Here is a 57,671-nt window from a genome sequence, read left to right as displayed (position 1 = left end):
AATCGAATCCCTGCCCAATCAAATCGACAAAGTTATCGCTCAGTTCCAGCTCGATCCGCACATCCTGATAGTGCTGTTGGTAGCGGGCAATTACTCCGGCAATTACGCTGGCACCCAGGTTAAGCGGCGCGCTGATACGCAACGTGCCGGAAGGATAGCGCTTCATGCTTTCCAGATTGGCCTCCGCCCGGCCGAGATGGGCGAGGAGCTGCTTACACTCATCAAAATAGCTCTTACCAGCCTCCGTCAGATGCTGGCGGCGGGTGTTGCGCTCAATCAGGCAGATATTCAGCTCGCTTTCCAGCTGGCTGACGTATTTACCGACCATCACCGCCGTGATATCGAGCTTTTTAGCGGCCTCGCTGAAATTGCCGCTTTCCACGGCGACAATAAAGGCGCTGATGCTGCGTAATTTGTCCATCGTTACAAACTCTGGGTTTGGAATGAGCGAAATTATCGGCTATTTATTCCCGGATTGCATTTCTTCATGATGAAATCTGGCTAATCAGGAGAACAGCATGAAAATTTTAGTGATCGGTGCTTCGGGCACGATAGGTCAGGGTGTGGTTGAGGAGATGGCCCGCGACAATCAGGTGATCCGCGTGGGGAAAACGCAGGGCGATTTCCAGGTCGACTTAACCTCGGAAGAGAGCGTCCGTGAACTGTTTGCAAAAACGGGCAAGGTGGATGCAATTGTATCAGCCACCGGTGGCGTACATTTTGGCCCGCTGGGAGAGATGACCACTGAGCAGTTTAACAGCGGCCTGCAGGATAAGCTGATGGGACAGGTACGCCTGGTGCTTTTGGGGAAAGCATTTCTCAACTCCGGGGGCTCGTTCACTCTGACCACCGGTGTTCTGGCGCAGCAGCCAATCCGCACCGGTGTGAATGCCACTGCGGTGAACGCGGCGCTGGAAGGTTTTGTGATGTCGGCGGCTAACGAACTGCCAGGATTACGCATTAATGCCGTCAGCCCGACGGTGCTGACCGAAGCGCTGGACAGTTATGGACCGTTCTTTCCGGGTTTTGAAAGTGCTGATGCCAGCCGGGTTGCTCTGGCCTACCGCCGCAGTATTGATGGCGTGGAAACTGGTAAAGTTTATCGCGTATGGTAAGGAACACAGGGCGGTGACTCTGCCGCCCGGCAACGATCCCGTAAAAAATTTCCCCTTGTTAACCCCCGACTTTTTGCCCTTTATCTGCCGGATAATCCCCCAATGCCTTCAGGGATGTGGCGGTTAAGGCAGTAATTCTTTTAGCCTTTTTGTTCTTTATTCTTGCCGGAAAATAGCATTCGTTAAAAAGTATAGCCAATGCTATATTTAAATCCCTGATTTTATTGTCTTTTTTTTTACTAAAATTCATGGCAGGATGCGTTTCTCAATGAGTCTCTTGCGCTTATTTTTATGCGAGATCTGTTCTTTTGATGCTTGCGCGGTGACACGGCCGTCAAGCTGGTATAACCACAATGAATCTATACGCAACGCTTATTCTGGCCTTTGGCATGTCGATGGATGCATTTGCGGCGGCAATCGGAAAAGGGGCGAGCCTGCATCGTCCCAGTTTTAAAGAAGCTCTTCGCACCGGGTTAATTTTTGGCGTGATTGAAGCGCTAACCCCTCTGATTGGCTGGGGAGTGGGTATTGCGGCCAGTCGTTATGTGATGGCCTGGGATCACTGGGTCGCTTTCACACTGCTGTTTGTGCTCGGTGCACGCATGATAGTGGAAGGATTCCGCAAGAAAGAAGCAACGGAAGACGCGCCGAAACGCCACGGTTTCTGGCTGCTGGTGACCACCGCTGTGGCAACCAGTCTGGACGCGATGGCCGTGGGCGTGGGTCTGGCCTTCCTGCAGGTGAATATTGTGACCACCGCGCTGGCGATTGGTGCTTCCACCATGATTATGGCGTCTGCCGGTATTCTGCTGGGCCGCTTCCTTGGACCGGTAATGGGTAAATGGGCTGAGATCTTCGGTGGCGTGGTGCTAATCGGCATCGGCACCAGCATTCTGGTGGAACATTTAGGTCTGCTGGCCTGATTGATTTTGTCACTCTGTGGCGGGCGCAGTCCCGCTTATTCCGTTTTTGTTTCCCCTTCGCTCTGCCGCCTTCAATTCAAATTTGTGATCTGGTTCAAATTTTATTGCCTGAAAATTGCCCTTCTTGTATACTTTTTTTGCGTTATACCAAAAAAATTTGAATCAGAGGCAGTATGAAAAAATTCTTAAACTACGTGTTTCGTTGCTATGTACAAACGTTTAAACATGTACCGCCAGGCGCTATGTATTAACAGTTCCGGCCAGAAACCCTCGATAACCGCGGTCAGGGAAAGACTGATGGTTATCACTTTCCCTGTCGCACTTCTCTCGATCCAGCTCCTCTAACGGACATACTGAAAAATTTCGCTAATCCAGTCGACAAATACCCGGACGCGCTGCGAAAGGTGGCGATTCTGAGGGTAAAGTACCGATACCGGGATCGGCGGTGGTAACAGCTCCGGTAGTACAATTGCCAGCTTCTTCTCTTCCAGCTCCTGCAGAACCCGATAGCGGGGGATTTGCACAATGCCCATCCCTGCCAGGGAAGCGGCAGTGTAGAGATCTGCACCGTTAACGGCTACCAGCTCAGGTAACTGCACGATTTTCACTTCATCGCCGACAACGAATTCCAGTGGCATGGCCCGGCCGGTTGCGCTGGAGATATAGTTCACCGCATAGTGCCCTGCCAGTTCTTCCAGCGACTCAGGCACACCATATTTTTCCAGATAGCCCGGGCTGGCGACGGTGATCTGTTCCAGCTGAGTGACCCGACGTCCCACCATCGAACTGTCCTGCAGGTTTCCGGCGCGCAGCACGCAGTGAATGCCTTCCCTGACCAGATCGACAAAACGGTCATCTTCGCTGATTTGCAGACGAATATCGGGATAACGTGCCATAAAATCACCCAGCGCGGGCACCACGAAATTCTTTGCCAGCGTCCCCTGCATATTGACCCTCAGCAGACCTTTCGGCACGGTGTTACGGAACTGATTTTCCGCTTCTTCCATATCCGCCAGAAGCCTGACGCAGTTGCGATAGAACCGTTTGCCATCATCGGTCAGCGTAACTGTGCGTGTGGTGCGCTCCAGCAGCCGGGTGCCAATCCGCGCCTCCATTCTTTTCAGCAGATTAGTGACGGTAGCGCGGGGGATCTGCAGATCTTCGGCCGCCTGGGTAAAGCTGCCGCGCTCGGCAATTCTCACAAAGACCTGCATCTCCTGAAAACGGTCCATCTCAGCCTCATTATTAAAGTAAACGGAATAAAGTTACTCATTAGCGCTTAATTATCTTTTATGCAATATCAATCATGCTGTTTGCACACTGACATTCAATTGAGGAAGAGATCATGACTTCGACTAATAAAGTAGCAATCGTCACGGGTGCATCACGCGGTATCGGGGCGCAGATCGCTTTACGCCTGGCAGAGGATGGTTACAACGTGGTGGTTAACTACGCCAGCAAAGAGAAAGAAGCGCTGGAAGTGGTGGAGCAACTGAAATGCGTGGGCGTGGATGCGCTGGCGGTACAGGGTGATGTTTCTGATGCTGCCGCCGTTGTCGCCCTGTTCGATGCAGCAGAGAGCAAGTTTGGCCGTCTGGACCTGCTGGTGAATAACGCCGGGGTGCTGAAAACGCAGCCGCTGGTTGAGCACTCAGATGAGCTGTTCATCCAGACGTTTGGCATCAACGTGCAGGGGACATTTAACACTCTGCGTGAAGCGGGAAAACGCATGAAAGATGGTGGCAGGATCATCAATCTTTCCAGCTCGGCAGTGGCGCTGAACATGCCGGGTTATGCTATCTATAACGGCAGTAAAGCGGCTGTGGAAGCTTTTACCCGTACTTTTGCCAAAGAGCTGCGCGGCCGCAATATCACGGTTAATGCTGTGGCGCCGGGACCGGTAGCTACTGAGCTTTTTCTCAACGGTAAAAGCGACGAGCTGATCCAGTCGCTGGCCAATATGAATCCGCTGCAGCGCCTTGGTCAGCCGGATGATATTGCAGCTGTTATCGCTTTCCTGGCCAGCGAGCAGAGCGGCTGGATTAACGGCCAGGTGATCCGTGCTAATGGCGGGATGGCCTGATCTTTTTTTGCTTTTTTCGCCCTACACTGAGTAGTGACCCCTCTTGCTGCGATCCAGACCCAACAGGGATGGAAAATGATCATTCTCCGCAAGTGTTGTGACTATAAGGTGTTAAGAGATGGAATTTAAAGACTATTATGCCCTGCTGGAGGTTGATCCCTCTGCAGATCTGAAAGCCATTAAAACTGCCTACCGGCGTCTGGCCCGCAAGTATCATCCGGACGTCAGTAGCGAAAAGGACGCTGAAAGCAAATTTAAAGAGATGGCCGAAGCTTTTGAGGTGCTGAAAGACAGCGAAAAGCGTGCCGAATACGATCTGCTCCGCCAACACCGTGACGATCCCCGTTTCTCTCAGCCTCCTCCGGATTACAGTCACGAAAGGGGCCACCGGCAGGGCAGCCAGAGTTCTCATGGTGACTACTCAGACTTCTTTGAGTCCATTTTTGGCCGTCAGGCCGCTGGTGGCGGGTACCGGCGTGCCAGCCACGGGGCTGTTCCGGTGCGCGGTCAGGATCTGGAAATGGAAGTGCCGCTGTTTCTGGAAGAAACCCTGCAGAGTGAGAGCCGTAGCGTATCCTATTCACTGCCGGTGTTTGATGTGATGGGGCGTCAGACCGATGAAGTCGCCAAAACACTGAAGGTGAAAATTCCTGCGGGTGTGGTAGATGGTGAGCGTATTCGCCTGAAAGGTCAGGGTGTGGCTGGGATCAACGGCGGAGCTAACGGCGACCTGTATCTGATAATCAAAATTGCGCCGCATCCGCTGTTTGAAATTGACGGCCATAATTTGCAGATTGTGGTACCGCTGACTCCGTGGGAAGCCGCGCTGGGTGCTTCTGTTCAGGTTCCCACGCTGAGCGGAAAAATAGCGCTGACGGTGCCCGCCGGAAGTCAGAATGGTCAACGCCTGCGAATCAAGGGTAAGGGACTGGCCGGTAAAAGCAGCACTGGCGATCTGTATGCCATTCTCAGGATAGTCATGCCGCCAAAAGGGGACGACAAAATCGCAGAACTGTGGCGCGAGCTGGCGAACCAGGCCGCCTTTGATCCCCGCACGCAATGGGAGGAAAAATGATGACGGAACAACGCTACACAGTGATTGAAATCTGTCAGGTGGTGGATATCCCGCCAGAAGAGCTGACTGAAGTGGTTGAGCTGGGGGTGATTGCTCCGCTTGAACCGCAAACCGACTGGATATTTGATTACCACGCGCTGCATTATCTGAAGCGTGCCTGTCGCCTGCGTGTTGAACTTGAGCTGGAGTGGTCAGGTACTGCCGTGGCGCTGACCTTGCTGGATAAGGTCGACCGGCTGGAGCAGGAGAATGCACAGCTTAAGCGCCAGCTTGCGCGGTTGTTACATGGCAGCCCGGACTGAAAATTTGCCACAGGCCCCGACAGGGGCCTGTGCTGAGGGGTCAATCCTGGCTTTGATATTCGTCCAGCGTCGCGTTCTGGCAGGCTTCCTGGCTCTGGCGGGCCTCTTTCTTTTGATCTTCGCTCAGGTTCATCCACGCGGCGATCACCGTGCGGGCTTCATCTTCATCAAACTCTGGCTTTTCCTGTGCAGATGGGGACTGTCCACGGGCATCGAGGGCTTTCAACTTCGCTATATAGCTGTCCACCGTGCCGGACGATTTTTCCTGGGTGACGAGGGTACACAGATTGGCAATATACCCCTGGGCCGGATCGTCAGATTCTCCCTCAGCATGGCCCGCTCCGGTTGCCGCAAAGGCGGCGAGCAGTAACATTACTTTTTTCATACCTGCTCCTTATAAAAGGACTTACGTTAATCAGTCCGCGCTCTGAGCACGGCTCGCCAGCTAAGCATAACCGAAGACGTTTTCAATTGTGCTGCACAAGACGTTACTTCATGTACGACCGGATTACCGCGACAATTTTCTCCAGATCCTGCTCTTTTTCCGCTTTATCCAGCCCCTCTTCCATCAGGTGCTCACGGATATGCCCTTCCAGCACTTCGCTCATTAATCCATTGACCGCTCCGCGAACGGCAGCGATCTGCTGCAAAATGGCAATGCAGCCGGTTTCGCTTTCCAGCGCTTTCTCCAGCGCATCGGCTTGCCCACGGATGCGGCGAACCCGCGTCAGCAGTTTTTTCTTATCGGCGATGGTATGGGACACATGAGCTCCTTGAACAGATAGTATACTGGGGTATAGTATAATTAATTATTGTCAGTGGTGCAGGAAAAACAAGCATGATGGATTTTACCGTATTACTTCAGCAGGGTGCAGGGAATGCGTGGTTATTTATTCCCAGTGCCATTTTGCTGGGCGCATTGCACGGGCTGGAGCCTGGGCATTCGAAGACCATGATGGCGGCGTTTATTATTGCTGTGCGCGGTACGGTGAAGCAGGCTGCACTGCTTGGTCTGGCGGCGACGGTATCTCATACCATGGTGGTGTGGGCGATTGCACTGGGTGGGATGTATATCAGCAACCGCTTTACTGCCGATGCTGCCGAGCCCTGGTTTCAGCTGATTTCCGGCGGCATTATTCTGGCGACGGCGGCCTGGATGTGCTGGCGGACCTGGCATGATGCACATGACTGGAAAAAGGGTCACAGTCACCATCACAGTCACAGTCACAGTCACAGTCACAGTCACAGTCACGGTCACGGTCACGGTCACGGTCACGGTCATGGACACAGCCACGACCACATTCACGCACACGGGCACAGTCACGACCTGCATTTTCATTCGCATCAGCCAGCCCGGCTAAACCTGCAGGGCGGTGCCGCGCTACCTCGTATCGATTTACGCACCGAAGAGTATCAGGACGCTCATGCCCGGGCGCATGCGAACGATATCGAAAAGCGTTTTGCTAACCGCAAGGTAACCACCGGCCAGATCGTTCTGTTTGGCCTGACCGGCGGATTAATCCCCTGTCCGGCGGCCATCACCGTGCTGCTGCTGTGCATTCAGGTGAAGGCATTCTCGCTGGGGGCACTGCTGGTGTTGTGTTTCAGTATTGGGCTGGCCCTGACGCTGGTCACCGTTGGCGTGGGAGCCGCGCTGAGTCTGCGTCAGGCGACAAAGCGCTGGAGTGGGCTGAATAAATTAGCGCAGCGTGCACCGTATTTTTCCAGCGCACTTATTGCGGTAGTGGGGATGTATATGGCGATCCACGGCTGGGCGGGGATCTCCGATCTTTAAACTTAGCGGGGCATCAGCAGAGCAGGCCGTTAATGATTAACGGCCATCAGCTGAGTGAGTTCACAGCCAGGTTTTAAACCAGTCAATCTGCTGGCTGATGATATTGCTGAAATGTTCGCCGCTGTACATATCATAATGTTTTGCACCATCTTCAACGTGCAATTTCTTCTCCTGGGACGCGACGGCATCATACAGAGCAATGCCCTGCTCGGGAGGATTGACGCTGTCTGCACCGGCAACCATCACAAGGGTTGGACAACTGACCTTGCGGGCATTGTCCTGAGGTTTGTACTGCAGCGTTTCCCGGACGGTAAGAAAAGGGATTTTGATATCCATGGTCGGGAACTCTGCTTTATGATTTTCAAAGAAAGCTTTCGACTCGGCATCATTCAGCACGCGAGTAATGGCTACAAACATCTCCTTGCCGGTGCTGGCCTGTTTTTCGGCCATTTTATCCAGGGTGGCGATAAAGCCGGACTTCTCCTCCGCCGACATTTTGCCGGTGACAATAGCCTCACCATCAGCAAAGGCCAGTTGGCTGACCACGCACTTAATCTGCGGATCCCGGGCTGCCGCCCCCAGCACATGGCAGCCACCAAATGAGGTTCCCCATAATCCAATTTCGGCCACACCCGGCAGTGTCCTGGCCCAGTTGACCACGCTAAGAATATCTTCTATTTGCTGCTCCGGTACCAGTCGGCCTCGCTCGCCACCGCTGGCACCAAATCCCCGATAATCGAAAGTGATGGCAGTAAAGCCTGCCTGCATAAATGCATCGGCAAAGGCGGGCAACAGCAACTGCTGGATCCCACAGAATCCGTGGCAAAGAATGATAGCGGGGGCGGAAACTTCTGAGGCGGGCGTTCTGACGGTCACGGCGATCTCGCCGGGCAGCGTAAAGGTGGAAACTGGCATATTAACTCCCTGTGATAATGGTCATCAATGGCATAGCCATCCCTGCAGCGTTGATATTACACTGAAAGGTCGATAACTAAAGCGATCCTAATCAATATATGCAGATTCCAGGCCTGATTTTGAGAGGGGCTGGAACCTGTTGATTTATCGTAACAAAAAAGCAGATGACTCAGACTTATGGGCATTATGAGTGGTGCGGATGATGAGGGTGCGACTCAGGGTGATGGTGGTTGTCTGGCTGATGATGTTCTGGCGGATGGTGCGGCTCAGGAGTTGAGTGATGCGCGTTATGATGAGGAAAAACACAACCAGAAAGCAGTGAGGCCAGCATCAGTGGCATAGCCACATAAGCGAGTTTTTTAATCAGTGACATGGGTTTCCAGCCTTAATTCAATTACAGCTATCGGCTGTCATTCAAGGGGGGGAAGGGCAGCTCGTCCTGCATTATTTCAGAGTGTTATTGAACTTATTTTTATTTTTCTACAATCTGTTTGATTTGGTCGCGGTTAATTTCATGCAGGTTACCTGCCGCGTCACGGTAAGTTACCAGCCCGGTAGATTTATCTGTTTCTGGTTTTCCTTTGGTGATGATCATTTCGCCGTTCTGGGTCTGCATTACATAATTGCTTGAACAGCCGGTGAGGGCAAATATGGTCATTACGGCAAGCAGAGCTGATTGAATTTTCATTAAGCACCTCGGTTAAAAACAGGTTGGTCAGGATAAAAAAATCTCCACACCTTGCGGATGTGGAGATTTAAAGAGGATTATTGCGGCATTGCTGAAGAGTGGTGACTGGAGATCAGCCACTTTTCACCGTTCCAGCTGTAGGTGAAGGTATAACGGGCTGCAGCTGTACTGCCATCGCCAAAGGTAAAGGTATAAGTTCCGGTATCGATGGCTTTGTTACATCCGGTACGGATAGTACGGCTGTCGATATGGCCGACCGGTTTCTTCGCCAGGAACTTCTCAAAATAATCGATACGTTCTTCGTCGGTCAGGCGTGCTTTATCTGACAGAGTTGGCAGCAAAACAGCATCGGAAAGATAGTTTTCTGAAACAGTTTTGGCATCGCCAGTTTTCAGTGAGTCGTTCCAGCGATCAAACATCGCGGCAACTTCAGGTTCAGTCATTTTCACACAGGTAGTCGTTTCCTGAGCAAAAGCAACGGAAGAGGTGAGTACCCCAGCGATCATCAGACCAATAATTCCAGTTTTCATAAATTTATCTCTCCATAGTTTCTGTATGTTTCTGCACCAAATATAACAGGATTATTTAAACCTCTTTTAAACGGTTATATGAAACGTTAATGGTGGTGTGCCTGATTGATGCAGATCAATTTGAACAGTTATCCACTGTGAATTTAATGTAAATAATGATCGAGAGAGATAACAATGAATGTAATTTGAAACTGGAGGGGACAACGAAGGATGTTTATATTATCCGAATCAGGATGGCTGAAGTTTTTTATTGGCCATGGTCAGCTGTATCACTGACCACGGCACAAGATTATCAGTGCTGAATCAGTTTTCTGACCCAGGCAATGATTTCCGCATCTTTGCCGTGCTCAAACAGGCACTGCTGGAAGCGTTTGCCGCCCACTGCGGTCTTCACCAGTTCCGGATCGATGGCGCTTAAAGTTTCCAGATAGCTATCTTTGATCACGGCGTTTTTAACCTGATTCAGCAGCCCGGCATTGCGTACCTGCGGCTCTTTACGATCGACAGGGTAGCCCTCGCCTTTGCGGCCAGTGAACGCTTTCTCAAAGATATAGCGTACGTTCAGCTCTGCTCCCCAGCCAAAGCCTTTGGCAAACGGCAGTGACAGGGCGTTACCGTTGTTGATCTGAGCAAACAGGAAGGCATCCGCCGGGTCGATACAATATCCGCAAACCACGCCCGGATGAATATTCAGTGACATCATTGCCCCCTGACCTGTGCCACAGCCGGTCACTACAAAGTCCACCGCTCTGGCGTTTAGCAGGATGCTCGCCATAATCCCCAGGTGAATGTAGGTCAGATGGTGATCCTGATCGTCACTCATCCCCACGTTAAATACCGCATCGTGGTTATCCGCAGCAACAGCTTGCAGCTGCTGTAATACCAGGGCATTTTTCCCCGCCTGGCTGTTTTCCATCATCAGTGCAATATTCATCTTCTCTCCTGCGTTGAGCATTCAGTCGTTTAAAGGGTGCAGAAAGGATCAGCGCGCCAGCCAGCCGCCATCCACCGCAAGGGTATATCCGTTGATATAGTCAGAAGCTGGTGAGGCCAGAAACACCACCGGTCCCATCAGATCTTGTGGTTGTCCCCAGCGCCCGGCAGGGATACGGGACAGAATTTCCTCACTGCGCACTTCATCCTTACGCAGCTGTTCGGTGTTATTGGTGGCAATATATCCGGGTGCCAGTGCGTTAACGTTGATACCGTATTTCGCCCATTCGTTCGCCAGCTCACGTGTCAGTCCCATCACCGCACTTTTAGAGGCGGTGTAAGAAGGCACGCGAATGCCGCCCTGGTAGGAGAGCATGGAGGCAATATTGATTATCTTGCCACCGCGACCCTGGGCGATAAACTGTCGTGCCACCTGCTGCGATAAGAAGAACAGCGTTTTCACATTCACATCCATTACGTCGTTCCAGTCTTTCTCGCTGAAATTAACCGCATCCTCACGGCGGATAATGCCTGCGTTATTGACCAGAATGTCGACGTGTCCCATCTCTTTTACTGCACGTTCCAACAGTGATGACAATTCGTCCTGTCGGCTCAGATCGGCCTTGAGGCTCAGGAAGCGGCACCCCAGTGCTTGCACTTCTTCGGCGGTCTCCAGTGGGGCACTGCGGTTGATCGCCACAATGTCGCAGCCAGCCTGCGCCAGCGCAACTGCCATACTTTTCCCTAAGCCGGTATTGCATCCGGTGACGATCGCCACCTTTCCGTGAAGAGAAAAATCGTTCAGAATCATGCAGGTTTCCTTATTTACAGATAGACGTGCAGGTATTCCACCAGACACAGTATCGCCATCGCCTGCCCGTAAGGCATTGAGGTGAGCGGTATCTGGCGGTAGAAATCAAGATCTTTGCCCATGCCTGTTCCAAAGGAGACCTGAGTCAGTTCACCTTCAGAATTAATTCTGGAAATCAGCCCTTTGATAGCCTTTTCCGCTACAGCGATATAGCGGGGATCGGCGCAGTGGCGGCGTGCGGCTTTTAACATGCCGAAGGCGAAGCCAGCCGTGGCAGAGGCTTCAAGATAGGAGTTCGGGTCATCAAGCAGCGTGTGCCACAGTCCGCTCTCGTCCTGACATTTTTCCAACGCGGCCAGCTGACGGGACAGAACCTGTTGCAGAAAGCGACGAGTTGCATCTTTTTCAGGCAGCTCAAGCAGCTCCACAAATTCCGGGATCACGATGGTCAGCCAGCTGTTGCCACGTGCCCAGCGGGCATGAGCAAAATTATGGTGACCTTCGAACGTCCAGCCGTGGAACCACAGCCCGGTTTCATTATCCATCAGATGCTGAATATGCAGCAGGAACTGATACTTAGCCTCTTCGATATAGTCAGGGCGGTTCAGTAATTTGCCGATCTTTGCCAGCGGCAATACGGTCATCATTAGCGTGTCGTCCCACAGCTGCTGATGATTCTCTTCCGCCAGCGTGATGTGCTGCAGACCATTCATGTCGGTACGCGGCATACTGTGCATGATCCAGTCTGCCCAGCTCTCCAGGTAGGGCAGCCATCGCGGATCGCGTGTTTCTTCATAACGGTATGCCAGCGTCAGGAACGGGCAAACTGTGTTAACGTTGCGGGTGGTGGAGCCTTCGGCAAAACGGTCAGCGAACCAGTTATCGATGATCTGACGCAACCGATCGTCCCCGGTCTGGCGGTAATATTTATGAATACCGTACAGACCCACGCCGTGCGTCCATTCCCAGCCAGCCCAACCTTTGGTATCAATGACCCTGCCATCATCCAGCCTCAGCAAAAATTCGCCGGTTTCATCGGTAATATTGACCAGGTTATCCACCAGTTTATTAATGAGCTGATGGAGCTCCTGACGGGAGATAAACCGTTCGGGCTGGCACAGGAGCGGGCTGTGTTTCACTGGGTATACGACCATAATGCACTTTTCCTCATGGATCTTTAGTCAACTATAAATGGGTTAAATTACCGCCAGTGTTATCCAGGCGGGCCACTCGGCCAGACAGCGACTTCGCAGCGGGTTTGTGGCGGTTGAGGTAACCAATGTTGTTATTGCCCCACAAATTTTCATAGGGCAGGCCAGCCAGCATCTCTACTGTTGCCCGGGCCGCTGGCGTAATGTTGTCTGGGGTGACGTTGCCAGCCACACGCATTTTTTCGGTTTCTTCGCGCAGGATCTGGTGTGTTTTGAGGTTGAGTTTAAAGCGCAGGGAAATAGCGAAACCGATGCACAGTACCAGCAGCGTACCGCCGCAAAGAATGGCCAAAATGGTGTGGCTGACCAGCGGAGTCTGTTGATTGCTGCCTGCAACAAATCCGGAGAACTGCATCAGAATGCCGACCAGCATCACTGCACCTGCCTGAGAGGCTTTACGGGTCAGGGTCATGATGCCGGCGAAAATACCTTCGCGGCGCTGCCCGGTAATCACTTCATCCACGTCAGCGATGTAGGTATAAATATTCCACGGCACGTAGTTGATACCGCCACGTCCCAGACCTGCGATAGCAGAAATCAGCAGCAGCAGTGAGAAGACATCACTCAGGCCAGCGTAATAGAGCAGGCCATATGAGATGCTGCTCAGGCCAAACAGCACGACCACCATGCGGTAAGATGGGGCTGGTCCAAAGCGGATGCAGAGCGGGATCATGCCAATCACGGCAATGAACTGCAGAACGGCCATCGTACCCATCAGAGTGGAGGCAACGGTGGCGCTCTGCATCAGCACAAACACCACGTAATAGGTGAACACCGCATTGAACACGTCCTGGGCGATATAGCCGCCGAGATACATGCCCAGATGCTGACGGAATATCCGAATGCGCAATGTTGACAGCAGATCAATCTTCAGGCGTCCCAGGCTTTGACCAAGCGTCAGTTTCTGCTGCTCAGCAGCCAGTGCCACAGCGGATTTTTTCTCCGCCGGACGTTCCCAGGTGAAGAAATACACCAGGGTGAGCACGATGGCGCAAAGCACGGAGAACACCAGGCTCGAATAGAAAAAGGAGAGAGGATTATCTTTACCAAAGTAGCTGAGCAGAATGCCGGGCAGAAATGCCGCCAGAATAGCGGAAAGCTGCGCCAGTGCGATGCGTGCACCAGAGAATTTGGTCTTCTCTTTAAAGTCATCGGTCATTTCTGGTACCAGCGTTTCGTAAGGGACCAGAATGGAGGTGTACACCACTTCGAAAATCAGATAGGTCAGGAGGTAATAGACGTAAGTCATATCTCCCAGCCACATCAGGCTGTAGCTGAACACCAGCGGGATGCCGGTGAGGATAAAGAATTTGCGGCGGCCAAAGCGTTTGCCAAGCCTTGTTGAACCGAAATGATCGGTCAGATAGCCCATCAGTGGGCTGACCACGCCATCCACAATACGGGCCATGGCGAAGATGGAGGTGGCTTCAATCGGGCTGAGGGCGCAAAACGTAGTATAGAAATAGAGCAGCCAGGCCGAGGTCAGTGCCATTGTGCCAGCACCGAGAAAATCTCCCGAGCCATAAGCAAGATAATTTAGCGTTCCAGGTTTACGTGTCGTCATAGTCTTCGTCCTGATTTACCAGATTGCACGCCCGGCCTAAAGTCGGGGGATGGGGCTAAAGTAGAGTGATGCTGACGGGAAAACCTTTGCGATTTTGCCAGCCAGGTTAAGGGCATGGCGATGAGAAGAAGAAAAACCTTGCCCACTTCACTAATTTAATAAAACGACGTTTCATTTTTATTGGGCCGGTCGTTCATTCATAAAAGCATGATTGTTTATTGCTGCATTTTTTGGCCGCTTAAGCCTGCTCTGAATCAAAAAATCGCGCAGGAATGCCTCTATAGTGGATGAACGGGAAACACTCAGAGAGGAAAGGAAGATGAAAGCTGTAGTGGTAAATAAAAATCATTCCGTCGATGTTGTGGACAAAAAACTGCGGGCGCTGGAGTACGGTGAGGCGCTGTTACAAATGGATTGCTGCGGAGTTTGCCACACGGATCTGCACGTAAAAGATGGCGACTTTGGCGACCGGACCGGCATTGTTCTGGGCCATGAAGGCGTTGGCGTGGTGAAGAAAGTGGGGCCTGGCGTCACGTCACTGAAGATTGGCGATCGGGCCAGCGTTGCCTGGTTCTATAAGGGCTGCGGCCATTGCGAATACTGCACCACCGGCAATGAAACCCTGTGTCGCGATGCGAAGAACGCTGGATTTACCGTGGATGGCGGCATGGCAGAAGAGTGTATCGTGGTGGCTGATTATGCGGTGAAGGTACCGGATGGTCTGGACTCAGCGGCTGCCAGCAGCGTGACCTGTGCCGGGGTCACCACTTATAAAGCGGTGAAAGTCTCCGGTGTTCAGCCGGGGAAATGGATCGCGATTTACGGCCTGGGTGGCCTGGGCAATCTGGCGCTGCAGTATGCGAAGAATGTCTTCAATGCCAAAGTGATTGCGATAGACGTCAATGATGCCCAACTGCAGTTTGCCAGTGAAATGGGCGCGGATCTGGTGATCAACCCGGCGAAAGAAGATGCGGCCAAAGTGATTCAGGAGAAAGTGGGAGGTGCCCATGCCGCAGTGGTAACCGCGGTGGCAAAATCTGCCTTTAACTCGGCGGTGGATGCGATGCGGGCCGGGGGCCGTATCGTTGCGGTGGGCCTGCCGCCGGACTCCATGAGTCTGAATATTCCACGGCTGGTGCTGGATGGCATTCAGGTCGTCGGTTCGCTGGTGGGGACCAGGGAAGATTTGACGGAAGCTTTCCAGTTTGCGGCAGAAGGTAAAGTGGTACCAAAGGTGACCCGCCGTGCACCAGAGGAGATCCATGCGATCTTCAATGAGATGCTCGAAGGGAAAATAAAAGGCCGTATGGTGATCGACTTCAACAGGAAGTAAGCAGCCTGTGAGACACGGAAGGTAAAAGAAGGGGACGAAGAGATTCGCCCCTTCTGTTATCAGGCTCTGGGTATGACATCGCCGCTCAGCTCACCAGAGGCCAGGGCCTCAGGCGCTCATAAAGAAACTTGAACGTTCGGGCGCTTCTGGCTCAAGCAGGCAGCAAAGAGTCAGCCACAACATTGTGAGCAACCAACCTGTACTGTTCAGCATGATCCGATCCTTTTAATCTGCATTTACAAAATAAATGTATCCTGGAAGTGGAAAATCGCCATTCTTCATAGCCCTTTTTGCTAACGAGGCCGCTTTGCAGGCCCCGCCAGCCGGGCGATGAGTCGGCTTTATGCTGAATATCCGCTATGGTTATACCTTGTTTAGCATACTCTTTTTCACTTTTCCGTGTTCAAAACGGAATGCATTTGGGGATTATTAGCGTGTTAAAAAAATTTCGCGGCCTGCTGTTAACAGGTGCACTGGCGGCTTTCACCACTTACGCCGCTGACACTGCCACACCGAAGTACGGACCCGAATTACAGGGGTTCGACTTCCCTTATCCGGTTCAGAAATATAGCTTTTCCTCGCAGGGGCAGGCCCTTTCCATGGGGTATATCGATGTTAAACCACAGGGAGAAGCGAATGGCCGGACTGCGGTGCTGATGCACGGTAAAAACTTCTGCGGCGTCACCTGGCAGGATTCGATTGAGGCGCTGAGCCATGCGGGATATCGGGTGATTGCGCCGGATCAGATCGGTTTCTGTACCTCGACCAAGCCGACGCAATATCAGTACAGCTTCCAGCAGCTGGCGCTTAACACCCATCAGCTGACAGACAGCCTGCATATCGATAAAATCATCCTGGTGGGCCACTCGACCGGCGGGATGCTGGCAACCCGCTATGCGCTGATGTACCCGCAGCAGGTGGAAAAGCTGGTACTGGTTAACCCGATTGGGCTGGAGGACTGGAAGGCGAAGGGCGTGCCGTGGCGCAGCGTCGATGACTGGTATCAGCGCGAACTGAAAACCTCGGCGGCCAGCATCAAACAGTACGAGCAGAAAACCTATTATGTCGGGCAGTGGAAGCCGGAATACGATCGCTGGGTCACCATGCTGGCGGGGCTGAATAACGGGTCGGGGCATAAAATCGTCGCATGGAACTCCGCGCTGCTGTATGACATGATTTTCACCCAGCCGGTGTACTACGAATTCAAAAACCTGATCATGCCGACCACGCTGATGATTGGCACTTCGGACACCACCGCCATTGGCAGTGATATCGCCCCGCCGGATGTGAGGGCGAAGATTGGCCATTACAACGTACTCGGCAAGCAGGTCGCTAAGCTAATCCCCCATGCCACGCTGATCGAATTCAGCGGAATGGGCCATGCTCCGCAGATGGAAGATCCGGCAAGATTCAACCAGGCACTGATTAAAGATCTCAGTAAGCGTTAAACCCTTTCAGAAATATTCCTTAATAAACATACTGTTAATTTACGGCGTCCGCACTCCCCTGCAGACGCTGTTCTTTTTGTGACCATCCCCACAAATTTCAACAGAGCAGTTGCGGGCCTTGTCGCGAAGGGATAGCTTTACCCTCAACTTGTACATAGTCGTACATGGACAACCTCTGTTGTACTTATTGGTCGCCACCCTCTCCGGTTGAGAGGGATTGAACTCTTAACGGGGAAAGCACAATGGACATTATCAAAAATCTCGATCCCACTTATATCTGGCTGAATCAGCAAATTTCAGACAGGGAAACGCTGTTTGCTGCGCTTTACGATCGGCTGCGCAACGAGGGAATTGTTGAAGAAACCTATCTTGCGGCGCTGAGCGCCCGTGAGAACGAGCACCCAACCGCCATGCAGCTGGAGCAAATTGGTGTGGCCATCCCCCATGTGGATGTGGAACACATCATCCAGGAGAAGTTGGTGGTGGTGACATGTCCGCAGGGTATGACTTTTAAAAGCGCGGAAGACCCTGATGAACCACTGACGGTTCACGCGATCTTTTTCCTGCTACTGCAAGGCAAAGATGAACATCTGACTTTTTTAATGAAGCTGATCGAACTGTTCCGTCAGACCGATCGGATGAATGACATTCTCACTGAAGATAAGCCTGAAAACGTCGTCACCCTACTACAACAACAGATCAAATAATGTCGATTTTAAAACGATGAGAAATTGTCCCGCCAGGGATAACGATCTCTTTATCCGATGAAGAACTTGTGGAGTTAACTATGAAAAAGACCATTATTTTCGCCTGTACCAGCGGAATTGCCACCTCTGCCGTGGCCACTGAAAAAGTGGTGCAGTTCTGCAAAACCAGAGGAATTAACGTTGAGCCCATGCAGTCCGATATCGGCACTATTCCTAAGCAGGATGGCCTGGCCGATCTGATTATTGTGACCTCGGCCGTCAAATATGAAATGCAAACCCCCATCGTTAATGGTCTTCCGCTGCTTACCGGTTTCGGTGAAGAAGAACTGTTAGAAAAAATCGTAACGCTGTTGACCCGTTAACGGAGATCAGATTGTGACTGATAAATTATACGCTGCAATCCAGTATGTGCTGGGGATGGGCCCGACAGTCATGTTGCCGATTATTATTTTCACCATGGCAATGTGCCTGAGAGTAGGGTTCAGTCGCTCGCTACGCTCGGCTTTAACGATTGGCATGGGGTTTGTCGGGATTTTTATCGTTTTTGGCCTGCTGGTTGACAGCCTCGGTCCGGCGGCGAAAGACATGGTGAAATCCACCGGCATCGATTTGCCGGTCGTGGATCTGGGCTGGACACCGCTGGCGGCAATTGCCTGGGCTTCGCAGGTCGCGCCTTTCGTGGTGCCGATGACTATTGGCATCAACGTGCTGATGTTGACGCTGAACTGGACCAAAACCGTCAACATCGATGTCTGGAACTTCTGGCACTTCTCGCTGGTGGGTGCGATGGTCTATACCGCGACCGGCAGCTTTGCCTTTGGGCTGATCATTGCGGGAGTCACCGCCGCGATCACTCTGGTGCTGGCCGACTGGTGCGCACCCATGATCCAGAAGTACTTTGATCTGCCAGGCATCTCTCTGCCCACGCTCTCCTCGGTGATCTTCTTCCCGCTCGGCCTGCTGGGTAACCTGATCCTCGACCGCGTGCCGGGACTTAATAAGCTGAATGCCGATCCGGAGCAGATCCGTAAACGCTTCGGCGTCTTTGGCGAACCGATGATGATCGGGGTGATCCTCGGTGCGGGGATCGGCCTGTTGGCGAAATATGATCTGAAAGGCGTACTTGGACTGGCGATCAACCTCGGTGCCGTGATGCTGATTATGCCCCGTATGGTTAAGTTGCTGATGGAAGGGCTGCTGCCGCTGTCCGATGCTGTCCGCAGTTTTCTGCGTAAGCGCTATCCCGACCGTCACGACCTCTATATCGGCCTGGATATCGCTGTCGCGGTAGGACATCCCTCCGTTTTGTCGACCGCGCTGCTACTGATCCCGGTTGGCGTGCTGCTGGCGGTGATTTTACCCGGCAACAAACTGCTGCCGCTGGGCGACCTGGCGAATATCTGGGTGCCGATCTCGATGGTGGTGCTGGCCTGTCGTGGCAACATTATCCGCGCCTTTATCATCGGTATTCCTCTGCTGGCGATGAATCTTTATGTCGCTTCTGCTGCGGCACCATTATTGACCAAACTGGCGAAAAGCATCCACTTCCCGATCAATACTGATGGCGAAATTTCAAGCCTGCTGGATGGCGGCAATCCCTTCCGGCTCTGGATGGTGAGGATATTTGAAGGTAATCCTTTGGCACTGATGCTGATCCCGGTGGTGGTGATCGTCTGCCTGCTGCTCTGGCGGATGACCAGTAAGCAGCAGGCGGTCAGTGAAAGCAAAGAACAGGCGCTGGAAGGGAAATGAGATGTATTTTATCGGTATTGATATAGGCACCACCAACTGCAAGCTGTGCCTGTTCAGGATGCCGTCCGGGGAGCTGGTGAGTAAGCACAGCTTCCCCACGCCGAAAATCCTGCAGCAGGAACAGAGTAATTTCGATGTGGATCTGCTGTGGGAAGGCGTGCTGGAAGGGCTGACCGCCCTGGCCGGTTCGGTGGACTATGGGGAAAATATCGTCAGTATTGCCGTGGCCAGCGTCGGCGAAGCCGGGGTACTGCTGGACGGCAGTGACCGGCCTGTCGGCCCGGCGATGACCTGGTATGACATCCGGACTCAGCCGCAGCTGGAGAAACTGCTCACGCAGTTTGACGAGCAGGAGCTGTATCGCATCACCGGTATCCCGCCGCACAGTAACTACAGCCTGAACAAAATCAGCTGGATCATTGAGCACCATGGTTTACCGGACAGCCGGGTGAGCTGGCTGTGCATTGCGGAATACATTGCATTCCGGCTTTGTGGCGTGAAGCGGGCGGAAGCGTCGCTGGCCTCCCGCACGCTGGCGCTGGATATCCGCAGTGCCAGCTGGTCAGAAACCATCCTGCAAAAAAGCAAGCTGCCGGGGGATATTTTCAGCCCGGTGGTCGCTTCGGGCACTGAGATCGGGCAGCTTTTGCCGTCCGTTGTCTCGCGTACCGGACTAAGCGGGAAGGTGGGCATTGCCGTCGCCGGTCATGACCATATGTGCGGTTCTGTCGCCGCCGGAGTGAAGGACGGCAGCCAGATCCTTAACTCTACCGGCACCACTGAAGGTCTGCTGATTCTGCTGGAACAGCCTGAATTATCTGAAGAGTTTTATCGTGCGCGGCTTTCAAACGGACTGCATGTGGTGCCGGGAAGGCACACGCTTTACGCTTCTTTGCCCTCCGCAGGCTATTGCATTGAGTGGTTTCGTAAGTTGTTTAACGTCAGCGCGGGGGCTTTCAACGGGCTGATGGCCGAACTGGACAGCGAATTGAATGACGTAGCGGAATTTCGCAAAAGCATGGGTGGATTTATCCCACACCTGCGGGGAAGTGGCCCGCCGAACCGCAGCATCCTTTCCCGGGCAATGTTTTACGGCATCAACGAAAACACGGATAAAAAGGCAATCCTGAAGTTTATCTTCCTCGGCCTGTGCTTTGAGTTGAAAAACCTGCTCGACACTTGTGAAACCCTGACGGACCGCCATTTTAAACAGGTGAAGGTGATCGGCTCAGCCTGTAAAAATCCCTTCTGGCTGCGGCTGAAAGCCACCGTACTTAACCGGGAAGTGATCGCCTGCGACATTGATGAAGCGGTCAGCAAAGGGGCGGCGATGATAGCAGCCAGAATGAAAGGGTTGCAGCCGGCCGGGAACAGAGATGAAACGCATTATCTGCCGGTGGAGGAACTGGTCAGCGACTGTCTTGATCACTTCAGACAAGTGTATCTGCCTTTTTACCATGAAAAGATCCAAATCGAACGGCAGGCCAATAAGGAGTCAGTATGAAAGCCAGCGTTTATTATGCAAAGGGTGATATCCGTTACGAAGAAGTCGCACTCCCTGACATCGGCGAAGGCGATCTGTTGATCAAAATGAAAGCCTGTGGCCTGTGTGGCACTGACATTCATAAAGCGCAGCATCAGACCGTGACCGGGCCGGTGGTGCTGGGGCATGAAGTGGCGGGCGAGGTGGTGAAAGCGGGCCACAATGTGCAGGGCTTTAAGCCAGGTGACCGCATTATCACCGCCATTCACGTGCCGTGTTTTACCTGCCACTACTGTGACCGCGGTCATTTCACTCTGTGCGATCAGTTCAAAAAAACCCATATCGAGCCGGGAGGCTTTGCCGAATATATTCGCCTGCCGGAGCTTCATGTTAAGCATCTGACCCACCGTATTTCTGAAAAGCTCTCATGGGAGAAAGCCTCGCTGATCGAGCCGGTCGGGTGCTGCCTGCACGGGCTGAAATCCGCCAATATCCATCCGCAGGATACGGTGCTGGTGATGGGCGGTGGCACCATTGGCCTGCTCAGCGCCCAGCTCGCCCGGCTGAAAGGCGCGGCGAAAGTTATCGTCACGGATATCTCGCCGTTCAAGCTGGCCTCCTCGAAAAAGCTCGGTGTCGATCATGCCATCAACTCCGCTCAGGAAGACGTGGTGGCGAGAGTGGCTGAAATCACTCAGGGGCTGGGCGTGGATGTGGTAGTGATTGCTGCCGGGATCTCTTCTTTATTAACAGAGGCAGTCAGCCTGCTACGCAGAGGAGGGCGGGTCATAGTGTTCTCGCCGTTTGATCACAACAGCGAAATCAAAGTGGATGCCAGCCGCTTCTTTAAGGATGAAATTTCCATTGTCGGTACCTATTCCCTGTCGCCGTACGAAATGAAAGAGGCGCTGGATATTATCGAAAATAATAAAATTAATGTGGATGACATAATCACTCATCGCTGGCCGTTATCCGGTCTGGCAGAGGCGATTGGGTTTGCCGCTAATCCGGCCAATGAAGTGATCAAAGTGATTATGACCGACGGAGACTGAGCATCGTACCCAAAGGGATTTTATTACTCCGTATCCTGCTGGCTGTTGCTCAAATGCATTTGATTAAATTTTGTCCGAAGCCTGTTTCACGGGGTGCCAGACACTGAAGTGAGGGTCACAGAGTGGTAACGATCATTTGTCTGTCAGGGGCTTTACCGCTATGTTGACCCAATTTGTTAATCTGGCAGGGATGACCCCTGAATGAATGAGAGTAAACAGCCATGACGAGCATTTTGAAAGATTCTGAAATTCCTTTGTACCTGCAGGTCTCCGAATGGATCCGTGAGAATGTGTATAAAGGTGAGCTGGATACGGGAGACCGAATCCCTTCTGAAAATCAGCTGATGGAGATCCTGAATGTCAGCCGGGGAACGGTAAAAAAAGCCGTGACGCTGTTGGTGAATGAAGGGCTATTAGTGCAGGTTCAGGGAAAAGGGACTTTTGTTAAAAGTGAGAATATCTCTTACTCACTGGGTGAGGGATTATTATCTTTTGCTGAATCACTGGAAAGCCAGAACCTGAAATTTAATACCCAGGTGGTCACTTCAAGAATTGAACCAGCCACGAAACAGGTTGCGTCTAAATTAAGGGTTGAAGTGGGCGAACCCATTTTGTACCTGGAGCGCTTACGTAGCGTGGAAGATGAAAAAGTGATGCTGATTGAAAATCGTATCAACATGAAGTTATGCCCGGGTATTAAGGACGTAAACTTTAACGAGAATAATTTGTTCCCGACGATTGAACGTCTGTCGAAAAGAAAAATTGGTTTCGCAGAAAGCCGTTATGCCGCGCGTATTATTGGTAATGAGCGCGGGAATTATCTTGAAGTGAAAGAAGATGCGCCAGTTTTGCACCTTGAGCAACTGGTGTTTTTTGAAGAAAACCTCCCCGTCGAGTTTGGTAATGTCTGGCTGAAGTCCAACAAATATTATCTCGGCACGATCCTGCAACGAAGAGAGAGAAAATAGCTATGCCACTTGTCAACGGTAAAATTTTGCTCGAAAGCATCCGGGATAAAGGTGTGATGGCCGGGGCTTTTAATACCACCAATCTGGAAACCACCATTGCTATTCTGAATGCTATTGAGCGGTCAAAACTGCCAAACTTTATCCAGATTGCACCGACCAATGCCAAACTGTCAGGTTACGACTATATCTATGAGATTGTGCGGCGTCGGGCGGAAATGATGGATGTGCCGGTGAGCCTGCATCTGGATCACGGCAAAACCTTTGACGATGTGAAGCAGGCCGTGCGGGCCGGTTTTACTTCCGTGATGATTGACGGCGCAGATTTACCGTTTGAAGAAAATATCGCCTTCACAAAACAAGCCGTTGATTTCTGTAAATCTTATGGGGTTCCTGTCGAGGCTGAACTGGGTGCCATCCTCGGCAAAGAAGATGACCATGTCAGTGAAGCGGACTGCAAAACCGAACCGGAAAAAGTGAAGCGTTTCGTGCAAGAGACCGGCTGCCATATGCTGGCAATCTCCATCGGTAACGTCCACGGTCTGGATGATATCCCGCGGATTGATATCCCGTTGCTGCAGGAAATCGCTTCACTGTCGCCTGTCCCGCTGGTTATTCATGGCGGCTCGGGTATTGATGAAAAGACGCTGCAAACTTTTGTGAATTACAACGTAGTGAAAGTGAACATTGCCAGTGATTTACGGAAGGCTTTTATTTCCTCTGTAGGTCATGCTTACAACAGGAATAATAATGAAGCGAATTTAGCTGGGGTGATGACCCAGGCTAAATCGGCTGTGGAAAATGACGTCTACAGTAAAATAATGATGATGAACAATATTCATTAAAATTCTTTTTTAAACTTACTGTACTAAACTATTAAGATGCATTTTATCTTAAGGGTATTCCTATGCTTAAAGAACAGATCCGGGTAATAAACAGTACTGGTTTACATGCGCGTCCGGCAGCAACATTAGCGAAAACAGTAAAGAAGTATCAGTCAAAAGTGGTTTTAATACATGACGGGAAAGAGACGCAAATTAAAGGAATGATGAGCGTACTGGGCGCGGGGGTAAAAGGTCATTCCAGCATCGAGCTCATCTGTGAAGGACAGGATGAGCAGGATGCGATGGCGGAACTGAAAGGGTTGTTTGCCAGCGCATTTGGTGAACATCCCTGACACTCGGTTGTCTGCGCAATTACCACACGGATAGCCTTGTGTTCTGTATGGACGAATATTTGTGGAAAACTTCTATGTTTAAAAGGGCGGCTCTCGCCTTCAAATTTACCCGGGAGTGAAAGATGGCAAACAAAGTTCATCGGGTCCTGTTGACCAATGATGACGGACTGGATGCACCAGGGATCGTGCTGCTGGAATCAGTGGCGAAGCAACTGGCAGAAGAGGTGTGGATTGTCGCGCCCGCCACGGATCGCAGCGGCGTCTCCAATTCAATCAGCCTGCGCGAGCCGGTAAGGGTCACCCAGCAGGGTCCGCAGAAGTTTGCGGTGCATGGCACGCCAGCGGACTGCGTGGCTGTGGCGCTGCGGCACATTATGGCCGGTTCGCCACCTGACCTGATCCTCTCGGGTATTAACCTCGGTTCGAATATTGGTTTTGAGACGGTTTTGTCCGGCACCGTCGGGGCCGGGATTTCAGGCACGCTGCTGGCAATTCCTTCAATCGCACTCAGTCAGGTTAAAGAGCAGGATGCGAAGATCGACTGGTCGGTGGCTGAACGTTACGCGCTGGAGACGATTTCGCAGTTGCTGGATTTGCAGCTGCCGAAAGAGTGCTGCCTGAACGTGAATTTCCCTGATGTGGCGGTCGATCGGGTCAAGGGCCTGAAGGTCACCAGCCAGGGAATGGGAAAAGTCACCGGGCTGGAAGTCACGCCAGTGCCGGATCCGTATGGCGACGAGTATTTCTGGATCCGTGTGGAACACGGTGAGCTGCCAAAGATGTCCGGCAGCGAGCTGGAAGCGGTGCAGGAAGGTTATATCTCCGTGACGCCCCTGAGTTTTGAACGTACTTCTCAGGAAGGGAAAGCGCAACTGCAGGAACAGCTCCGGATGCAGTGTTTTGCTGCCCACTCTGCGCAGGTGCTGGATAGCCTCACTACTCCGACATAATTTCTGCATCAGGCTGATATAAAAAGGATTAATAACAGGGCATAGATCTTTTTCCTTGACAGCCTGTCGTGCACTCGGGTACTGGTGGAGGACAAAAGCTTTTTTTATCTGGCAAATAAGCTGTCTTTTTGTGGTGCAAGCTGCGTCATGAGAGGACCGTTCTGCCCTAACCGATCGAGAGCTGACCTCCAATGTCTCAACACCTGCATTCTGATACTTTCGCCATACCTGTATTTGATGGTCATAACGATCTCCTGATGCGTCTGTGGTTGTCGAACCAAAACGATTCGGCAGCGGTGTTTCTCAATGGGCCAGCCGCAGGGCAGATGGATTTGCCCAGGATGCGTCAGGGCGGTTTTGCCGGTGGCCTGTTTGCGGCCTATGTGCCTTCGACTGGATTTGAGGCCAGAACCTCGCCGGCAGTGCAAGAAAACCATGACGGCATTGAACCAACCCCGGGCAGGGCGGAAGCGCTGGAAATCACGCTGTCGATGATCTCCACTCTGTTGCGGATTGAGCAACAGTCGGCGGGTGCTGCGAAGATATGCAGGACGGCGGCGGATATCCGCCAGTGCATGCGCGATAATGCGATAGCGATGGTGATGCACCTTGAGGGCGCAGAGGCACTGGATGCTGAGCTGGAGATACTGGACGTGCTTTATGCTGCCGGTCTGCGCACGCTGGGACCATTGTGGAGCCGTCCGAACATTTTCGGCGATGGCGTGCCGTTCCGCTTTCCATCCTCACCGGATATCGGTAACGGTCTTACAGAAGCGGGGCTGCGGCTGGTTCGTGCCTGTAACGACAAACGTATCATGGTAGACCTGTCGCATATGGATGAAAAAGGCTTCTGGCAGACCGCTGAAATCTCCAACGCGCCACTGGTTGCCAGCCACTCCAATGCCCATATACTCTGCCCTCAATCGCGCAATCTCACCGGTCGCCAGCTGGCTGCCATCCGTGAAACTAATGGGTTTGTTGGGGTGAATTTCGGCACCAGTTTCCTGTGCTCCGATGGCAGGAAGGCTGAGGATGCCACGGTGCTGGAGATTGTTCGTCACGTTGATTATCTGGTGGAAAAACTGGGTGAAGACAATGTCGGATTTGGTTCCGATTTTGACGGCACCACGTTGCCATCGGATATGAAAGATGTCGCTGGCTTGCCGTTGCTGGTCAGTGCGCTGGCAGAGCATGGTTATGATAAGCCGCTGCTGGAAAAGATTTGCCATGGCAACTGGATCCGCGTGCTGGAAGCGACCTGGGGTAAATAACCATGAGATGAATAAAAAGGATAAATGAAGAGCTGATTTCTTAGCTCTTCGTTTCTTTAATTTGACTTTATGTGGTATTTATCTGGTGAAGTATAATAAAATAACCTGTAATTGTATTTTTTCGGACCCTGACTGGTTATGGATAACTAAGTCAAATGCATTGAATTTTATTAATGCATTAAAGTTTTAAGCGTCAAATGTAGATTTTTTACTATTTACAGCATCCTTTTCAGGAAGGTAGCATGGACGTTAATGTTAATTTTGTTACTAAACTATTGGTCAGGTATTAAGGCGGAGGAAAGTCAAATTAATACTTCGGGTAATGTGATGGGAAATAATAGTTATCTGTTTTCCTGAGTTATCTAAATTGACTTTATTAATAATCTGCAACTGAGCTTCTGACTGGAAAAGTATAATATAACAAATTTTTTACAAAGCCAGCAAAACAACTCAACATAAAAAATGAGATTTTACCTTCGTCACTATTTTTCTACTTAACAAACGGAAAGGTGTTGTCGCTTATTCCTGAGAGATGACTTTTTCTCTCTGGTTCATGGAGTCGCTTACCACCATGCAGAGCTATCTCCATGGTTGCCCAGGCTGGGATCATCAGGTAAAAGGAAAATTTAATGGTTATGTTTAACGATGTTGATAATCAATGTAAGGATATTGTGAAAGTATCATTGCAAAGTGATAATTTCTATTATACTTTTGGCCTTAGCCTCCTCATTAATGAAGTCAACAGCGTGTTGAGTAAATCATCATTGTGCTTTCTGGTCGGTGAACCTGCGGAGGACAGCAATGAAAAAAATATCATCATCCGCGATTCGATGGTCAGTATTCAGATGAATAAGGAGTGCCGGCGCTGGCGGAGTGAAAATAACAAGCTTAACAGAACGACAATCCATATACCCTTTGGTTGTCGACAGAATAATTTGTCAGAAATTATGGGGAAGCTCGAAAAAATTCTGTTGATAGCCAGCATGGATTACTCTTCTTTCAGTAGCCCGGAAAACCATAAAACCATTGGGCTGAAAAAATTTATGCAACTTTCTCTGACCGAGTGCAAAATCCTGTTGCTGATTGGTAAGGGGCATAATATCGGCAATATCTCCAGGATCTTGAATCGTTCAGAGAAAACCATTAATACACATTGCCGGAACAGCATCAGAAAACTTGGTATGCTTAACCGGGTTGAGTTTTACAAATATGCCTCTTTTATCGCGCATTGTGGTAATAAAGACCGCAGTACTTTATGTCTCTGACTATTTTGTAGCTTTCTTCAGGCCCTGAACACATGTTCCGGGCCTGCGTTTTTAAGATCAAGTTATGGTTTCATATTCATTGGGGTGGCTTCAGGATCGAAGCTGTTAATGAGCTGAACGTAATGTTTACGCTGATATTCAGTGAATTCTTTCTCGACGTTCAGTGTGAAAATAATAATATTATTTCTGCCACTGTTGACTACCGGATGATAGGGCAATGCCACCATCGTCTGTACCTGCTTCATCAATTTTCCATCAAGATAAAAACGGTTAGCTATCTGCACCACCGGGAGTTTGGCCGGGCCAATTTCGCTTTTCAGCTGCTTACCTTCAACGGCAAATGCCGGCATGGTGTTGGTCATAAACGTCATCTGTGCTTCGCAAAACTCTTCCAGAGTCTGGTCTTCTGCTAAAAATGCACGGTTGACCAGAATGGTATACTCAAAATCTTCAGGGTCACGAAAACGCAGTACGTTAACACTCTGGTCAAAGACCGGAGCTTCAGTTAACAGTGATCCTTCGTAAATGATATAGGTCGATTTATTTTTACTCATAGTCCTTTACTCATCATTAGTATGTTGATTTGCAGGGATGGGGATAAGATCCACTCGCCTGTTTTGTTTTCGACCCTCTTCGGTCTCATTACTGGCTATAGGGGCGGTGTCTCCAGCTCCCTTAATCATAAAGTTTGTGAGCGGTACGTCAGCATGTTTTACCAGCCAGTCACGCACAGCTTTTGCTCTCTTCTCTGACAACTGCATGTTCAGTTCCGGAGAGCCGGTATTATCCGAATGGCCCACGATCATAAAGGTGGTCTGACGATTATTGGCGACCACTGGCAGGAGAACCTTTAACGATTCATCGCTATCTTCACCCAGCTCAGCGCTGTTGAGGGAAAATAAAGCCACCGGGCCGGAAGAGAACAGAATCGGTGAGCTTTCATACAGGCTGATGGTGTTGCTGATTTCAGCCCGGATCCTATTGCATCTGGAGAGACCCAACGCCTGCAAAAATTTACTGGCTGTACAACCTTTCAGGCTGTCGTTTTCCCGTGCTAATACGCCGAATGCATCCCGCTTTTGTTGCAGATAAATAGTGTCAATATTATTGAATGCTTCGAGACTTTTTTTGGCTTTCAGGAGATGTTGCCCTTCGAACCAGGTCGTCCCGGCGAGGGTCAGGCCGAGCAGTAACGCCACTGCAATGGGTAGCCAGCAAACTTTCTTGCGGGGCTTTTCTGCTTCTCTGATAATCGTTATTACGCCCGGTTTATAGAGCACATCAGGGATCTGGGGCAGGGCCATTGAGGAAGCCAGACCGGGATAGATTTCAAACCGGCTGGCAATCCAGTTTGCCCAGGCACCATGCCGCACAAACCCTTCACCATAGTCAGAGAGCAGTACGCCGGTCAGCTTCAGGGAGGTCTGGTTGAACAGCGCCTGTAATGACTTCATGACGCCCGTTTCGCGCAACCATAACTGCAGGGCATCTGCCATCGCAAAGCGCTGAATGGCGTGGTAGTCGCCATGCTGGCTGTGTTGCCCGAGCATTTCGCTCAGGGCGACAAACTCTTTGCTGAGCGTGGTCTCTTTTCTGGCTGCAACATCAAATCCCCCCAGCCAGATGGCGCGATCGGGATCTTCCACGGAGCGTTCCTGGCTGAGCTGTGCATACAGGCCAAAAATGCAGGGAAGCGATTCCGCCAGAGGAAGCGCGTTGAATGAGGCCTGCCAGTCGGCTATTTGCGTCAGTGTGAGCTCACTGCTCTCCTGGCCGTCCGGAAGAAAAGGGAAAAATGCCATGATAACCGTCTGCCGGTTAGCGCTACGAACCCGATTCAGTTGCTTGTGCAAATCCTCAGCGTCCGGAGCCAGTATCCAGCGTATCAGCTCATCTTCAGCCCGATCGCTGATGGGCTGGGGATGAGGGAACCATTTTCTGGCATACGGACCGATGATGAAAATAACCATGGCTCTGTCCTGTTCCGGTGGCGTCAGAAGGGGGCCGGAAGTCTTAATTGGGTGAGTTGAAGCAAACATTTAATACAAACCATCCAGATATTTGCTGCAATAAATCCAGAGCAGCAGCAGCAGGATCAGCATGATCCCTGTCTGCCAGATGGCAGGATTAGCCCAGCAGCTGCGGGATTTTGCCGGGGTAAAAAGAAGGATTTCTTCTGCTTTATCCTCTTCAGACTCGGGCAATACTTCTGCTACAGGCTCAGGGGCATAGCGTAGTATCAGGGCAGCAATGTTCTTGTCTTCCCCAAGGGACTTGAGGATCAAGGGGAGAAGCCGGTAAGCGTAATTGAAAATCTTTCCGTCGCTGTTTTCTAACAGCTGGCCGATTCTGTCCGCCAGCGAGCCGAATTCTATGTCATAGCCATAGAAATGACGGCTCAGCAAGTTTCTTTCCCAGGAAATGTTGCTGCTATGCAGGCGAAGCGCGATGTGCTTATCGAGGTAGCTGCAAATGATATGGCACAGATCATCACTGAGCTGTTCACACTGCCCCTCTGAAATAAGCTCTTTGCTGAATTGATCAATAAGATTAACCAATTTTAGCTGAAATTCTGCCAGAGAGGGGATTACGCCATTTAATGACAGCAATGTATCGATGCAGATGACTCTGTTATAATAGACTTCGCTTTTCACCATGCCCTCTCCACAATTTTTCCCCATCCTTCATTATGAATATAAGGGCTGACTCTGATTACACTGGGTTTCTGCGAGGGTAATGTAGTAAAATCCAGCTCAAATTTTAACTCTTCGACATTTTCTTTATTAATTGACTTGTCGATCTCTTCCGCACTTAACACTTTTTTATCAAGCAGATCGTTATTGATACTGTAAACACCAATATGAAGGCGAGAAATATTGTTCAGCTGACAGTCAAGTTCAGATTTCGGAATGGTTAACGTTTTTTTATTGGTGTTGATCACCCTTTTTCGCCAGTCCTGCAAATGATTATCAGTGAAATAGGAACAACGCCCATTTTCCACCACTTCTGGCAGTACACTGCAAAGTGTAAAGTCCACCCCAATTGTCTCCTCAAATTCTGTCAGCGTTCGTTTATTCCCGAGTGCATAGCGTGGGTCAATATCGGGGCCGTCTTTCTCGTAGCCGAGTAAAGTTCTGACCCTCTTTTTAGAAGCGCTGTCCCTGTCCCACCAGGCTTTATCAATCGAACCGGCTTTTTTAGCTTCCCCATTATGATCTGACCACACTTTGGTGTGATCTTTTCTGCCATAAAAATGCCACAGTAAAATCTTATGCGGATGCCACACGTCATAGCCGTGGGTAAATGCACGCGCGGCCATGGCAATTTCTTCACCTTCAAAGAAAATCTGGGGATCATTCGGTATATCAATAACAAACGATCCTTTAGCAAAGATAAACCCTCCTGCCAGATAGGTTCCTCTTAACGGTTCGTCGTTTTTAAAATCAACAGAGGTCAGCTGTAATACTCGATCGCTGGAGAAGCCGCGAAACACCAGGCGACTCACGTAGGTATTTTTAGAACTTTCATCGCCCGGTTTATACCCTGGAGGATAAGACGAGATCACCGGATGGCTGCTCTGCTTTTGTAATTCAGCCAGCATCGAGATCATCTCTTTATCCCAGTTCTTAACGAACCGACAGTGAGAGTCAATCTGCAGAAAATAGTCTTCGTTGTTATAAAGATTTTCGCAAAGATGTCTTGCCCAGCAGGCGCCCTCACTGAGGAAATAATGTACACTCAAAAATTGAATGCGGGCACCCTGATAATTGAAAACAAATAAGTCGTGATCCCCGCTTTTTGTCTGCTCACTTAATTCCATTCCTTCATTCAGAAAGGGGGTGATATCCCCCTCGTCCTGCCAGCAAACAGCAATGTTAAGTGAGTGCAAGTCCGAGGCGTTTTTTATCATATCAGTCAGCGTGGGGATGAGCTCCGCATCCCGGTAGCTGGCAATACTGACAAAAATTTCAGGTTTTAATTCCATATAGTCACCTTAAAATCGCACTGCTTGTCAGTTAATTGATATTCATAACGATCTCCGCCCGGGCAGTAAACTGACCATTTTGCGGGCGGGAAGATCCTGATGAAACATTGACCAGCTTAGCTTTCCAGTTAAATTGAGCTGCGGTATCACTGGCGGTGGTCGCTATTCTTTCCAGTACAGTGCCATTAACAGCCATCACACCACCGCTGCTGTTTAATATCTGGATGCCAAGGTTATCCATATTACCGCTGGCATCCGTGACCTTTATGTAGGTGGAATCCGTTGAAGGGGTGGTCGTGGTGACGCTGGCGGTCGTGGAGTAGGTGCCATAATCTGTTTTACAGTTCAGACTGAAGTCCAGGGGTTTTTCTACGCCTGTCGCCACCATCGCCGGAGTAACCGTACCAAAATCAATCGTCTTGGTATCTTCAACCGTACAGGCTGGCGTGCTGACTATTTTAATCTGATTGGCAAATAACGATACAGGGCGAACGCCATCACTTCCTATCCATTCATAGCCCAGTGTTCCTGCATTAATAACCACATCTCCGGCAGGATCGGTCAGTGTCAGTTTATCCACTTTATAAAATTGAACGCGGTAATAACTGCCTGCAGCCCAATCCCAGGTGCCCTTGCTTTCACCGTTGTCAAAAGAAACCGAATAATCAATAGGATAATAGCCAAAACTTCCAGTGCTCGGATTGTAAATATGCACTTTTACCCCAATACCAGGCACATTGGTTTTAAATAGCCTTGTGGTGACTTCCTCGCTTAAACCAATGAGCTTCCTGCCTGCGGGCGTTCCGGCTAAACAATCATCGTATCCGATTGCTGAGGCGGTAGGTGACGTGGTAAATTTCGCGCTGGCAATAGGTGCTGTTGTGGAGGCCTCAGCATCGGCACTGATAGCAATAGTCTGGGCCGGCAGATTCAATATGGTAACCGCCCCCCTTGCCAGCGTACAATCTGCTGCCGCATTTCCCGCGATAAGTCCGCTCAGCGATAAAAATATAGCCTTCCGTAGCATCTTACTTCTCCTTGTCTGGATCCATTTTTTCAATTATATCGGCTGGTAATATTTTCAATAATTCTGAAAAACTCTTACCGACGGTTGATTCCGCGAATGCTAATAAAAGAATGACAGGACTGCTGGGTTCCATTTTTGTGAACCACGTCCGAATCTCTCTGAGCTTTGCTAAAGCATCGGAGCGATTCTCAATTTCTTTTGCTTTCTGTATGACAATACGGGGGCTGTGTTGGACCTGAGTTTCATCTCCGGCAACGGGTTCTGTCGCGATGTTTTCTGCATCGTCTTGTTCTGATTCAGCTTGCTGTTCCTGTTCGCTCTCATAAGGAGCAACTTCCATTGGTGCAGAAGGCTGATACGACTGAGTGACAAATATGTTCAGCAGGGGAGTAAGCCGCGAGAAATCAGGCGTATCGTGGCCCAGTGAATCCCCCAGCTCATCCTTAATCTCTTTCAGGCAGCTCCACGCTTCTCGCAGAGAATGAATGGTTTTGTCTTCGCGCTCATCCCATTCATGCAGCAATGCGGTGACGGTTGCTTCAGGTAATGCGCCTTCTTCACGGGGAGAGGCGTTGGCCTTTTCAAATTCTTTGATCGTAATTTGCAAGCCTGCCGCTTTGGGCAGCGCCTGATTGCGGATATCGGCCAGCAGACCGTTGGCATCTTCCAGCTCAGACAGCGCATTGGCCCGCATCAGCGGCTCAAATTCACCTTCGTCCAGCAGTTGAGGGTGAAGATCCTCCGGGAAAGCTCGCAGCAAATAATGTATCGCCTGAAGCCCTTCATTGAGTGCTGACAGGCCAACCTGTCGGGTGCGGCAGCGGATCAGTGCGATGACCAGACGGATATCCTTGCTTTTTTGCAGCAGCGCCAGACATTCCCGCTCTATTTCGGCCCAGTTGACAGGCTCTGCCGCCTCGACAAAGTTGCCGTATTCCACATCTAACCGTGGCTGTAATTTTGACTGCAGCATGATGAAGCCGGCGTCATATTCCAGGTTCTCCCCACAAGGAAGCTCCCCGGCAATGGCTTCGGACAGATGTTGATAGTAACTACTAAGTTGCGCTGTATTTATTTCAGCCACGGTAATGTCCTTTATCCTGATAACTGGCTGTTAACGAAATCGTCCTGTTCGCTCTCCATATGAGCGTATTTACTGCATCTGGCCCTGATAGAGTTCAGGCTCAAAGCTCATCCCATAAACGGGAGTCTCGGTATCCGCTCTTTCCAGCCAGGTGGCGTACCCCAGCTGATGTTCACCACCCAACGTGGCGAGGGGTACCTCACTGGCTGCCAGAACCAACTGAGTATCCCAGGCATATTCAAAACCAATAAAGTTTCGTACCCACTCTCGCAGTACCGGCAGATCCTGTCCCCACGGGCTGAAACGCATATATTGCTGCAGCGTAAGGGGGCCAAGAATGAGTTTGAACTTATGCTGCCTGTCCTTCACCGTATCGCCAAGAATGGCACCATCACCCAGCGACATGGCACAGTCGGCTTCACCCAGGATTGACTGATCTTTGGGAGACAGAAAAATCCACTGGCTGGCGAACTCTTCCATTCTTGCCGGTACTTCAAAGTAATACTGCAGTGCACCGAGCAGGCCTTCCGGATTACGCGCTTCGCGGATCAGGTGGGCAGAAGAGGCCAGGCGGGCATGTGCGGGCAAAATATCGCTGTTCAGTTCCTGCGGGTCCATGCCCACCAGGCTGGCGATGTAAAATGAAAAGCGTTCATCTGCTGCGCGATCCAGCGAAGCCGTGTCCTGTGCAACAAACCAGGCACGATAAAATAATGAAAGCGCGCGATGGTGGAAGATATCCAGAAAATCCACCATCGTCTGGTCATGTTGTTCGGAACGGGAATAAACCAGCTCCGACATATGCAGCGGCATCGCTCCCTGCGGACCCCAGACGCCCAGACCGAAAAGTTGCAGCTTCGTTCTGCCCTCTTCAACACCAATATCGGCGATCTCGCGGGGTGAAAACGCCATCGTGGGCGACTGGCCGATACGGTATTTTTCCTGAGATGGCAAAGCTGCCATCCCTGGATGAGGCGACTCCTGATTTTTGGCTGCAATAGCCCGCATAATGCTGATAAAACCTGCATCCCAGGGGCGTTCCTCATTAAACCAGGCATCCAGCGTGGGTAATGAAGTGTTCATTCCTGATGGCGCTACGGACATCACAGCGCCCCTCTTTTGCCGGGACGGCCTTGCCAGCTGGCGACCCGGCCGCGTTGCATGGAGTGCAGTTCAGTTTCCGTAAAGATGTTGATAGCAGCATGGCGGGATAGATAGTTTTCCATTATCAGCCCAAACAGATAGGGACTGATGCCTGAAAAACCTTCTTCATCCACGGTCAGGGTACAGCGGACTCCCCGGCCATAAACCAGCAGGCCATCGCCAGGCAGACGGCGGGTGACCGGTTCGCTTTTACAGCCAATCAGGCTGTTAACCTGGGCGTTGGACTCATGATCCGAGCTGTTGAGGAACAGACGCAGCATATTACGCATCGATTCCCCACCTAATCCGTGTTCCATATCTGACAGCGGCAGGTAGTTGAAACTCAGCTGACGGATCAGGCGCCAGGCTGATTCCCCCAGCGCAAAAGGCGCTCGTGGCGCGCTTGGCTGGCAGATAAAGGTGGCGCCCAGAATAGGAACGGCATCGGTCATTGACAGATCGAAACTGCCGCTTCGGGTGATCAATCGCGGCAAATCCCTGTTTGTGACCATTGCCTCGACGGAGAGATAGCGGATGTGATCGCCATAAGGCGCTTCCTGCTGATCGACCAGCGAGACAAAGACCTCGGTGCCCAGATAGGGGGTCCTGGTATCGTACTTTCTTTTGGTCTCTTCTTTGATCCTGGCTTCGCGGCGGATAGAGAAGTAGCGGCCAAAATTGCCGTAGTCGCAGTGGCGTGTCTGATAGAGCGGATTGAAAACCACTTCTTCACTTTTCTCTGCCTGCTGGCCGAGGACTTTATTCACCGAGAAGATTTCAAAGTCCATAGGGCGGCTGCGATCCGGAACAACATGGAAGGCATTAAGCGCTCTGTTGACCTCAATCCTGTCGACGACTTTAGGGAACAGGTTGATGACCGGCGTGCAGAATAATAAGAATTTCGATGGATCAACATGACCAATCAGATTCTGCGGCAGGCTGTCGAGCAAAATAATAAGTTCGGCTTCGTTGGTATGATTCTGTTGCAGTCCCTGCGCCAGTTGGGTCAGCGTAAAGAAGTAAAAACGCTGGCGGCAGGCAAAATATTCATGGATCAGGTTGTGACCATGGAACATGTTCCATGCCAGCGGCAGCAGCGTCTGATCCGGTTTCAGCCCTTCAAAAGCCAGAGGGTGCTGATTGATCACCACATCCTGCGCTTTTGTGCCGCCTGAACGAATGATCATCGCCACATTACTGGTATGCAGCAGCTCAAAGATATGGGAGACAACCCTTTCATCACCATCAATATAAAGGGGTAATTCATCCAGACCTTTTAACTGGGAAAATATTTTGTCACCCTGCAGCTTCAACTTAATCCGCAGCGCACCTTTTAATTTCGCATGCGAAATGCGGTATTTTTCCAGGTTAGGCAGGTCGGGCGGAATGGAGGTCAACCGGGCTTCCGTCATTTCTAATGGCCAGAGAGTGACCTCCTGACCGTTGCGAAACTCGCAGCGGGAGCTCTCACCCGGCAGGATCCTGGTGTGGAACGCGCTGTCTTTGGCCACCCGATAGCCCTGAGTCAGATCGCCTTCTTTCAGATTCGGGGTCAGCTGAACCACTCCCATTGAGGGGGTTGGCGAGTTATAGTTCGGGTAGACGATATCCAGCAGGCGCTGGGTGAATTTGGGGAATTCCGCATCCAGCTTTATTTGTGTCCTGGCGGATAAAAAGCAAAATGCCTCGATCAGTCGTTCAACATAAGGATCGGCAACCTCAATACCATGCATGCCCAGACGGGAAGCAATCTTAGGATGCTTTTCAGCAAACTCACGTGACATTTCTTTCATGAAGGTGAGTTCATGATTATAATAATCAAGAAATTTATGATCCACTGGTGTACCCCATTAATTCCATTTTTATCACTCTTCAATTTTTTTTTTGGGATTTTCAGTTCGGGCTCAAGCCATTCTTCTGACTCAGAATGTTGGGGGGAAATAACCCTATGGCCGTAAACTGGTAGATAACTATAGAGGGCGTAACGGTTGGAAAGGTGATGTGAGTACCTTAACAGAACGTTCATCCCTGAATGCATCCTGGCGGTTGAAGGTGAGGGGCTTTATTTTCATCCTGATAACAAAGAGGAAAACAATAGAAGATATATGATATATCCGGCATTCCCGCTGGATCCTCTCACGCCCCCTCCTTATTCGCGTAAGAATCTTATATCATGACGATTGTGACGACTCAATCTGAAGATTTCGATATTCATGCTCTTTTGGGTATCTTATCACTACTTTTAAAGTAAAAACTCTTTAATAATAATGAATTGAAAGGAGTATCCGAAACAAATAAGGAATTAAGTTCGGCCAATAATCCTAAAAACAGTTTCGAGATGATTCTGTTCTTTGCGTTATGTATTTGCTTGGCTAGTATAGTTTGACAGCACGGATGTGTATGCATAAGAAGCCCAAAGGGCCCCAAAGGAATTTAATTTATTATGGCTATTACCAGGCAAAATTTATTCGGAAAGCTGGACGCAACACTGTTCAGAAGTATTGAAAATGCAACGACTATCTGTAAGTTGCGGGGCAACCCCTATGTTGAGCTGGTTCACTGGCTTAACCAGCTGTGGCAGCAGGAAGAAAGCGATTTCCGCCTGATTGCACGCCATTTTGAAGTGGATGTGGATGCCATGGAGCGCGGTTTCGCTCAGGCGCTGACCCGCTTACCCTCTGGTGCCAGCAGCATTTCTGACTTCTCCTACCATATTGAACTGGCTATCGAACGCGCCTGGATTTATGCCAGCCTCGAATGTTTCGACAGTCGTATTCGCAGCGGTCATTTATTGATTGCGATGCTGACTACCATGGAGCTGCGTCGCGCTTTATTTGATATTTCCCCGGCTCTGGAACGTATTTCTCTTGAGCATCTGACCAATGATTTTGGTTATATCACTCAGGCTTCTGTGGAAGCTGGCGAAGCCGCAAATGACGGCAGCGTCCTGAATGAAGGGGCCATTCCGGGTGAAGCCAGCAATGCGTTAGCCGGTCAGAAAAATAGCGGAGGTCTGGCGCAATATACTACTGACCTTACTGCGCTGGCTCGCGAAGGAAAAATCGATCCTGTTCTGGGTCGTGACCATGAAATTAATACCATGGTGGATATTCTGCTCCGTCGCCGTCAAAACAACCCTCTGCTGACGGGTGAGGCAGGCGTGGGTAAAACCGCCGTTGTTGAAGGGCTTGCTCAGTCAATTGTTGCGGGTAATGTTCCTCCAGCCCTTTCACAGGTACGTCTGCTGACCCTGGATGTTGTGGCACTCTCAGCAGGTGCCAGCATGAAAGGTGAATTTGAGGCACGTCTGAAAGCCGTGCTGGAGGAAGCCATCGCTTCTCCTCAACCGGTTATCCTGTTTATTGACGAAGTTCATACCCTGGTCGGTGCCGGTGGCGCGGCCGGAACAGGCGATGCTGCCAATCTGCTTAAACCCGCTTTAGCGAGGGGACAGCTTCGTACCATCGGTGCAACCACCTGGAGTGAATTTAAGCGTCATATCGAAAAGGATCCTGCCCTGACTCGCCGCTTCCAGGTGCTGCAGGTGGGTGAGCCAGATGAAGAGACGGCAACTTCAATGCTGCGTGGCCTGATCCCTATGCTTGAGAAACACCATGGCGTGTGGATCATGGATGAAGCTTTGCAGGCAGCGGTGCGCTTATCTCACCGTTATATCCCGGCTCGTCAGCTGCCCGATAAAGCGATCAGTCTGCTGGATACTGCCTGCGCCCGTGTCGCTGTCGCACAACATGCGCCGCCGACCGAACTTCAGATCCTGAAATTCCAGACCGAAACAGCCGAGACAGAGTTATCGCTGGTTGAAAAAGCGCTGCATTTTGGCAAAGGCGAGAGCAGCCGAGCGGAATCATTGCAGGAGCATATTGCCGGGCAGACTGAGAAGTCCCAGATGCTGGAGCAACGCTGGCAGCATGAGAAAGAGCTGGTTTCCTCGATTATTGCCGTGCGTGAAGAGCTGCAGGTTCTGGTGGCCGAGGAGGCTCCCGATCGTGAACAAATCCAGCAGCGGCAGGCTCAGCTCGCCACTCTGGAGGCCAGCCTGGAAGAGGCGCGCCAGGAGCAGCCGATGGTGCAGGCAGAAGTGAATGCGGGTGTTATCGCCAGCATCGTTGCCGACTGGACGGGGATCCCCGTTGGCCAAATGATGAAGGACGACATTCGTGCCGTGCTGGAATTGCCTCAGCGTCTGGCAGAGCGAGTGATTGGTCAGGAATTTGCCCTGAACCAGGTCAGCGAAAGCATTCAGACTGCCCGTGCTGGTCTGGCCGACCCGAAAAAACCCATCGGGGTCTTTATGCTGGTAGGACCATCCGGTGTCGGTAAAACAGAAACGGCCCTGGCGATCGCCGAGCAGCTTTATGGCGGCGAACAAAACCTGATCACCATCAATATGAGTGAATACCAGGAAGCGCACACCGTCTCTTCCCTGAAAGGCTCCCCTCCGGGTTATGTCGGTTATGGTGAGGGCGGGGTGTTGACCGAAGCGGTCCGTCGTAAGCCTTACAGCGTGGTGCTGCTGGATGAGATCGAGAAAGCGCATCCGGACGTGCATGAGTTGTTCTTCCAGGTCTTTGATAAGGGCAGTATGGAAGATGGCGAAGGGCGCCAGATTGATTTTAAAAACACCATCTTACTGCTGACCAGTAATGCCGGTAGTGACATGATGAGCAGCCTGTTTAATGATCCGGATACCGCACCGGACGCACAGAGCCTGAAAAAACTGCTGCAGCCGGAACTGTTGAAAACCTTCCCGGCCGCATTCTTAGGCCGACTGGGTGTGGTTCCTTATATTCCACTGCAGCCTGAATCTTTGCAGCACATTGTCCGTTTGCATCTTAATAAGTTAGGTGCGCGTTTGCTGGAACAGCACGGTGCAGTGCTGAAATACAGCGATGAACTGGTGCAGTTTATTGTGGACCAGTGCCCGGTGGCAGAGACCGGCGCAAGGATGCTGATCCGCTTTATTGAACAAAATATCGTGCCAGAAATGGGGCGTCGCATTCTGGGGAGTGAAACGACGATTACCGGCCAGACTATTCAGCTTGAAATGAATAAAGAAAATGGAATAGAGATTATTTTCCAACAACAGGAGGAAGAGGGAAAAAACGAATAAACACTAGTGCAATAGAATAGCAATGGAAATGGCAAACACAGGGTGTGTGCGCCGAATGCAATTAATTTATATTTAAATAGGAAATTTTTACATGCGTAATTTTAAACTGACTGTATGTGCACTGGCACTGGGTATGATGGCTTCTTCTTCTTTCGTTTACGCCGCAGGCGAAGTAACTCAGGGTACTGTTGAATTCAACGGTGAACTGATTAACGAAACCTGTTCAATTGATGCAGATAGCCAGGCTATCGTTGTAACCCTGCCAACTCTGTCTACCACAACCCTGGCTTCACCAGGTGCTACCGGTGGTTCTAAATTGTTTGATATTAATGTGAGCGGATGCCCAACCGGAACTGACGCAGGAATCACTCAGGTTGCTGCTCACTTTGAAGCAATTGGTGGTACTGGTACCAATGCAACAACTGGTAATCTGACTAACGTTTATAGCGGAACTACCGCGGATCCTGCAGCGGGTAACGTTGAAGTTCGTCTTTACAACTCCAATGAAGAGCCACTGGCTTTAGGCCAGACTGGTGATGCAGCAACTATCAGCAGCACCGGTACTGCTACTATGCGTTACTACGGTGGTTATTATGCCACTGCAGCGACAACCGCTGGTAAAGTAAATGCTAAAGCTCAGTTTACTCTGGCTTACCCATAATAGCCTCTTAGAGCGCTAGCCAGTAAGAGCGGCCGGATCGTAAACACTAACGGTCGCTCTTACCACAAAAGTTAATGAGGTTTTGGGTTTATCAGTGATAAACCTGAGGCCTGAATGGTAATTGATTAAGAGTCTGTCTCTTAGTGGGTAATCGTATGCTTGTTAAAATAGCTTTCTCAGCCCTTATGATGTTATGTCTGGTTGCTAATGGCCAGGCGGCGATGACAATTAGTGGCACGCGTATTATTTTCCCGGGTAATGAAAAAGAACTGAATGTCCGGACGAACAACCGTGGAACTAATGCTTCATTAGTTCAGGTATGGGTTGATGACGGAGATGCTAATGCAGATGTTAACTCGATGAAAGTTCCTTTTATGGTAACTCCACCCGTTTTTCGGGTTGAGCCGGGGAAAGGTCAGAGTGTCAGAATGATTTATAACGGTATGGCGCTGCCTCAGGATAGGGAATCCGTATTCTGGTTCAATATGCTGGAAGTCCCACCGGTTATGAAATCTATGGAAAAGGTTGACCGTCTGGAGCTGGCGTTCAGGACCAGAATTAAAATATTCTATCGGCCGAAAGCCTTGACCAGTTCTGGAGTGGGTGAGGCGGATAAAATTAAGTGGGAAGTTTTAAGCAATGGTGCGGGTATTCGGATCACTAACCCGACACCTTATTATCTCTCATTTGACAGTGCAGAAGTTCAAATCGGTGGTAAATCGGCTGCGTTGAATACGGATATGATCGCACCTTTAGAGAGCAAAGATTTTCTTTTGAAAAATAAGGGTAGCGTAGCTGGCATGACCGGGATGACTTTCCGGTTACTCAATGATTATGGCTCAGCTTATAACGGTAAGCTGAGCGTGACTGGCGGAAAAGGATTGGTTTTACAGCAGAAGAAATAAATCGCGCGGCATAAATGCGCAAAAAGTCGGACAGGGAGAGCGAATGCTCAGTCCGTAAAAAGTGGCGGCAGCCAGCTGGAAAAAGGAGTTTACCAGGTGCATCAATCAGAAATGAGTTTATGCCTAAAACCGAAAAGCACACTGACGTGCGCCTTTTCGTCCAGAAAAATAATAACAACGGTTAAAATTATTTGTGCGGTGGTAGTGGCCCCCGCAGGATGGGCAGCAATGGCAGCACCTCCTGAACTGGCTGTTACAGAACCCGCTGTTATTGAATTTAATCCATCGTTTATGCATGGAGCTGCCGTCGATGTTTCCCGCTATGACAGAGGGAACTATGTGGCACCGGGAAGCTATCCTGTCATTGTTGTTGTAAATAATGAAAATCGGGGAAAGTATACTATTCGTTTTACTGCTTCCTCCGGGGAATCAAGCGCTCATGCCTGTTTCAGTCTGGCAGAAATCGAGCGCATGGGCATCAGGCTGGATGCTGCAGTGCAAAAGAAACTGGAACAACAAACTGGTTCAGAAACCGGTGAATGTCTCAGGTTACAGAATATTATCGCGGGCAGTACCGTTAACTATGACGGTGGCGACTACCTGCTTTCGATTGTTGTACCTCAGGTTAACGTAGTTCATTTTCCTCGCGGTTATATTGATCCTAATACCTGGGATTCAGGTGTCACTGCGGGTTTCCTGGATTATAACGCTAACCTGTATACCCTGAATTCAGGGTCAGGAAATTACAGTGGTCGTAACAGTACCACTTATACCAATAATATTGGGGTACTGGCGGGATTTAACGTTGCGGGATGGCGTCTGAGAAAGCGGCTTAACACTAACTGGTCAAACTACGACGGAATGCACACGCAAAACCTGTTGGGTTATGCGCAGACTGATATCACGCCATTAAAAAGTCAGCTGACGCTGGGGGACAGTAATACCCGCGGCGATGTTTTCGACAGCTTCACGTTACGCGGTGTGCAGTTGCAGAGTGATGATCGGATGTTGCCTGAAGGGATCCGCAATTATGTTCCTGTCCTGCGGGGAAATGCGGAAACTAACGCCAAAATAACAGTCACGCAGCGTGGTCAGGTTATCTATGAAACTACGGTTCCCCCGGGACCTTTTGAACTGACTGATATTGGCGCGATGGGCTATGGCGGTGATTTATTATTGACCGTTACTGAGGCTGACGGACGGCAGCGTAGTCAGAATGTACCGTTTTCGGCCCCGCCAATGCTGCTGCATGAAGGTGTTTCGCAGTTTGGTCTGTCCGTCGGGCAGTTAAGGGACGATGTGCTGCGCAGTTATCCGGAAGTGTTACAGGGTGTCTATCAGTATGGTCTGACCAGTATGTATACCCTGTATGGTGGGCTTCAGGCTTCTGAACACTACCAGGCACTGGCCATCGGAAATGCTTACAATACTCCGTTTGGTGGTGTTTCCCTGGATGGGACCTATGCGCAGAGTGATTTACGTGATGACAAGAAAAAATCAGGCAACAGTTTCAGGATTGGTTACAGCAAATATATTGAACCAACTAATACGGACTTTACGTTAGCAGCCTATCGCTACTCGACGAAGGGGTTTTATACCTTCAGGGAAGCAAGCATTGATCGGTATGGCTCCCGTTACTCTCATTATGAGGCGGATTACCGCACGCGCGAAAGAGTAACGCTGACGATGGGTCAGCGCTTGTGGAATAACGCTTACATTAACGCATCCGGCAGTATTTATAATTACTGGGATGGAAGGCCATCTGCGAAACAGTATTCGTTAAGCTACAACAAATCTGAACGGTATTTTTCCTGGTCGCTTTCAGCTTCTCGTTTGCGTTCTGGCAACAGTAAAGATGTGAACAGTTTCACATTCTCTGTCAATGTGCCATTGGGGTGGAATAATGTTAACAGTAAACCGGTATTCAGCTCGATTTATTCGACTTATACACATGATAATTCCGGTAACTCGTCCCTGCAGGCCAGTGCGAACGGTAGCCAGGGTGACAGAAATGAACTGAATTACGGTGTGGGCACCTCGATGGGGCGCTACAACAAAGGGTCAAGCCAGGAAGGCGTAACTGGGAACGTTAACTATCGCTCGCCTTATGGCCAGGTCGGTATGACGGCATCAATGGACAGTAACTCGACTAAGCAGCTGTCATTGTCGGCCAATGGCAGTCTGGTCGCCCATCGGGGCGGTATGACCCTTGGGCCGCAATTGGGTGACTCTGCGTTTGCCATTATTGATGTGCCGGGTGGAGAAGGCGCTAAAATTCTAAACGGTTACGGGTCGACAATTGACAGCAATGGCTATGCCATCATGCCGTCACTGACCGCTTATCGTCAGAATTCGATTTCGGTGGATGCAAAAGGGCTACCTGACACCGTTGATGTTCTGGAAAGCGAAAGCATTGTTGTTCCAAGGGCTGGTTCTGCAACATTTGTGAGCATGAAAACGATTATCGGTGCGCCTGCCGTAATCACGGTCAGGGATGATAAAGGCGCTTATATGCCAATTGGTACCGAACTGGCCGATAAAGATGGGGTAAGCCAGAGCATCGTTGGGCAGGGTGGACAGGCCTTTATTCGCGGTTGGGATGCTACCAATAATGTGCTGTATGTGATGGGCGACAAGTCAACAGTCTGTCGTGTTCTGCCGGGCAGTAAGTTGCCAGATGCGAAAGACACTAATATGGCTCAGCTGGAGGTCACATGCGCTCATTAAATAAACTTAAACGTCATGCAGTAAGTACTTTGCTTTTTTCTGGGCTTTTGGTTTCGCTCCAGTTAAAAGCGGACACGACCTGCAGCATTAACTGTAATATTGATGTACTTTTTCAGGGCGTTTATAACGATGAGACTTGCAATATAAGCGTCAATAGTGGAACTTATTCAGAGACGGTTTTGTTACCCACGATTAGCACATCAGCGTTGAAAGTCAGTGGTTCCGAGGCCGGAAATAAAAATTTTGACATTACTCTGAAAGATTGTCCGTCCGATCGTATTGTGACCGTTAAGTTTATCAGCAACTTGAGTGCGGCCGATACAGATACAGGAAATCTTACCAACACGACAGGGGCTGAATACAGTGAAAATGTTCAGGTCAGAATTCGTAAAGAAAACGGAACGCAGGTCGTTATTGATGATGCAACCAGCGGACAGGATTATGCTATCCCTTCCGCAGGGGGTGATGTAACACATCAATATACAGCAAGCTACTATGCCAAAGGCAGTGATGCCGTTACGGCAGGAAAATTAAGATCACTTGCTGGCGTTGAGCTTGTTTATAAATAGAATGAAGGGGGTTGGTGCATTGACTGCCAGTAGGTCAGGCGGGGTGCAAATAATATTCAGAAGAAAATCCTTGTGATTTATTGCCAGACGGCAATGAAAATTAAAATTTAATCCTTTAAAGTGCACAGTGAAAGGGACATCATGGCAGCTATTAATAATAGTTCTCAAAAGTTTATTGCAAGAAACCGAGCTCCACGCGTTCAGATTGAATATGATGTGGAAATTTATGGCAGCGAGAAGAAAATTGAACTTCCGTTTGTTATGGGCGTACTGGCCGATCTGTCTGGTAAAGCTCTGGAGCCATTACCACCGGTCGCGGATCGTAAATTCCTGAGTATTGACATCGATAATTTCGATGAACGTATGAAGGCAATGAAACCACGAGTTGCTTTCGCCGTAGCGAACACGCTGACGGGTGAAGGCCAGTTAATGATTGATATGACCTTTGAAAGTATCAATGATTTCTCTCCGGACGAAATTGCTAAAAAAGTTGACTCACTTTCTCAACTGCTGGAAGCCCGCACGCAGCTGGCTAACCTGCAGACTTATATGGACGGCAAAGCCGGTGCAGAAAGTCTGGTTATGAAAGTGCTGAACGATAAAACGCTGCTTAACACTCTGGCTGCAGAACCAAAGCCAAAAAGTGAAGCTGGCAATGTTCCACGGAAAGATTGAGTCAAAAGAAGGGAATCATGTCTATTAAAGTAGAAAATAATAAGCAAGCAGCGGCTGCAACTACCACTTATAGCGATTTTAATTCTTTATTAAATAAAGAATTCAAACCGAAGTCTGACCAGGCAAAAGTTGCTGTTGAAAATGCGGTGAAAACACTGGCCGAGCAGGCTCTGGCCAGCTCTATTACCGTTGCTGACGATGCTTACAAAAACATCGCGAAATTTATCGCTGAGATTGACCGTAAACTGTCAGAGCAGATTAACCTGATCCTACACCATCCGGAGTTTCAGGCTCTGGAAAGCGCCTGGCGTGGTCTGCACTATCTGGTCAATAACACCGAAACCGATGAGAAGCTGAAACTGCGTTTCATGGATATCTCAAAGGACGATTTAAGACGTAACATGAAGCGCTATAAAGGGATCGCCTGGGATCAGAGTCCTTTATTCAAGCAGATTTATGAAGAGGAGTATGGTCAGCTCGGTGGCGAACCTTACGGTTGTCTGGTTGCCGACTACTTCTTTGACCATACTGCGCCAGATGTGGATTTGCTGTCTTCAATTGGTAAAGTTGCTGCTTCTGCGCACGTGCCTTTCATTACCGGCGCATCACCAAACGTGCTGCAGATGGATTCCTGGCAGGAGCTGGCTAACCCACGCGATCTGACCAAAATCTTCACGCAGAACCTGGAATATGCAGCCTGGAACTCACTGCGCCAGTCAGAAGATTCACGCTACATCGGTCTGGCTATGCCACGCTTCCTGGCTCGTCTGCCATACGGCATTCGTACCAACCCGGTTGATCACTTCAACTTTGAAGAGACCACTGACGGCGCAGACCACAGCAAATATGTCTGGTCTAACGCAGCCTATGCGATGGCGGTGAACATCAACCGTTCATTCAAACATTACGGCTGGTGTACGCTGATCCGCGGTGTGGAAAGTGGTGGTGTTGTTGAAGGTCTGCCATGCCATACCTTCCCAACCGACGATGGCGGCATTGATATGAAATGCCCGACGGAAATTGCGATTTCTGACCGTCGTGAAGCTGAACTGGCGAAAAACGGTTTCATTCCGTTGATTCACCGTAAAAACACTGACTATGCGGCCTTTATTGGTGCTCAGTCTCTGCAGAAACCGGCTGAATACTACGACCCCGATGCAACGGCCAACGCCAACCTGTCTGCCCGTCTGCCGTACATGTTCGCCTGTTCGCGCTTCGCTCATTATCTGAAGTGCATCGTGCGTGACAAAATCGGTACCTTCAAAGAGCGCGATGAAATGCAGCGCTGGCTGAACGACTGGGTGATGAACTATGTGGATGGTGACCCGGCTAACTCCTCTTTCGAAACCAAAGCACGTCGTCCTCTGGCTGCGGCTGAAGTTGTGGTTGAAGAAGTGGAAGGCAACCCGGGCTACTATCAGGCGAAATTCTTCCTGCGTCCGCATTTCCAGCTGGAAGGCCTGACTGTTTCACTGCGTATGGTTGCTAAACTGCCTTCGCTGAAAGGCGTTGCGTAATTAAAAAAGGATTATCTGAAGCCCGTTCTTTTATCGGGTAACGGGCTGACGAAAAACCTTTTAAAAGTTATTAGCAGGGAATATTTGCTGTTAACTCAGCAAAGTTCACTGTTTTACCAGGTCGTTACATATACGTGTAACGCTTTCAATAAGTGCTTAATAAGGAAATTATCATGGCACAAGATATGTTCTTAAAAATCGATGGCATCGAAGGTGAATCACTGGATGCTACACATACTAACGAAATTGAAGTTCTTAGCTGGCAGTGGGATGTTGCTCAGCATTCTAATATGCACAGTGGTTCAGGCGGCGGTTCTGGTAAAGCATCTGTTGATGATTTCTGCTTTACTCACTACACCGACAAAGCCAGCCCTAACCTGCTGAGCTACTGCCTTTCCGGTAAGCACATCAAAAACATTACTTTCGTTGTTCGCAAAGCAGGTGGCGATCCGCTGGAATACCTGACCATCAAATTTACTGATGTCATCATTACCCGCGTTGATATGGCCGGTTCTTCAGAAGATGAAACTCGTCCACGCGAACTGGTGAAGTTCTCCTTCACTAAAGTGACCCAGGACTACGTCATGCAGAATTCAGAAGGCTCCAAATCTGGTGTTATCTCTGCAAGCTATGACGTTAAAGCTAACCTGAGCAGCTAATTTGCTTTCAGGTTTGTGAGTAAACTTGCCATCTTTCGGGGTGGCAAGTTTTTCACTCAGTCAGGCTACCAGTTTCGGCAGCGGGAAATTCCGGAAAACCTTTTTCTGGCCAGGTTGCCCGAGGTACAGCAAGATGCAGCAAGTTAGAAAAACAACTAAATATACTGAAAGCGTTATTCGCTACACGATTATTTTATTTTTATCCTTGTTTTTGGTTGGCTGCGGCTTTTCCGCACCAAAAGAAGAGCAAAAATCTGAAAAAATCAAAGTCAGCCTGACCTCGTCAGACGATGTTAACCCTAATGAAAAAGGGGAGGCTGCGCCTTTAAGTATCGCGATTTATGAACTTAAGGCCTTAGATAACTTTGAGAACAGTGATTTTTTCACCATCACAGATAACACCAACCCAGAGTTAAAAGAAGAATCCTCAAAAATTTATGAGGCGATACTGAAACCCGGTGAAACCAGAATAATTACACTTACGCCAGGTAAAGATGCCATTGCTCTGGGGGTAACAGCAGCCTATCGGGAAATTGATAAGGCAGGCTGGAGTGACACGGTTGAACTTTCTGAAAAGCACAAAAAGAAATCCTGGTGGAGAAAGATAGTCCCGGGAGATCCGATAGCATTTAGCGTGCATTTTAACACATTAGCAATCTCGATCGATAAAATGGACTGACCGATGAGAACAAATAAAGTCGTCTGGAGTGAGGGTCTCTTTCTGCGCCCTCAGCTTTTTCAGCAGCAGGAACGCTATTTAGAATATTACGCACATAAACGTGCCGCGACTATTACTCCCTTCTTCTGGGGGTTCGCGCACTATGATATCGATCTGGAAGCTCTCTCTTACGGAAAACTCGTGCTGCGTTCGGGCAGGGGAGTATTACCTGATGGCACGCCGTTTGATATTCCTGGCCATGCTGAGTTGCCTGAACCGTTGACCATCACCCCCGATCACCTCGGTAAGATGATCTATCTGGCGGTGCCGTTGCGTCTGGATAACAGCGACGAAACCATCTTCGATCCTAACGATTATGGTTCGCTGGCTCGTTTTTCTGCTTTTGAAACGGATCTCAGCGACACCAACTCCATCCGTCAGGGACCCAAACCGGTTCAGCTGGCGAAACTGCGCCTGAAGTTGGTGGCAGAAAGCGAAATGACTGAATCCTGGATTGGGTTGCCGCTGACCAGGGTCAGAGCGATTCAGCCGGACGGCAGCGTCCTGCTGCACGTTGAAGACCACATTCCGCCGGTGACCGGTTATGCCGCGAACCATTTGCTGACCGAGTGGCTGACTCACCTCAACGGTCTGGTGAAGATGCGTGCGGAAATGCTGGCCGAACGTCTTTCCAACAGCGATGGTAAAGCCAGTGGCAGTGCGGAAGTGGTGGATTATCTGCTGCTGCAGATCTTCAATAAGTATGAGCCGATACTGGATCACTTAAGAAACATCCCGGAACTGCCGCCTATTATGTTGTATCAGGAGCTGGCGAAGTTTTCCGGCGAGTTGTCGACTTTTATTCGCACTAAAACACGTCGCCCTAAAAGCGCGCCGGGTTATGACCATGCGAGGCTTTATCAGTCAATTCGTCCGCTGGTTGAAGAACTGCACGATCTGCTGAACCAGATCCTGATCCGTGCCGGTCAGATGATTGTTCTGCATGCTAAAGGCAATGGTGTCTGGTCTGCTTCGGTACTGCCAGGAGAACTGCGCTCATTCTCGAACCTGGTGCTGGCGGTTAACGCACAGTTACCAATGGATGTTCTGCAGCAGCAATTCTCGGCACAGGCCAAGATCAGCGCACCGCAACAACTGCATGAATTAGTTCGTTCGCATCTGCCTGGATTGGTTTTACAAGGATTGCCAGTGCCACCACGGCAGATCCCTTATCACTCGGGATATGTCTATTTTGACCTGCTCAAAAGTGGGCCTTTCTGGGAAAAAATTGCCGGAACGGGTGCGCTGGCTCTTCATGTCGCGGGTGATTTCCCGGGACTGAAAATGGAGCTGTGGGGAGTCAGAAATTAATGAGTGAACTAGACCAGCCAAGGGATCTGGAGAGTCCGGACTCGACGCAAATGCCCGATGAAGCGTTAACGCCTCAGGCACTGGGTAAGTTTTTGCTTGATGATCAGGCTGGTTTTGATGTGCCTGGTATCGCAGGGATCGACAGTACTGATGCTTTCGCCATGGGCGTGCGTAGCAATAAAAATGAAGCCTCGTTAAAAAGTGAAGGTGTTCAGCAGCGTGTATTAAAAGTCAAAGCGGCTGATAACCCCCTGCTGGAGGCCGTTCAGCCTCTGCTGCGTGCGTTAAGCGATATGCCTGACAGCATGCAGTCGTCAGAGCACGCTGACGTGTTGAAAAGAAGCCTGAAAAACGAAATCAACCTGTTCAGCGTGGTGTGTGATGAGGTGGAAATCTCATGGAAGAAAATGGCCATCGTGCGCTATTGCATCTGTACCGCACTGGATGAGGCTGCACACACCACCCCATGGGGATTACAGGCGGGCTGGTCACAAAGCAACCTTCTGAACCATTTTGAGGGCGATAACGACGGCGGGAATAAATTCTTCCTGCTGATTGGTCGTCTCTCCATGAACCCACATGAATACGTTGACGTGCTTGAGGTGCTGCTGCGTATTCTGGGGCTGGGGTTCGAAGGACGTTACAGCATTCTTGAAGATGGCGATCGTCAACTGACGAAAATCCGCCAGCGTCTGCTGACCATCATCCAGAGCACCCGGGATTCAATGCCGTCGGCCTTGTCTCCTCACGGGCTGGTTGTGCGGGGCAGTAAGAAGCGAGAGCGCCTGATCATCCCGGTGCGCGTCACTTGCCTGCTGGCTGCTATCCTGGTGGCTTCCACCTATATCTGGTGCAAATACTGGCTCTCGGTCCACGAACTCGACCTGCAAAAACGCATTTATGCCATGCAGCGTCTCAACGTGAGCAAACCACCGGTTGTTGCCCGCCTGCGCCTGGCCATCTTGCTGAAAGAAGAGATCAGAAAACAGCTGGTAAGCGTTGATGAAACTCAGGCTCAGAGCAAGGTAGTTTTCCGCGGCGATTCAATCTTCCTGTCGGGATCGGACAAAATTATCCCAGATATGGAGCCAATTCTTCAGCGCGTGGCAAAAGAAGTTCACCGCGTGAATGGCAAAGTGATCATTGTTGGCCACACCGACTCCACACCCGTTAAAACGAAAGCGTTCCCGAATAACAAAGTGCTGTCAGAAAAACGCGCTGCAGATGTCGCCCGTTATTTCATTGCCGAGGGAATTGATCCGGCAAAAATAACCGTACAGGGCGCTGGAGACAGTCAGCCTGTCAGCAGCAATAAAGACAAGCAAGGGCGTGCGCAGAACAGGCGTGTGGAATTTTTCGTGACTTATTGATGAGTTAACTAATGTTTTATTTAAATAGAATTTTCTCGTTGCGCGTTACAAAGGTCATGATGGTCATCGCCTTCTTCGCGTTGCTGATTGCGGCAATCTGGTTCCTGGGGCCGTTCCTGGGATTCGGTGAGACACGCCCACTTGAAAGCACCGAAGCCCGCGTGATCTTTATTGTGCTGGCGCTGCTCTGCCTGATCGGTCTGTGGTTCAACACCCCGTTCTTCCTGATCACCGTTGCCACCGCTTGCGTGATCGTCTGGGTTATTGGCCCCTATGTGTTCATCGGCGATGGTTACCCACTGGCAGAGATGTCGGCCAGATTTATCGTCATTGGCGTGATCCTTTTCCTGGCGCTGGTGTACGGTGCCTGGAAATTACTGCTGGCGTTGAAAAATAATCCGAAATTACTGGATACCCTTTTCAGCAGTAAAGAAGTCAAAGTCGATACTCAGGTGACCGAAATTAATGCGGTGATCCGTGATGCGGTCAGTTACATCAAAAAAATCCGCAAAAACGTTTCATGGTTCCAGCGTTTTTTCCTGCCTTCGAAATCCCTTAACGATCTTCCCTGGTATATGGTGCTGGGCACAGAAGGGGCTGGAAAAACCTCGGCCATTTTATCTTCAGGCCAAAACTTCCCTCTGCCAGAACAGCTGAACCGGGTCTGTAAAGAGAGCCCGCCAACAGCGAACTGTGAGTGCTGGTTTGCTAATGAAGCGTTATTTATTGATACCGCCGGAAAGTATGTTGATGAAGCACACAGCAGCATGCCTGAGTGGAATGGGATCTTAAAAGCGATCAAAAAATATCGCCCGGTTAAGGCCCTGAACGGCATCATCGTGACCGTTTCTGTCTCTGATGTGATGGGGCGCAGTAAAACTGAGCTTTACGATCTGTCAGCCAAAATTCGTTCGCGCCTGGATGACACGCGCAAGGTACTGGGCGTCCGTTTCCCGGTCTATGTGCTGGTAACCAAGCTGGATCAGCTGACCGGCTTTGCGGAGTATTTCCGTATCCTGACCGAGCAGGAACGTGAGCAGATTTGGGGCGTCACCTTCCCGTATGGCGATGAGATGAAAACCGCCGTGACTGAACTGCGCACGCTGGTCGAATCTGAACTCTCTTTGCTGGAAAATCGCATTGAGAGAAACATGACCATGCGTCAGCAGGAAGAGTACGACAACGCTGACAGAAAGAAAATGTACGCCCTGCCGCAGGACTTCAGAATGCTGACGCAGAGCGTCACGGATATTCTGCAGAACGTGTTCTTTGCTTCGCGTTACGACGAGACTCAAAGCTACACCTCTCTGCGCGGCGTCTATTTCAGCAGCAGTAACCAGCCAGAAAACAGCGTGATGGTGAACAACAGCACGCTGATGCAGAAATGGCGCAACTTTATAAGCAACCGCAGCCCGGATGCTCTGGCTTATTCGGCTTCGCTGCAGGAAGACGCTGACTTCCTGGTTAAGGATGTCTCTTACGGCCGCCAGTATTTTCTTCGCCAGCTGTTCTCCGAAATCATTATTAAAGATGCGGACCTGGTGCGTCACAACCTCCGGGTGGAGTCAAAATATCGCTTCCAGAATTTCTTCGGGCACTGTTTATGTGTGGTGGCGGGCGTACTGCTGCTCAGCGGGCTGTATCACAGCTACCACAATAATGGCGCCTATCTTGAAGCGACGGCAGTTAAAGTGGCCAGGCTGGAAGGCGAAGTGAAAACTTTCGTGAAAACCACCAACGAGAAAATGGTGCCGACCTTACTGAATCTGGCGCAGTTCCTGCCGGAATTTGGTGGACTTAATGTGCAGAACCCGGATATGGAGTACCGGTATGGGCTTTATGTCGGGAAAGATCTGGATCGGGATTCTGACGGCTTGTACCACTTCTTCCTCAGAAGACTGCTGTTCCCGATGATTGAAAGCCAGGCCCATGATGCGCTGCAAAACGCCGTATTCAACAGCGATACGACGGACATTTATAACACGTTGAAGCTGTACCTGATGCTTTCTGGCGAAGGCGTGTATAACCAGGATTACCTGGTTGCCGAAATCACCAAAGCCTGGGACAACTCAGGGAAAATTCTGCCGTATGAAGAGAGAAGCCTGTTTATGGCTCATCTTAATAAACTCTTCAGCCATGAGGACTGGCGCCAGTATGGTCAGCCGATGGACAAGGATTTGATCAAAGAAGCCCGGGATATGCTGAACCGCAATCCGCTCAGCGCGCGTTTGTATGACCGCGTGAAGGCCGCGATGGAGGCAGATGCGCCAGAAAACCTGACGCTGAGTAAAATGACCAATGAAGAAGCCGGCCAGGTGTTTACCGTAGTGAATTCGGATATGGCAGAAAAGGGGGTTCCTGGCCTGTTCACTTACGACGGTTATCATCAGGTTTTTAAAAAAAAACTCAACGGTATTTTACGGGGGCTTGACCAGGAAGATCGCTGGGTAATGGGAAATCCTGAGCCTCTTGCGTCTTTAAAATCGCTGAAAGTGGACCATACTGCCGGGATAATTGACCCGACTAAAGATGCCCTGACCCGGCTTTATCTCAAAGAGTATACCCGGCAGTGGCAGACCTTCCTGCAGAATATCCGCCTGAAGTCTGATGGGTTGGATAACAACAGCATGGGCCTGTCGTTTGATATTTATATGATGCGTACCCTGGTCTCCACTAACTCTCCGCTGATCAATCTGGCGAAGCAGGCGGTAAAAGAGACCACGCTGGCGGCGGATCAGCCTGCCAGCCTGCTCAAAGGGCAGGGCAGCATGGGAATGGGCGTGAACAATACCCAGCTCCTTGATGCGGCCTCAAAACTCAACCTGGCGTTAGCAGCCCACGAAAAGAACATTCTGCGTCAGGGAGTGGATAACTACTTCGCGCCGCTTCGTGAATTCGTTGGCGGGAGCACTGCTAATGGCGGGCTGGCTTCAGGCACCAAGCTGAGCACCATCATGAGCGTACTGAACGATCAGTATACGCAGCTGGTGATTTCCGACAGTGCTATCAGGAATGGCAACCTGCCTACCGTTTCTGATGCCGGTCAGAGGCTGAGTGCAGAATCTGCAGTGTGGCCAGATCCGTTCAAATACATTATCGCTCCCTTGCTGAATGGCGCTTATAAGCGTGTGAATCATCAGGTTGTCAGCAACACCAACAAAACAATCGCCGCCAGTTTAGGTGAAGTTTGTCGTAACACGCTGCAGGGACGCTATCCCTTTGCCGATGTGCCGGAAGAAGTGAGCCTGCGTGATTTTGAGCAATTCTTTGCGGCAGGCGGCGTGGTTGACGATTACTTCAAGAAAAATCTGGCTGATAAAGTGGATACTTCAACCCGGCCATGGCGCTACAAAGGTGACGTCGATACGCAGGATTCTGAGGCGCTGGATGTCTTTGAACAGGCACAGCTTATTCGCAAAGCCTTCTTCCAGAATGGCGGCAGCAAGCTGGGCCTGAACTATACGGCAGCAGTCCCTTACATGTCCCCTTCCATTACCCAGCTGACGCTGAACTTTGATGGCAGCACCATGACTTATTCTCATGGTCCGGTGATGCCGAAATCGTTCGCATGGCCTGGCAGCCGTTCTGAGTCGGTGGTGAATATGAGCACCAAGCCTCGTGTGACGCTGAAAGACAATGGAATGACCAAAACCGGGCCGTGGGCGCTGATGAGATGGCTGGATACGGTGGAAGATATTGAAACATCTGACTCAGGGCAGCCAGTGCTGATCTTTAATATGGACAAACGCCAGGTTAAGGTCGAGGTCACAGGGCTGACTTATAAAGATGAATTGATTATTGACCTGCTGAAGAATTTTTCCTGTCCGGGAAATTTCTGAGCGGCCAGTATTAATTATCAGGAAAGATGAACATGGACGTTTGGATATCTGTAATGGGAGAAACGACAAGAACAAAGTTCAGTTCTTCCCAAAAGAAACAACAAAAAATAACAGATATTCTGTTGGATGAGATTATTCCTCAGATGGAGGCCACGTTAGCGGGCCAGCATCTGAGCGATACACATCCCTGGTGCTTTGTTATGCCGATCAGTTTCGGAAAGAGAAAATATTATTATTTTGGCGCCTTTGTTACCGGCATTAAGTCTTCTGAGACTCAGCCTGTTTTCGCACTTTACAGCCGGGTGTCATACCACTGGCTCCGTGAAAATTTAAAGTCCAGGTTCCATGTGGCCTTTTGGTTATCAAGGATGCTGATCGGTATACAGCGACAGGATGGTGTGGTCAGTGACCGGGCTGCCCTGCAGGACTGGATAAAGTCGCTACGGCGCTCATATTCGCCTTTTTGGGAATCACTGGCAATTAATGAGCAATATAAATTCAGAAACCGGTCGGAGTTACTGCTTTCTGAATTGAGTGAAAGTGAAGAGAAAATAAATAGCGATAATGGGATTGAAATCATGCCATGGAAGGGTTGGCCAGGCTGTATTCAAACGGAAGGGAATGTATGGCTTTGGAGGCAAACCAGGTATGGAAAAATAATCGACTCACAAAAAATCTCACTTCAGGCAGGGAGGCAAACAGAATTTGTCTGTCACTCATAACTTTAATTAATTACCAGGTATTGATATGTCAAGAACTATTACTTTAAGCAGTTCGGCAATGCCTCTTTTGCTGGGCGAGCCAGCTTTAGTTTTAACAAAACTCGAAGGTGAAGAGGCATTCTCAACCTTATATACCTATACCCTGACCGTTAAAACGCCGGCGAATCCGTTGATCCCCTGGCAGTCAGCGTCGAATATCGACATTAAGGCGCTGATCGGCAAAGAGATGACCGTTTCAATGGAACTCGACGGTAACGGGCTTGATGACCTGTTAGGTCTCGGGCAGGGAACCCGTGAAATCTCTGGTCTGGTACAACGGGCACGTTTCCTGGGACGGGATGCGAATCAGGCAATTTTTGAAATTATCCTGAGGCCATGGCTGTATCTGACTGATTTAACATCAGACTTCAAAATTTTCCAACAGAAGACGGTGGTGGAAATTATTGAAGAGGTGTTGTCAGAGTACAACTTCCCGGTTGAGAAACGACTGACGGCCACCTATCCCCAACTGGATTTCCAGGTGCAGTACGGCGAGACAGACTTTAACTTCATCGAGCGTCTGATGGAGGAGTGGGGAATTTACTGGTTCTACGAGCATGCTGAACAGAAGCATAAGCTGGTGCTGGTCGATCATGTTGGTGCGCACAAGCAGTCTGAAAGTGAGGCTTACCACGTTATCCAGTACATGCCGGATACGCCAAAAGCCGATCAGGAATACATCAGTCGCTTTGAGTTCCAGGAAACCATTACTTCCGGTAAGTGGTATACCAACGACTACGATTTTACCAAATCGCGTGCTGATATCTCGGCGATTGACAGCAAGCCGCGTAAAACCAGCTTCAATGAGATGGAGGTGTATCACTGGCCGGGCGATTACGATCAGCCGGATATCGGTGAGCAGTTGGCCAAAATCCGCAGTGAAGAGCGTGGCGCGCTGGGTTCCCGTGCCATAGGGGCGGGTGAGCTGAGAGGTATCGCCTGCGGCATCGATTTCGAGCTGCAGGGTTGCCCGCTGGAGAAAGCCAATCGCGAATACATGGTGATCTCCAGCCGTCTGGAAATTATCGATATTAGCCAGCTGACCGGGTCGGGTGAGTTCAGCTATCACTGTGAATTCACGGTGCAGCCGACAACCAAGATTTACCGTCATCCGCAGCTGGCTATCCGTCCTAAAACCAGCGGCCCGCAAACGGCTGTGGTGGTAGGGCCGCCAGGTGAAGATATCTGGACCGATACTTATGGCCGAATCAAAGTCCGCTTCCTGTGGGATCGCTATGGTCAAAACCGTGAGACGGACTCCTGCTGGATCCGCGTCAGTCAGGCGTGGGCAGGGAACCAATTTGGTGGTATCTGCATTCCTCGCGTGGGCCATGAGGTCATTGTTGATTTTATCAATGGCGATCCCGATCGTCCGCTGGTGTTGGGAACCCTCTACAACAACGTAACCATGCCGCCGTGGGATCTGCCTGAGAACGCCACTCAAAGTGGGCTGATCAGCCGCACAGTAGGCGGCGGACGGACCAACTTTAACGGCATCCAGTTCGAGGATAAGCCAGGCCAGGAATATTACTGGGAGCAGGCTGAACGTGATATGTCGCGCCTGACCAAACGTAATGAAGATCAGGTCATTGGTTTAAATTCGACCACCACAATCGGCGCGTCCAGTACGACTTTTGTCGGTGCAGATGAAAAGACGAATATCATCGGTAACAGTGCTCTGGTTGTGGGATTGGGCTTGGGTATTCAGGTGGGTGGATCGCAGTCTGATAACGTTGCCCTTGCGAAAGGGATAAACGTTGGCGGGGCGTTTGCGACCAACGTCGGGGGAGCTTATACCCTGGCGGTAGGTGGCGCGATGGCTGAGAACGTCGGCGGAGCCTATAACCTTGCGGTTGGCGGACCACACACTAATGCCATTGGCGGGCCTCATACCATGACTGTAGGTGGACCGTTTGTGATGACGGCCGGTGGAGAGATGTGTATCACCGCCCCCAAAATCAAACTGGTGGCTAACCATATCGTTCTGCAGGGCGGCCAGGTTGATTTGAACCCTGGTGACTGCTGCAACGGCGGCGGTGGCGGCGGTGGTGGTGGTGGTGGTGCGGCTGCAATCCCTGGTCTGCCGGGGCTGTCAGCGTTTGGCTTTGTAGGCGTGACATTGCCATTGGAGCCATTACCAACACCGACTATTGAACCGACAACACCGGAACCGACAACACCGGAACCGACAACACCGGAACCAACAACGCCGGAACCAACAACACCGGAACCGACAACGCC

The 57,671-nt window shown here is 50.4% G+C and carries 55 protein-coding genes (1 of these 55 running past the window's edge); 35 read left to right on the top strand and 20 right to left on the bottom strand.

Features of this window, described 5'->3' with window-relative positions:
* Positions 1-421, bottom strand: the 5' portion of a protein-coding gene (locus tag GSQ70_RS01790; protein WP_158780663.1) for a LysR family transcriptional regulator. The gene continues 470 nt to the left of window position 1, outside the view; only the first 421 of its 891 coding nucleotides appear in the window; its start codon is at positions 419-421; the stop codon falls past the left edge of the window.
* 97 nt (positions 422-518) lie between these two features.
* Between GSQ70_RS01790 and GSQ70_RS01785 the strand changes: the two genes are divergently transcribed.
* A complete protein-coding gene (locus GSQ70_RS01785) occupies positions 519-1,115 on the top strand; it encodes a short chain dehydrogenase (protein ID WP_158780662.1) in 597 nt (198 codons plus the stop codon).
* Positions 1,116-1,173: 58 nt separating this feature from the next.
* On the opposite strand, the gene GSQ70_RS01780 is transcribed toward GSQ70_RS01785, so the two are convergent.
* Entirely contained in the window at positions 1,174-1,365 is a 192-nt protein-coding gene (locus GSQ70_RS01780; protein WP_158780661.1) for a hypothetical protein, read from the bottom strand.
* 103 nt (positions 1,366-1,468) lie between these two features.
* On the opposite strand from GSQ70_RS01780, the gene mntP reads away from it, so the two are divergent.
* Both mntP and azuC read left to right on the top strand, forming a co-directional pair.
* A complete protein-coding gene (gene mntP, locus GSQ70_RS01775; protein ID WP_158780660.1) occupies positions 1,469-2,038 on the top strand; it encodes a manganese efflux pump MntP in 570 nt (189 codons plus the stop codon).
* Between the two features lie 173 nt (positions 2,039-2,211).
* Entirely contained in the window at positions 2,212-2,289 is a 78-nt protein-coding gene (gene azuC, locus GSQ70_RS26300) for a stress response protein AzuC (protein ID WP_158785169.1), read from the top strand.
* Positions 2,290-2,379: 90 nt separating this feature from the next.
* Here azuC and GSQ70_RS01765 read toward each other — a convergent pair whose 3' ends face one another.
* Positions 2,380-3,270, bottom strand: coding sequence for a LysR family transcriptional regulator (locus tag GSQ70_RS01765; RefSeq protein ID WP_158780659.1), 891 nt, complete (start codon positions 3,268-3,270; stop codon positions 2,380-2,382).
* A 113-nt stretch (positions 3,271-3,383) separates the two neighbouring features.
* Here GSQ70_RS01765 and GSQ70_RS01760 point away from each other — a divergent pair, with 113 nt between their 5' ends.
* The 3 genes from GSQ70_RS01760 to GSQ70_RS01750 all read left to right on the top strand — a co-directional run bounded on the left by GSQ70_RS01760 (position 3,384) and on the right by GSQ70_RS01750 (position 5,498).
* Complete coding sequence (locus tag GSQ70_RS01760; protein ID WP_158780658.1) at positions 3,384-4,121, top strand: SDR family oxidoreductase; 738 nt, start codon at positions 3,384-3,386, stop codon at positions 4,119-4,121.
* Between the two features lie 118 nt (positions 4,122-4,239).
* Positions 4,240-5,196: a curved DNA-binding protein gene (gene cbpA / locus GSQ70_RS01755; RefSeq protein ID WP_158780657.1), complete on the top strand. Its 957-nt coding sequence runs from the start codon at positions 4,240-4,242 to the stop codon at positions 5,194-5,196.
* Positions 5,193-5,498, top strand: coding sequence for a chaperone modulator CbpM (locus tag GSQ70_RS01750; protein ID WP_370521027.1), 306 nt, complete (start codon positions 5,193-5,195; stop codon positions 5,496-5,498). The genes cbpA and GSQ70_RS01750 overlap by 4 nt, the downstream gene beginning before the upstream one ends.
* A 40-nt stretch (positions 5,499-5,538) precedes the next feature.
* On the opposite strand, the gene GSQ70_RS01745 is transcribed toward GSQ70_RS01750, so the two are convergent.
* Positions 5,539-5,883 carry a hypothetical protein gene (locus tag GSQ70_RS01745; RefSeq protein WP_158780655.1) on the bottom strand — a complete coding sequence of 115 codons (345 nt, stop codon included), beginning with the start codon at positions 5,881-5,883 and terminating at the stop codon, positions 5,539-5,541.
* 103 nt (positions 5,884-5,986) lie between these two features.
* On the bottom strand, positions 5,987-6,262 hold the full coding sequence (locus GSQ70_RS01740; RefSeq protein ID WP_158780654.1) for a metal/formaldehyde-sensitive transcriptional repressor: 276 nt from the start codon (positions 6,260-6,262) through the stop codon (positions 5,987-5,989).
* 74 nt (positions 6,263-6,336) lie between these two features.
* On the opposite strand from GSQ70_RS01740, the gene GSQ70_RS01735 reads away from it, so the two are divergent.
* The gene (locus tag GSQ70_RS01735) at positions 6,337-7,293 is read left to right on the top strand and encodes a nickel/cobalt efflux protein RcnA (RefSeq protein ID WP_158780653.1); all 957 of its coding nucleotides are present in this window, start codon (positions 6,337-6,339) and stop codon (positions 7,291-7,293) included.
* A 60-nt stretch (positions 7,294-7,353) separates the two neighbouring features.
* Here the strand turns inward: GSQ70_RS01735 and GSQ70_RS01730 are convergent, their stop codons facing one another.
* Entirely contained in the window at positions 7,354-8,208 is an 855-nt protein-coding gene (locus tag GSQ70_RS01730) for an alpha/beta hydrolase (protein ID WP_158780652.1), read from the bottom strand.
* Between the two features lie 177 nt (positions 8,209-8,385).
* On the opposite strand from GSQ70_RS01730, the gene GSQ70_RS01725 reads away from it, so the two are divergent.
* Positions 8,386-8,550 (top strand): hypothetical protein, encoded by a 165-nt coding sequence (locus GSQ70_RS01725; RefSeq protein ID WP_158780651.1) that lies wholly within the window; start codon positions 8,386-8,388, stop codon positions 8,548-8,550.
* Positions 8,551-8,680: 130 nt separating this feature from the next.
* On the opposite strand, the gene GSQ70_RS01720 is transcribed toward GSQ70_RS01725, so the two are convergent.
* From GSQ70_RS01720 to GSQ70_RS01695, 6 genes are all read right to left on the bottom strand, one after another.
* Positions 8,681-8,896, bottom strand: coding sequence for a YgdI/YgdR family lipoprotein (locus GSQ70_RS01720; RefSeq protein ID WP_158780650.1), 216 nt, complete (start codon positions 8,894-8,896; stop codon positions 8,681-8,683).
* A 77-nt stretch (positions 8,897-8,973) separates the two neighbouring features.
* Positions 8,974-9,426 carry an SgcJ/EcaC family oxidoreductase gene (locus tag GSQ70_RS01715; protein WP_158780649.1) on the bottom strand — a complete coding sequence of 151 codons (453 nt, stop codon included), beginning with the start codon at positions 9,424-9,426 and terminating at the stop codon, positions 8,974-8,976.
* 292 nt (positions 9,427-9,718) lie between these two features.
* Entirely contained in the window at positions 9,719-10,360 is a 642-nt protein-coding gene (locus tag GSQ70_RS01710) for an RpiB/LacA/LacB family sugar-phosphate isomerase (protein WP_158780648.1), read from the bottom strand.
* 48 nt (positions 10,361-10,408) lie between these two features.
* Positions 10,409-11,170, bottom strand: coding sequence for a 2-dehydro-3-deoxy-D-gluconate 5-dehydrogenase KduD (kduD, locus tag GSQ70_RS01705; RefSeq protein ID WP_158780647.1), 762 nt, complete (start codon positions 11,168-11,170; stop codon positions 10,409-10,411).
* Positions 11,171-11,184: 14 nt separating this feature from the next.
* A complete protein-coding gene (locus tag GSQ70_RS01700) occupies positions 11,185-12,324 on the bottom strand; it encodes a glycoside hydrolase family 105 protein (protein ID WP_158780646.1) in 1,140 nt (379 codons plus the stop codon).
* A gap of 31 nt (positions 12,325-12,355) precedes the next feature.
* Positions 12,356-13,945 carry an MFS transporter gene (locus tag GSQ70_RS01695; protein WP_158780645.1) on the bottom strand — a complete coding sequence of 530 codons (1,590 nt, stop codon included), beginning with the start codon at positions 13,943-13,945 and terminating at the stop codon, positions 12,356-12,358.
* A 319-nt stretch (positions 13,946-14,264) separates the two neighbouring features.
* Here GSQ70_RS01695 and adhP point away from each other — a divergent pair, with 319 nt between their 5' ends.
* From adhP to GSQ70_RS01630, 13 genes are all read left to right on the top strand, one after another.
* Entirely contained in the window at positions 14,265-15,278 is a 1,014-nt protein-coding gene (gene adhP, locus GSQ70_RS01690) for an alcohol dehydrogenase AdhP (protein WP_158780644.1), read from the top strand.
* A gap of 413 nt (positions 15,279-15,691) precedes the next feature.
* On the top strand, positions 15,692-16,726 hold the full coding sequence (locus tag GSQ70_RS01685) for an alpha/beta fold hydrolase (RefSeq protein ID WP_370521026.1): 1,035 nt from the start codon (positions 15,692-15,694) through the stop codon (positions 16,724-16,726).
* Between the two features lie 242 nt (positions 16,727-16,968).
* The gene (locus GSQ70_RS01680) at positions 16,969-17,433 is read left to right on the top strand and encodes a PTS sugar transporter subunit IIA (RefSeq protein WP_158780642.1); all 465 of its coding nucleotides are present in this window, start codon (positions 16,969-16,971) and stop codon (positions 17,431-17,433) included.
* Positions 17,434-17,513: 80 nt separating this feature from the next.
* The gene (locus GSQ70_RS01675) at positions 17,514-17,795 is read left to right on the top strand and encodes a PTS sugar transporter subunit IIB (RefSeq protein WP_158780641.1); all 282 of its coding nucleotides are present in this window, start codon (positions 17,514-17,516) and stop codon (positions 17,793-17,795) included.
* 55 nt (positions 17,796-17,850) lie between these two features.
* The gene (locus GSQ70_RS01670; RefSeq protein ID WP_158785168.1) at positions 17,851-19,185 is read left to right on the top strand and encodes a PTS galactitol transporter subunit IIC; all 1,335 of its coding nucleotides are present in this window, start codon (positions 17,851-17,853) and stop codon (positions 19,183-19,185) included.
* 1 nt (position 19,186) lies between these two features.
* Entirely contained in the window at positions 19,187-20,689 is a 1,503-nt protein-coding gene (locus GSQ70_RS01665; RefSeq protein WP_158780640.1) for an L-fuculokinase, read from the top strand.
* Complete coding sequence (locus tag GSQ70_RS01660) at positions 20,686-21,720, top strand: zinc-dependent dehydrogenase (RefSeq protein WP_158780639.1); 1,035 nt, start codon at positions 20,686-20,688, stop codon at positions 21,718-21,720. Before GSQ70_RS01665 ends, GSQ70_RS01660 begins: the two co-directional genes overlap by 4 nt.
* Positions 21,721-21,941: 221 nt before the next feature.
* A complete protein-coding gene (locus GSQ70_RS01655; RefSeq protein ID WP_158780638.1) occupies positions 21,942-22,688 on the top strand; it encodes a GntR family transcriptional regulator in 747 nt (248 codons plus the stop codon).
* A 2-nt stretch (positions 22,689-22,690) separates the two neighbouring features.
* Positions 22,691-23,530 carry a class II aldolase gene (locus GSQ70_RS01650; protein ID WP_158780637.1) on the top strand — a complete coding sequence of 280 codons (840 nt, stop codon included), beginning with the start codon at positions 22,691-22,693 and terminating at the stop codon, positions 23,528-23,530.
* A 62-nt stretch (positions 23,531-23,592) separates the two neighbouring features.
* Positions 23,593-23,862: an HPr family phosphocarrier protein gene (locus tag GSQ70_RS01645; protein ID WP_158780636.1), complete on the top strand. Its 270-nt coding sequence runs from the start codon at positions 23,593-23,595 to the stop codon at positions 23,860-23,862.
* Positions 23,863-23,984: 122 nt separating this feature from the next.
* Entirely contained in the window at positions 23,985-24,812 is an 828-nt protein-coding gene (gene surE, locus GSQ70_RS01640) for a 5'/3'-nucleotidase SurE (RefSeq protein ID WP_158780635.1), read from the top strand.
* Between the two features lie 191 nt (positions 24,813-25,003).
* A complete protein-coding gene (locus tag GSQ70_RS01635) occupies positions 25,004-26,083 on the top strand; it encodes a dipeptidase (RefSeq protein WP_158780634.1) in 1,080 nt (359 codons plus the stop codon).
* A gap of 635 nt (positions 26,084-26,718) precedes the next feature.
* Complete coding sequence (locus tag GSQ70_RS01630) at positions 26,719-27,348, top strand: helix-turn-helix transcriptional regulator (protein WP_158780633.1); 630 nt, start codon at positions 26,719-26,721, stop codon at positions 27,346-27,348.
* Between the two features lie 62 nt (positions 27,349-27,410).
* Here GSQ70_RS01630 and GSQ70_RS01625 read toward each other — a convergent pair whose 3' ends face one another.
* From GSQ70_RS01625 to tssF, 8 genes are all read right to left on the bottom strand, one after another.
* The gene (locus tag GSQ70_RS01625) at positions 27,411-27,902 is read right to left on the bottom strand and encodes a DcrB-related protein (RefSeq protein WP_158780632.1); all 492 of its coding nucleotides are present in this window, start codon (positions 27,900-27,902) and stop codon (positions 27,411-27,413) included.
* Between the two features lie 6 nt (positions 27,903-27,908).
* A complete protein-coding gene (locus GSQ70_RS01620; protein WP_158780631.1) occupies positions 27,909-29,318 on the bottom strand; it encodes an OmpA family protein in 1,410 nt (469 codons plus the stop codon).
* A gap of 69 nt (positions 29,319-29,387) precedes the next feature.
* Positions 29,388-30,005: a hypothetical protein gene (locus tag GSQ70_RS01615; RefSeq protein ID WP_158780630.1), complete on the bottom strand. Its 618-nt coding sequence runs from the start codon at positions 30,003-30,005 to the stop codon at positions 29,388-29,390.
* Positions 29,999-31,333 (bottom strand): GlcNAc-transferase family protein, encoded by a 1,335-nt coding sequence (locus GSQ70_RS01610; protein WP_158780629.1) that lies wholly within the window; start codon positions 31,331-31,333, stop codon positions 29,999-30,001. The genes GSQ70_RS01615 and GSQ70_RS01610 overlap by 7 nt, the downstream gene beginning before the upstream one ends.
* Positions 31,334-31,364: 31 nt before the next feature.
* Entirely contained in the window at positions 31,365-32,360 is a 996-nt protein-coding gene (locus tag GSQ70_RS01605) for a fimbrial protein (RefSeq protein ID WP_158780628.1), read from the bottom strand.
* 1 nt (position 32,361) lies between these two features.
* A complete protein-coding gene (gene tssA / locus GSQ70_RS01600; RefSeq protein WP_158780627.1) occupies positions 32,362-33,444 on the bottom strand; it encodes a type VI secretion system protein TssA in 1,083 nt (360 codons plus the stop codon).
* A gap of 69 nt (positions 33,445-33,513) precedes the next feature.
* The gene (gene tssG, locus GSQ70_RS01595) at positions 33,514-34,548 is read right to left on the bottom strand and encodes a type VI secretion system baseplate subunit TssG (protein ID WP_158780626.1); all 1,035 of its coding nucleotides are present in this window, start codon (positions 34,546-34,548) and stop codon (positions 33,514-33,516) included.
* Positions 34,548-36,425, bottom strand: coding sequence for a type VI secretion system baseplate subunit TssF (tssF, locus tag GSQ70_RS01590; protein ID WP_158780625.1), 1,878 nt, complete (start codon positions 36,423-36,425; stop codon positions 34,548-34,550). Before tssF ends, tssG begins: the two co-directional genes overlap by 1 nt.
* A 605-nt stretch (positions 36,426-37,030) precedes the next feature.
* On the opposite strand from tssF, the gene tssH reads away from it, so the two are divergent.
* The 14 genes from tssH to GSQ70_RS01520 all read left to right on the top strand — a co-directional run.
* Entirely contained in the window at positions 37,031-39,718 is a 2,688-nt protein-coding gene (gene tssH / locus GSQ70_RS01585) for a type VI secretion system ATPase TssH (protein WP_158780624.1), read from the top strand.
* 91 nt (positions 39,719-39,809) lie between these two features.
* Positions 39,810-40,379 (top strand): fimbrial protein, encoded by a 570-nt coding sequence (locus GSQ70_RS01580; RefSeq protein ID WP_158780623.1) that lies wholly within the window; start codon positions 39,810-39,812, stop codon positions 40,377-40,379.
* Positions 40,380-40,534: 155 nt separating this feature from the next.
* The gene (locus GSQ70_RS01575) at positions 40,535-41,284 is read left to right on the top strand and encodes a molecular chaperone (protein ID WP_158780622.1); all 750 of its coding nucleotides are present in this window, start codon (positions 40,535-40,537) and stop codon (positions 41,282-41,284) included.
* A gap of 228 nt (positions 41,285-41,512) precedes the next feature.
* A complete protein-coding gene (locus GSQ70_RS01570) occupies positions 41,513-44,011 on the top strand; it encodes a fimbria/pilus outer membrane usher protein (protein WP_158780621.1) in 2,499 nt (832 codons plus the stop codon).
* The gene (locus tag GSQ70_RS01565) at positions 43,999-44,580 is read left to right on the top strand and encodes a fimbrial protein (RefSeq protein ID WP_158780620.1); all 582 of its coding nucleotides are present in this window, start codon (positions 43,999-44,001) and stop codon (positions 44,578-44,580) included. The genes GSQ70_RS01570 and GSQ70_RS01565 overlap by 13 nt, the downstream gene beginning before the upstream one ends.
* Before the next feature lie 141 nt (positions 44,581-44,721).
* The gene (gene tssB, locus GSQ70_RS01560) at positions 44,722-45,255 is read left to right on the top strand and encodes a type VI secretion system contractile sheath small subunit (RefSeq protein ID WP_158780619.1); all 534 of its coding nucleotides are present in this window, start codon (positions 44,722-44,724) and stop codon (positions 45,253-45,255) included.
* Between the two features lie 17 nt (positions 45,256-45,272).
* Positions 45,273-46,772 carry a type VI secretion system contractile sheath large subunit gene (gene tssC, locus GSQ70_RS01555; protein WP_158780618.1) on the top strand — a complete coding sequence of 500 codons (1,500 nt, stop codon included), beginning with the start codon at positions 45,273-45,275 and terminating at the stop codon, positions 46,770-46,772.
* A 173-nt stretch (positions 46,773-46,945) separates the two neighbouring features.
* On the top strand, positions 46,946-47,431 hold the full coding sequence (locus GSQ70_RS01550) for an Hcp family type VI secretion system effector (RefSeq protein WP_158780617.1): 486 nt from the start codon (positions 46,946-46,948) through the stop codon (positions 47,429-47,431).
* Between the two features lie 133 nt (positions 47,432-47,564).
* Positions 47,565-48,110 (top strand): type VI secretion system lipoprotein TssJ, encoded by a 546-nt coding sequence (gene tssJ, locus GSQ70_RS01545; protein ID WP_158780616.1) that lies wholly within the window; start codon positions 47,565-47,567, stop codon positions 48,108-48,110.
* 3 nt (positions 48,111-48,113) lie between these two features.
* Positions 48,114-49,460: a type VI secretion system baseplate subunit TssK gene (gene tssK, locus GSQ70_RS01540; RefSeq protein WP_158780615.1), complete on the top strand. Its 1,347-nt coding sequence runs from the start codon at positions 48,114-48,116 to the stop codon at positions 49,458-49,460.
* Positions 49,460-50,830, top strand: a complete 1,371-nt coding sequence (tssL, locus tag GSQ70_RS01535; RefSeq protein ID WP_158780614.1) for a type VI secretion system protein TssL, long form — start codon at positions 49,460-49,462, stop codon at positions 50,828-50,830. The genes tssK and tssL overlap by 1 nt, the downstream gene beginning before the upstream one ends.
* An 11-nt stretch (positions 50,831-50,841) precedes the next feature.
* A complete protein-coding gene (gene tssM / locus GSQ70_RS01530; protein WP_158780613.1) occupies positions 50,842-54,669 on the top strand; it encodes a type VI secretion system membrane subunit TssM in 3,828 nt (1,275 codons plus the stop codon).
* A 32-nt stretch (positions 54,670-54,701) separates the two neighbouring features.
* Positions 54,702-55,391, top strand: coding sequence for a hypothetical protein (locus tag GSQ70_RS01525; RefSeq protein WP_158780612.1), 690 nt, complete (start codon positions 54,702-54,704; stop codon positions 55,389-55,391).
* Positions 55,392-55,449: 58 nt separating this feature from the next.
* On the top strand, positions 55,450-57,671 hold a 2,222-nt coding region (locus GSQ70_RS01520), incomplete at its 3' end, for a type VI secretion system Vgr family protein (RefSeq protein WP_158785167.1).

It is taken from the genome of Pantoea sp. BAV 3049 (genome assembly GCF_009765445.1).
Lineage (GTDB): Bacteria > Pseudomonadota > Gammaproteobacteria > Enterobacterales > Enterobacteriaceae > Erwinia.
The sequence above is the reverse complement of the archived record's forward strand: the minus strand, read 5'-3'. Positions and strand labels throughout refer to the sequence as shown.

Bases quoted from the DNA above. Each gene is read 5' to 3' on its own strand.
- GSQ70_RS01785 (WP_158780662.1), top strand. From the start codon at position 519: ATGAAAATTTTAGTGATCGGTGCTTCGGGCACGATAGGTCAGGGTGTG.
- GSQ70_RS01780 (WP_158780661.1), bottom strand. From the start codon at position 1,365: ATGAATTTTAGTAAAAAAAAAGACAATAAAATCAGGGATTTAAATATA.
- mntP (WP_158780660.1), top strand. From the start codon at position 1,469: ATGAATCTATACGCAACGCTTATTCTGGCCTTTGGCATGTCGATGGAT.
- azuC (WP_158785169.1), top strand. From the start codon at position 2,212: ATGAAAAAATTCTTAAACTACGTGTTTCGTTGCTATGTACAAACGTTT.
- GSQ70_RS01765 (WP_158780659.1), bottom strand. From the start codon at position 3,270: ATGGACCGTTTTCAGGAGATGCAGGTCTTTGTGAGAATTGCCGAGCGC.
- GSQ70_RS01760 (WP_158780658.1), top strand. From the start codon at position 3,384: ATGACTTCGACTAATAAAGTAGCAATCGTCACGGGTGCATCACGCGGT.
- cbpA (WP_158780657.1), top strand. From the start codon at position 4,240: ATGGAATTTAAAGACTATTATGCCCTGCTGGAGGTTGATCCCTCTGCA.
- GSQ70_RS01750 (WP_370521027.1), top strand. From the start codon at position 5,193: ATGATGACGGAACAACGCTACACAGTGATTGAAATCTGTCAGGTGGTG.
- GSQ70_RS01745 (WP_158780655.1), bottom strand. From the start codon at position 5,883: ATGAAAAAAGTAATGTTACTGCTCGCCGCCTTTGCGGCAACCGGAGCG.
- GSQ70_RS01735 (WP_158780653.1), top strand. From the start codon at position 6,337: ATGATGGATTTTACCGTATTACTTCAGCAGGGTGCAGGGAATGCGTGG.
- GSQ70_RS01730 (WP_158780652.1), bottom strand. From the start codon at position 8,208: ATGCCAGTTTCCACCTTTACGCTGCCCGGCGAGATCGCCGTGACCGTC.
- GSQ70_RS01725 (WP_158780651.1), top strand. From the start codon at position 8,386: ATGGGCATTATGAGTGGTGCGGATGATGAGGGTGCGACTCAGGGTGAT.
- GSQ70_RS01720 (WP_158780650.1), bottom strand. From the start codon at position 8,896: ATGAAAATTCAATCAGCTCTGCTTGCCGTAATGACCATATTTGCCCTC.
- GSQ70_RS01715 (WP_158780649.1), bottom strand. From the start codon at position 9,426: ATGAAAACTGGAATTATTGGTCTGATGATCGCTGGGGTACTCACCTCT.
- GSQ70_RS01710 (WP_158780648.1), bottom strand. From the start codon at position 10,360: ATGAATATTGCACTGATGATGGAAAACAGCCAGGCGGGGAAAAATGCC.
- kduD (WP_158780647.1), bottom strand. From the start codon at position 11,170: ATGATTCTGAACGATTTTTCTCTTCACGGAAAGGTGGCGATCGTCACC.
- GSQ70_RS01700 (WP_158780646.1), bottom strand. From the start codon at position 12,324: ATGGTCGTATACCCAGTGAAACACAGCCCGCTCCTGTGCCAGCCCGAA.
- GSQ70_RS01695 (WP_158780645.1), bottom strand. From the start codon at position 13,945: ATGACGACACGTAAACCTGGAACGCTAAATTATCTTGCTTATGGCTCG.
- adhP (WP_158780644.1), top strand. From the start codon at position 14,265: ATGAAAGCTGTAGTGGTAAATAAAAATCATTCCGTCGATGTTGTGGAC.
- GSQ70_RS01685 (WP_370521026.1), top strand. From the start codon at position 15,692: ATGCATTTGGGGATTATTAGCGTGTTAAAAAAATTTCGCGGCCTGCTG.
- GSQ70_RS01680 (WP_158780642.1), top strand. From the start codon at position 16,969: ATGGACATTATCAAAAATCTCGATCCCACTTATATCTGGCTGAATCAG.
- GSQ70_RS01675 (WP_158780641.1), top strand. From the start codon at position 17,514: ATGAAAAAGACCATTATTTTCGCCTGTACCAGCGGAATTGCCACCTCT.
- GSQ70_RS01670 (WP_158785168.1), top strand. From the start codon at position 17,851: ATGGGCCCGACAGTCATGTTGCCGATTATTATTTTCACCATGGCAATG.
- GSQ70_RS01665 (WP_158780640.1), top strand. From the start codon at position 19,187: ATGTATTTTATCGGTATTGATATAGGCACCACCAACTGCAAGCTGTGC.
- GSQ70_RS01660 (WP_158780639.1), top strand. From the start codon at position 20,686: ATGAAAGCCAGCGTTTATTATGCAAAGGGTGATATCCGTTACGAAGAA.
- GSQ70_RS01655 (WP_158780638.1), top strand. From the start codon at position 21,942: ATGACGAGCATTTTGAAAGATTCTGAAATTCCTTTGTACCTGCAGGTC.
- GSQ70_RS01650 (WP_158780637.1), top strand. From the start codon at position 22,691: ATGCCACTTGTCAACGGTAAAATTTTGCTCGAAAGCATCCGGGATAAA.
- GSQ70_RS01645 (WP_158780636.1), top strand. From the start codon at position 23,593: ATGCTTAAAGAACAGATCCGGGTAATAAACAGTACTGGTTTACATGCG.
- surE (WP_158780635.1), top strand. From the start codon at position 23,985: ATGGCAAACAAAGTTCATCGGGTCCTGTTGACCAATGATGACGGACTG.
- GSQ70_RS01635 (WP_158780634.1), top strand. From the start codon at position 25,004: ATGTCTCAACACCTGCATTCTGATACTTTCGCCATACCTGTATTTGAT.
- GSQ70_RS01630 (WP_158780633.1), top strand. From the start codon at position 26,719: ATGTTTAACGATGTTGATAATCAATGTAAGGATATTGTGAAAGTATCA.
- GSQ70_RS01625 (WP_158780632.1), bottom strand. From the start codon at position 27,902: ATGAGTAAAAATAAATCGACCTATATCATTTACGAAGGATCACTGTTA.
- GSQ70_RS01620 (WP_158780631.1), bottom strand. From the start codon at position 29,318: ATGGTTATTTTCATCATCGGTCCGTATGCCAGAAAATGGTTCCCTCAT.
- GSQ70_RS01615 (WP_158780630.1), bottom strand. From the start codon at position 30,005: ATGGTGAAAAGCGAAGTCTATTATAACAGAGTCATCTGCATCGATACA.
- GSQ70_RS01610 (WP_158780629.1), bottom strand. From the start codon at position 31,333: ATGGAATTAAAACCTGAAATTTTTGTCAGTATTGCCAGCTACCGGGAT.
- GSQ70_RS01605 (WP_158780628.1), bottom strand. From the start codon at position 32,360: ATGCTACGGAAGGCTATATTTTTATCGCTGAGCGGACTTATCGCGGGA.
- tssG (WP_158780626.1), bottom strand. From the start codon at position 34,548: ATGTCCGTAGCGCCATCAGGAATGAACACTTCATTACCCACGCTGGAT.
- tssH (WP_158780624.1), top strand. From the start codon at position 37,031: ATGGCTATTACCAGGCAAAATTTATTCGGAAAGCTGGACGCAACACTG.
- GSQ70_RS01580 (WP_158780623.1), top strand. From the start codon at position 39,810: ATGCGTAATTTTAAACTGACTGTATGTGCACTGGCACTGGGTATGATG.
- GSQ70_RS01575 (WP_158780622.1), top strand. From the start codon at position 40,535: ATGCTTGTTAAAATAGCTTTCTCAGCCCTTATGATGTTATGTCTGGTT.
- GSQ70_RS01570 (WP_158780621.1), top strand. From the start codon at position 41,513: ATGGCAGCACCTCCTGAACTGGCTGTTACAGAACCCGCTGTTATTGAA.
- GSQ70_RS01565 (WP_158780620.1), top strand. From the start codon at position 43,999: ATGCGCTCATTAAATAAACTTAAACGTCATGCAGTAAGTACTTTGCTT.
- tssB (WP_158780619.1), top strand. From the start codon at position 44,722: ATGGCAGCTATTAATAATAGTTCTCAAAAGTTTATTGCAAGAAACCGA.
- tssC (WP_158780618.1), top strand. From the start codon at position 45,273: ATGTCTATTAAAGTAGAAAATAATAAGCAAGCAGCGGCTGCAACTACC.
- GSQ70_RS01550 (WP_158780617.1), top strand. From the start codon at position 46,946: ATGGCACAAGATATGTTCTTAAAAATCGATGGCATCGAAGGTGAATCA.
- tssJ (WP_158780616.1), top strand. From the start codon at position 47,565: ATGCAGCAAGTTAGAAAAACAACTAAATATACTGAAAGCGTTATTCGC.
- tssK (WP_158780615.1), top strand. From the start codon at position 48,114: ATGAGAACAAATAAAGTCGTCTGGAGTGAGGGTCTCTTTCTGCGCCCT.
- tssL (WP_158780614.1), top strand. From the start codon at position 49,460: ATGAGTGAACTAGACCAGCCAAGGGATCTGGAGAGTCCGGACTCGACG.
- tssM (WP_158780613.1), top strand. From the start codon at position 50,842: ATGTTTTATTTAAATAGAATTTTCTCGTTGCGCGTTACAAAGGTCATG.
- GSQ70_RS01525 (WP_158780612.1), top strand. From the start codon at position 54,702: ATGGACGTTTGGATATCTGTAATGGGAGAAACGACAAGAACAAAGTTC.